The sequence below is a fragment of the Niabella drilacis genome (assembly GCF_900101395.1).
GTDB classification, from domain to species: domain Bacteria; phylum Bacteroidota; class Bacteroidia; order Chitinophagales; family Chitinophagaceae; genus Niabella; species Niabella drilacis.
In genome coordinates, this window is record NZ_FMZO01000010.1 from 1 (window position 1) to 57,671 (window position 57,671).

61 protein-coding genes (1 of these 61 running past the window's edge) are annotated in these 57,671 nt (G+C 48.3%); 20 read left to right on the forward strand and 41 right to left on the reverse strand.

Features of this window, described 5'->3' with window-relative positions; translation table 11 throughout:
• The 9 genes from BLS44_RS16700 to BLS44_RS16740 all read right to left on the reverse strand — a co-directional run.
• On the reverse strand, positions 1 to 685 hold a 685-nt coding region (locus BLS44_RS16700; protein WP_218127770.1), incomplete at its 3' end, for a contractile injection system protein, VgrG/Pvc8 family.
• Between the two features lie 142 nt (positions 686 to 827).
• On the reverse strand, positions 828 to 1,028 hold the full coding sequence (locus BLS44_RS16705) for a hypothetical protein (RefSeq protein ID WP_090391374.1): 201 nt from the start codon (positions 1,026 to 1,028) through the stop codon (positions 828 to 830).
• Between the two features lie 213 nt (positions 1,029 to 1,241).
• Positions 1,242 to 2,192: a hypothetical protein gene (locus BLS44_RS16710; protein ID WP_143019819.1), complete on the reverse strand. Its 951-nt coding sequence runs from the start codon at positions 2,190 to 2,192 to the stop codon at positions 1,242 to 1,244.
• A 254-nt stretch (positions 2,193 to 2,446) separates the two neighbouring features.
• Complete coding sequence (locus BLS44_RS16715; RefSeq protein ID WP_143019820.1) at positions 2,447 to 2,950, reverse strand: hypothetical protein; 504 nt, start codon at positions 2,948 to 2,950, stop codon at positions 2,447 to 2,449.
• 385 nt (positions 2,951 to 3,335) lie between these two features.
• Positions 3,336 to 4,052: a 4-hydroxy-tetrahydrodipicolinate reductase gene (gene dapB, locus BLS44_RS16720; protein WP_090391377.1), complete on the reverse strand. Its 717-nt coding sequence runs from the start codon at positions 4,050 to 4,052 to the stop codon at positions 3,336 to 3,338.
• A gap of 51 nt (positions 4,053 to 4,103) precedes the next feature.
• Positions 4,104 to 4,817, reverse strand: a complete 714-nt coding sequence (locus tag BLS44_RS16725; protein WP_245729242.1) for a DUF5683 domain-containing protein — start codon at positions 4,815 to 4,817, stop codon at positions 4,104 to 4,106.
• A 16-nt stretch (positions 4,818 to 4,833) separates the two neighbouring features.
• Positions 4,834 to 5,757: a ParB/RepB/Spo0J family partition protein gene (locus tag BLS44_RS16730; RefSeq protein WP_090391379.1), complete on the reverse strand. Its 924-nt coding sequence runs from the start codon at positions 5,755 to 5,757 to the stop codon at positions 4,834 to 4,836.
• A gap of 36 nt (positions 5,758 to 5,793) precedes the next feature.
• Positions 5,794 to 6,594: a ParA family protein gene (locus BLS44_RS16735; protein ID WP_090391380.1), complete on the reverse strand. Its 801-nt coding sequence runs from the start codon at positions 6,592 to 6,594 to the stop codon at positions 5,794 to 5,796.
• A gap of 77 nt (positions 6,595 to 6,671) precedes the next feature.
• On the reverse strand, positions 6,672 to 6,929 hold the full coding sequence (locus tag BLS44_RS16740) for a hypothetical protein (protein ID WP_090391381.1): 258 nt from the start codon (positions 6,927 to 6,929) through the stop codon (positions 6,672 to 6,674).
• 19 nt (positions 6,930 to 6,948) lie between these two features.
• Between BLS44_RS16740 and BLS44_RS16745 the strand changes: the two genes are divergently transcribed.
• The 3 genes from BLS44_RS16745 to lon all read left to right on the forward strand — a co-directional run bounded on the left by BLS44_RS16745 (position 6,949) and on the right by lon (position 11,603).
• Positions 6,949 to 8,265, forward strand: coding sequence for a metallophosphoesterase (locus BLS44_RS16745; RefSeq protein WP_245729243.1), 1,317 nt, complete (start codon positions 6,949 to 6,951; stop codon positions 8,263 to 8,265).
• 73 nt (positions 8,266 to 8,338) lie between these two features.
• On the forward strand, positions 8,339 to 8,926 hold the full coding sequence (locus BLS44_RS16750; protein ID WP_090391382.1) for a porin family protein: 588 nt from the start codon (positions 8,339 to 8,341) through the stop codon (positions 8,924 to 8,926).
• Between the two features lie 277 nt (positions 8,927 to 9,203).
• Positions 9,204 to 11,603, forward strand: a complete 2,400-nt coding sequence (gene lon / locus BLS44_RS16755; RefSeq protein WP_090391383.1) for an endopeptidase La — start codon at positions 9,204 to 9,206, stop codon at positions 11,601 to 11,603.
• A 202-nt stretch (positions 11,604 to 11,805) separates the two neighbouring features.
• Here lon and rpe read toward each other — a convergent pair whose 3' ends face one another.
• Complete coding sequence (gene rpe / locus BLS44_RS16760) at positions 11,806 to 12,453, reverse strand: ribulose-phosphate 3-epimerase (RefSeq protein ID WP_090391552.1); 648 nt, start codon at positions 12,451 to 12,453, stop codon at positions 11,806 to 11,808.
• Positions 12,454 to 12,664: 211 nt separating this feature from the next.
• Between rpe and BLS44_RS16765 the strand changes: the two genes are divergently transcribed.
• The 6 genes from BLS44_RS16765 to BLS44_RS16790 all read left to right on the forward strand — a co-directional run bounded on the left by BLS44_RS16765 (position 12,665) and on the right by BLS44_RS16790 (position 16,816).
• Positions 12,665 to 13,660: a PhoH family protein gene (locus tag BLS44_RS16765; protein WP_090391384.1), complete on the forward strand. Its 996-nt coding sequence runs from the start codon at positions 12,665 to 12,667 to the stop codon at positions 13,658 to 13,660.
• 55 nt (positions 13,661 to 13,715) lie between these two features.
• Positions 13,716 to 14,321, forward strand: a complete 606-nt coding sequence (locus BLS44_RS16770) for a YiiX/YebB-like N1pC/P60 family cysteine hydrolase (protein ID WP_176954455.1) — start codon at positions 13,716 to 13,718, stop codon at positions 14,319 to 14,321.
• Between the two features lie 49 nt (positions 14,322 to 14,370).
• Entirely contained in the window at positions 14,371 to 15,030 is a 660-nt protein-coding gene (locus BLS44_RS16775) for a DUF4878 domain-containing protein (protein ID WP_090391386.1), read from the forward strand.
• Positions 15,031 to 15,055: 25 nt separating this feature from the next.
• Complete coding sequence (locus BLS44_RS16780; protein ID WP_245729244.1) at positions 15,056 to 15,466, forward strand: hypothetical protein; 411 nt, start codon at positions 15,056 to 15,058, stop codon at positions 15,464 to 15,466.
• Between the two features lie 118 nt (positions 15,467 to 15,584).
• Positions 15,585 to 16,133, forward strand: a complete 549-nt coding sequence (locus tag BLS44_RS16785; RefSeq protein WP_090391554.1) for an inorganic diphosphatase — start codon at positions 15,585 to 15,587, stop codon at positions 16,131 to 16,133.
• Positions 16,134 to 16,147: 14 nt separating this feature from the next.
• Positions 16,148 to 16,816 (forward strand): hypothetical protein, encoded by a 669-nt coding sequence (locus BLS44_RS16790; protein WP_090391387.1) that lies wholly within the window; start codon positions 16,148 to 16,150, stop codon positions 16,814 to 16,816.
• Here BLS44_RS16790 and BLS44_RS16795 read toward each other — a convergent pair.
• Positions 16,809 to 17,588, reverse strand: coding sequence for a C40 family peptidase (locus BLS44_RS16795; RefSeq protein WP_090391388.1), 780 nt, complete (start codon positions 17,586 to 17,588; stop codon positions 16,809 to 16,811). The two genes, BLS44_RS16790 and BLS44_RS16795, sit on opposite strands and share 8 nt — an antisense overlap.
• Positions 17,589 to 17,779: 191 nt before the next feature.
• Here BLS44_RS16795 and BLS44_RS16800 point away from each other — a divergent pair, with 191 nt between their 5' ends.
• From BLS44_RS16800 to BLS44_RS16810, 3 genes are all read left to right on the forward strand, one after another.
• Positions 17,780 to 18,358 carry an RNA polymerase sigma factor gene (locus BLS44_RS16800; protein ID WP_245729245.1) on the forward strand — a complete coding sequence of 193 codons (579 nt, stop codon included), beginning with the start codon at positions 17,780 to 17,782 and terminating at the stop codon, positions 18,356 to 18,358.
• Positions 18,351 to 18,713: a hypothetical protein gene (locus BLS44_RS16805; RefSeq protein WP_090391390.1), complete on the forward strand. Its 363-nt coding sequence runs from the start codon at positions 18,351 to 18,353 to the stop codon at positions 18,711 to 18,713. Before BLS44_RS16800 ends, BLS44_RS16805 begins: the two co-directional genes overlap by 8 nt.
• 153 nt (positions 18,714 to 18,866) lie before the next feature.
• Positions 18,867 to 19,331, forward strand: a complete 465-nt coding sequence (locus tag BLS44_RS16810; RefSeq protein WP_090391391.1) for a hypothetical protein — start codon at positions 18,867 to 18,869, stop codon at positions 19,329 to 19,331.
• Here BLS44_RS16810 and BLS44_RS16815 read toward each other — a convergent pair.
• Positions 19,328 to 20,707, reverse strand: a complete 1,380-nt coding sequence (locus BLS44_RS16815) for a UDP-N-acetylmuramate--L-alanine ligase (RefSeq protein WP_090391392.1) — start codon at positions 20,705 to 20,707, stop codon at positions 19,328 to 19,330. The genes BLS44_RS16810 and BLS44_RS16815 overlap by 4 nt on opposite strands.
• A gap of 157 nt (positions 20,708 to 20,864) precedes the next feature.
• On the opposite strand from BLS44_RS16815, the gene BLS44_RS16820 reads away from it, so the two are divergent.
• Positions 20,865 to 21,062 (forward strand): hypothetical protein, encoded by a 198-nt coding sequence (locus BLS44_RS16820; protein ID WP_090391393.1) that lies wholly within the window; start codon positions 20,865 to 20,867, stop codon positions 21,060 to 21,062.
• 32 nt (positions 21,063 to 21,094) lie between these two features.
• Entirely contained in the window at positions 21,095 to 21,277 is a 183-nt protein-coding gene (locus BLS44_RS26610) for a hypothetical protein (protein WP_090391394.1), read from the forward strand.
• Between the two features lie 113 nt (positions 21,278 to 21,390).
• Here the strand turns inward: BLS44_RS26610 and BLS44_RS16830 are convergent, their stop codons facing one another.
• The gene (locus tag BLS44_RS16830) at positions 21,391 to 21,909 is read right to left on the reverse strand and encodes a DUF1905 domain-containing protein (RefSeq protein WP_090391395.1); all 519 of its coding nucleotides are present in this window, start codon (positions 21,907 to 21,909) and stop codon (positions 21,391 to 21,393) included.
• 73 nt (positions 21,910 to 21,982) lie between these two features.
• On the opposite strand from BLS44_RS16830, the gene BLS44_RS16835 reads away from it, so the two are divergent.
• Entirely contained in the window at positions 21,983 to 23,572 is a 1,590-nt protein-coding gene (locus BLS44_RS16835; RefSeq protein ID WP_090391396.1) for an NAD(P)/FAD-dependent oxidoreductase, read from the forward strand.
• Between the two features lie 51 nt (positions 23,573 to 23,623).
• Here BLS44_RS16835 and BLS44_RS16840 read toward each other — a convergent pair whose 3' ends face one another.
• The gene (locus tag BLS44_RS16840; protein ID WP_090391397.1) at positions 23,624 to 23,821 is read right to left on the reverse strand and encodes a hypothetical protein; all 198 of its coding nucleotides are present in this window, start codon (positions 23,819 to 23,821) and stop codon (positions 23,624 to 23,626) included.
• Positions 23,822 to 23,897: 76 nt separating this feature from the next.
• Here BLS44_RS16840 and eno point away from each other — a divergent pair, with 76 nt between their 5' ends.
• From eno to BLS44_RS16855, 3 genes are all read left to right on the forward strand, one after another.
• A complete protein-coding gene (eno, locus tag BLS44_RS16845; protein WP_090391398.1) occupies positions 23,898 to 25,190 on the forward strand; it encodes a phosphopyruvate hydratase in 1,293 nt (430 codons plus the stop codon).
• A gap of 112 nt (positions 25,191 to 25,302) precedes the next feature.
• Positions 25,303 to 25,686, forward strand: a complete 384-nt coding sequence (locus BLS44_RS16850) for an FtsB family cell division protein (protein ID WP_090391399.1) — start codon at positions 25,303 to 25,305, stop codon at positions 25,684 to 25,686.
• Positions 25,687 to 25,992: 306 nt separating this feature from the next.
• Positions 25,993 to 27,717: a tetratricopeptide repeat protein gene (locus tag BLS44_RS16855; protein WP_090391400.1), complete on the forward strand. Its 1,725-nt coding sequence runs from the start codon at positions 25,993 to 25,995 to the stop codon at positions 27,715 to 27,717.
• 163 nt (positions 27,718 to 27,880) lie between these two features.
• Here the strand turns inward: BLS44_RS16855 and BLS44_RS16860 are convergent, their stop codons facing one another.
• The 4 genes from BLS44_RS16860 to BLS44_RS16875 all read right to left on the reverse strand — a co-directional run bounded on the left by BLS44_RS16860 (position 27,881) and on the right by BLS44_RS16875 (position 33,651).
• Positions 27,881 to 28,705, reverse strand: coding sequence for a phosphatase PAP2 family protein (locus tag BLS44_RS16860; protein WP_245729246.1), 825 nt, complete (start codon positions 28,703 to 28,705; stop codon positions 27,881 to 27,883).
• A gap of 122 nt (positions 28,706 to 28,827) precedes the next feature.
• A complete protein-coding gene (locus BLS44_RS16865) occupies positions 28,828 to 29,889 on the reverse strand; it encodes an adenylate/guanylate cyclase domain-containing protein (RefSeq protein ID WP_090391401.1) in 1,062 nt (353 codons plus the stop codon).
• 91 nt (positions 29,890 to 29,980) lie between these two features.
• Positions 29,981 to 31,138 (reverse strand): hypothetical protein, encoded by a 1,158-nt coding sequence (locus BLS44_RS16870; RefSeq protein WP_090391402.1) that lies wholly within the window; start codon positions 31,136 to 31,138, stop codon positions 29,981 to 29,983.
• Between the two features lie 155 nt (positions 31,139 to 31,293).
• The gene (locus BLS44_RS16875) at positions 31,294 to 33,651 is read right to left on the reverse strand and encodes a 3-hydroxyacyl-CoA dehydrogenase/enoyl-CoA hydratase family protein (RefSeq protein WP_090391556.1); all 2,358 of its coding nucleotides are present in this window, start codon (positions 33,649 to 33,651) and stop codon (positions 31,294 to 31,296) included.
• A 406-nt stretch (positions 33,652 to 34,057) separates the two neighbouring features.
• On the opposite strand from BLS44_RS16875, the gene BLS44_RS16880 reads away from it, so the two are divergent.
• Entirely contained in the window at positions 34,058 to 34,972 is a 915-nt protein-coding gene (locus BLS44_RS16880) for an ABC transporter ATP-binding protein (protein ID WP_090391403.1), read from the forward strand.
• Positions 34,973 to 35,024: 52 nt separating this feature from the next.
• Positions 35,025 to 35,843, forward strand: coding sequence for an ABC transporter permease (locus BLS44_RS16885; RefSeq protein WP_090391404.1), 819 nt, complete (start codon positions 35,025 to 35,027; stop codon positions 35,841 to 35,843).
• Position 35,844: 1 nt separating this feature from the next.
• On the opposite strand, the gene BLS44_RS16890 is transcribed toward BLS44_RS16885, so the two are convergent.
• From BLS44_RS16890 to BLS44_RS17000, 23 genes are all read right to left on the reverse strand, one after another.
• Positions 35,845 to 36,714, reverse strand: coding sequence for a hypothetical protein (locus BLS44_RS16890; RefSeq protein WP_090391405.1), 870 nt, complete (start codon positions 36,712 to 36,714; stop codon positions 35,845 to 35,847).
• Positions 36,715 to 36,910: 196 nt separating this feature from the next.
• A complete protein-coding gene (locus BLS44_RS16895; RefSeq protein ID WP_090391406.1) occupies positions 36,911 to 38,470 on the reverse strand; it encodes an IS1182 family transposase in 1,560 nt (519 codons plus the stop codon).
• Positions 38,471 to 38,609: 139 nt separating this feature from the next.
• Positions 38,610 to 39,440 carry an energy transducer TonB gene (locus tag BLS44_RS16900; protein ID WP_090391407.1) on the reverse strand — a complete coding sequence of 277 codons (831 nt, stop codon included), beginning with the start codon at positions 39,438 to 39,440 and terminating at the stop codon, positions 38,610 to 38,612.
• Positions 39,441 to 39,496: 56 nt separating this feature from the next.
• Positions 39,497 to 40,135 (reverse strand): ExbD/TolR family protein, encoded by a 639-nt coding sequence (locus BLS44_RS16905; RefSeq protein WP_090391408.1) that lies wholly within the window; start codon positions 40,133 to 40,135, stop codon positions 39,497 to 39,499.
• Positions 40,136 to 40,163: 28 nt separating this feature from the next.
• Positions 40,164 to 40,820, reverse strand: a complete 657-nt coding sequence (locus tag BLS44_RS16910; protein WP_090391409.1) for an ExbD/TolR family protein — start codon at positions 40,818 to 40,820, stop codon at positions 40,164 to 40,166.
• A 69-nt stretch (positions 40,821 to 40,889) separates the two neighbouring features.
• On the reverse strand, positions 40,890 to 41,744 hold the full coding sequence (locus BLS44_RS16915; protein WP_090391410.1) for a MotA/TolQ/ExbB proton channel family protein: 855 nt from the start codon (positions 41,742 to 41,744) through the stop codon (positions 40,890 to 40,892).
• Positions 41,745 to 41,971: 227 nt separating this feature from the next.
• Positions 41,972 to 43,252, reverse strand: coding sequence for an ABC transporter permease (locus BLS44_RS16920; protein WP_090391411.1), 1,281 nt, complete (start codon positions 43,250 to 43,252; stop codon positions 41,972 to 41,974).
• A 230-nt stretch (positions 43,253 to 43,482) separates the two neighbouring features.
• Entirely contained in the window at positions 43,483 to 44,856 is a 1,374-nt protein-coding gene (locus BLS44_RS16925; RefSeq protein WP_176954456.1) for an NADH-quinone oxidoreductase subunit N, read from the reverse strand.
• A gap of 10 nt (positions 44,857 to 44,866) precedes the next feature.
• Entirely contained in the window at positions 44,867 to 46,351 is a 1,485-nt protein-coding gene (locus tag BLS44_RS16930) for a complex I subunit 4 family protein (RefSeq protein ID WP_090391413.1), read from the reverse strand.
• Positions 46,352 to 46,418: 67 nt separating this feature from the next.
• A complete protein-coding gene (gene nuoL / locus BLS44_RS16935) occupies positions 46,419 to 48,326 on the reverse strand; it encodes an NADH-quinone oxidoreductase subunit L (RefSeq protein ID WP_176954457.1) in 1,908 nt (635 codons plus the stop codon).
• Between the two features lie 22 nt (positions 48,327 to 48,348).
• Positions 48,349 to 48,675, reverse strand: coding sequence for an NADH-quinone oxidoreductase subunit NuoK (gene nuoK, locus BLS44_RS16940; RefSeq protein WP_090391414.1), 327 nt, complete (start codon positions 48,673 to 48,675; stop codon positions 48,349 to 48,351).
• Between the two features lie 70 nt (positions 48,676 to 48,745).
• The gene (locus tag BLS44_RS16945; RefSeq protein ID WP_090391415.1) at positions 48,746 to 49,246 is read right to left on the reverse strand and encodes an NADH-quinone oxidoreductase subunit J family protein; all 501 of its coding nucleotides are present in this window, start codon (positions 49,244 to 49,246) and stop codon (positions 48,746 to 48,748) included.
• Positions 49,247 to 49,265: 19 nt separating this feature from the next.
• On the reverse strand, positions 49,266 to 49,823 hold the full coding sequence (gene nuoI / locus BLS44_RS16950; protein ID WP_090391416.1) for an NADH-quinone oxidoreductase subunit NuoI: 558 nt from the start codon (positions 49,821 to 49,823) through the stop codon (positions 49,266 to 49,268).
• Positions 49,824 to 49,989: 166 nt separating this feature from the next.
• The gene (gene nuoH / locus BLS44_RS16955; protein ID WP_176954458.1) at positions 49,990 to 51,045 is read right to left on the reverse strand and encodes an NADH-quinone oxidoreductase subunit NuoH; all 1,056 of its coding nucleotides are present in this window, start codon (positions 51,043 to 51,045) and stop codon (positions 49,990 to 49,992) included.
• Between the two features lie 19 nt (positions 51,046 to 51,064).
• The gene (locus BLS44_RS16960; protein ID WP_090391417.1) at positions 51,065 to 52,210 is read right to left on the reverse strand and encodes an NADH-quinone oxidoreductase subunit G; all 1,146 of its coding nucleotides are present in this window, start codon (positions 52,208 to 52,210) and stop codon (positions 51,065 to 51,067) included.
• A 47-nt stretch (positions 52,211 to 52,257) separates the two neighbouring features.
• Positions 52,258 to 52,635, reverse strand: a complete 378-nt coding sequence (locus BLS44_RS16965) for a GxxExxY protein (protein WP_090391418.1) — start codon at positions 52,633 to 52,635, stop codon at positions 52,258 to 52,260.
• Between the two features lie 46 nt (positions 52,636 to 52,681).
• A complete protein-coding gene (gene nuoF, locus BLS44_RS16970; protein ID WP_090391419.1) occupies positions 52,682 to 54,046 on the reverse strand; it encodes an NADH-quinone oxidoreductase subunit NuoF in 1,365 nt (454 codons plus the stop codon).
• A 37-nt stretch (positions 54,047 to 54,083) separates the two neighbouring features.
• Positions 54,084 to 54,506, reverse strand: a complete 423-nt coding sequence (locus BLS44_RS16975) for a VOC family protein (protein ID WP_090391420.1) — start codon at positions 54,504 to 54,506, stop codon at positions 54,084 to 54,086.
• Positions 54,507 to 54,517: 11 nt separating this feature from the next.
• A complete protein-coding gene (locus BLS44_RS16980) occupies positions 54,518 to 55,030 on the reverse strand; it encodes an NADH-quinone oxidoreductase subunit NuoE family protein (RefSeq protein ID WP_245729247.1) in 513 nt (170 codons plus the stop codon).
• A gap of 11 nt (positions 55,031 to 55,041) precedes the next feature.
• Positions 55,042 to 56,262 (reverse strand): NADH-quinone oxidoreductase subunit D, encoded by a 1,221-nt coding sequence (locus BLS44_RS16985; RefSeq protein WP_090391421.1) that lies wholly within the window; start codon positions 56,260 to 56,262, stop codon positions 55,042 to 55,044.
• A 75-nt stretch (positions 56,263 to 56,337) separates the two neighbouring features.
• Positions 56,338 to 56,526, reverse strand: coding sequence for a hypothetical protein (locus tag BLS44_RS16990; protein WP_090391422.1), 189 nt, complete (start codon positions 56,524 to 56,526; stop codon positions 56,338 to 56,340).
• Positions 56,527 to 56,537: 11 nt separating this feature from the next.
• Positions 56,538 to 57,050, reverse strand: coding sequence for an NADH-quinone oxidoreductase subunit C (locus BLS44_RS16995; protein WP_090391423.1), 513 nt, complete (start codon positions 57,048 to 57,050; stop codon positions 56,538 to 56,540).
• A gap of 82 nt (positions 57,051 to 57,132) precedes the next feature.
• Positions 57,133 to 57,671, reverse strand: the 3' portion of a protein-coding gene (locus BLS44_RS17000) for an NADH-quinone oxidoreductase subunit B (protein ID WP_218127771.1). It continues 43 nt past the right edge of the window; the window shows 539 of its 582 coding nt (coding positions 44-582); the start codon falls outside the window, past its right edge; the stop codon is at positions 57,133 to 57,135.

A 57,671-nucleotide genomic window follows, 5' to 3' on the forward strand; every position in this document is an offset into this window, starting at 1 on the left:
CACTGCTGTACACCTGGCTGTTCAGGTAATCCCAGGCCAGCAGCTGCTGCTCCGTCGCACGCGCCTCCAGCGCCACATTAAAACGGCTCAGATGACGCCCATACACCAGCTCCGTTTTCTTCTGATCCCGCGGAGGACCCACTACCAGGCTCCGGCCATCCCAGAACAGCCACTCCCCATACGTACCCGTCAGCCGGTGCAAAAACTCCCAGGCCGTTTCCTTATACTGTACCGTATAGGCCAGCGTCTCCCCATACAACGGTTGTACCTGGGGCTCCAAAAGGTTCTGCGGAAAAAACTTCAGCACATCCTGCGCTATATTCTTCAGCGCTTTCTTCTCCCAGCTCTTGCAATGAGGACCACTGTCCAGAACGATCGTAGGGCTGTAGCCCGTTATGATCACATCCCCGTGATGACCCGTAAAACGAGCCGTCTCCACTCCCGTAATGATCCCGTTGAACAACACCGTGCCTGAAAGACCCACCCCGCTGATACGCGCGCCAAAACTGCCGCCGATCATCTCTTTGGAGGCCGTGAACATACCCGACCTGCCGTCGATCGACTCCGCAGGACAAACCAACGTAAACTGGTGATGAGCAAAAATGTTCTGGATAAGGGAAAAAGAGGTAAACTGCATTAACGGGCTCCCGTTTATGCTAAACATAGGTTCGGTCAATTGCGCCATACATAAGGTTTTGTCTGTGACGAAATAATATATATAATATAAACCTCACAAACATCGCTTCAGCTAAGCGACGACATAATGATTTTCAGGTCTTCACAAATTTAGCCGAATTAGATAATAACTTTTCGAGGTCTATTATGGGTTAAAAATAAGGATTTTCGGGAAAATTCAACACAAAATTAGTTTCCGGGTTTGTATAAATAGTCGTGCTTCCGCCGGAGGGGGCTTTTTTTGCAAAATCCACACCGGTAGTGCTCCTTAATTTCCGTTCCGGCCGGAGCCCTGTACCCTTCCCACCCCGGTTTTCTCCCAGTTGCTCCCCGTATATATCAATGTGAAACATCGTTTTGCCGGAACTCTTTAAAACTGTCGTTATATGCAGGCCTTGCTTTCAGGCTTCGGGGGCCGGTCTCTTTACAACGCGCGCACCGGGGAATCTGAAATGCAGGCGCCTGCGGGCGGAGATACACTACATGAAGGGGTCGTTTCTACTGCCGGGAAACTTCCCCCTGAGCAGCGGGCCAGGAGACTGTTTTTGAAAACGGCGCTGGTGTATTCAGCGGATCAACTCCAGATGACCGGAACCTGCCGGCTTATGAAATACGCCCTGCATCGCTTTTATCCTCCTTCTTCCGTTTTTTGAATAGCGTATCCGCACAACAGGTTCATCAATATTTGGAAAATCCTTCCTGACAAGGGTCACCAGCCGGCCATTACCAAAAATTTTCAGCTTATAATTTTCTATAGGTAAAAACTCAGCATCGGGCAGGTCAAAAACTCCGGTATAAGCCGTATAATTCTCGCTGCTTCCTGCCTGGTCATCGAAATCTGCCTGCTGGGTTTCCTGTTCTTTTTTGTACACCATTGCCTGGAGGCCGTTAATATCTTTATTTTTAAACAGATCCAGGTAACGCTGATTGACCTCGATTACCTCCTGCAATAATTTCTTTTCATCCTCTTTTGTCAGGTCCTCACTATTGTTCCAGCCCGGAAGCGTATAAGGAACTGCAGCGCTAAATTCGCCCTCATATACAGCCAGCGGCTTTCCGGCAGTGGCAGATATACTGCCCGGTTCCTGCTGTGAAATGGCAATAAGCCGGGCCGTTGCTCCTGCCCTGTTTCCGGCGCGTGTACCTGTTAATCCTTCTATACTGACAGATGCGAGAAGATTTCCTGAAAGCGTATTTTCCTGTTTACCGTTCAGAAACGCGGGATACAAAATAAGCTTCCACTTTTGCGTTCCTGATTTCAGGATTGCATTGTTTACCGGTGTGCTGGTATAGAAGGTACCATTAGCATTACCAAAATAGTACGCTACCAGTAAATCATTTACATAAAACTCAAAGCAGGAAGCCCCTATCTGTATATTGGCGCGATACTCAATGGCCTGATCCCTAAACCGGACCTGTTTGTAGATATCCCTTACCGGATGTTCCGTTCCGTTACTATTTTGAGCGCGGGGGGCAAGCGTGGTTCCCAAAATCATCAATAATAATATTTGCTTCACGGGTTTGTCTTTTGTGTCTTTCTTTATGTTATAAACATTGCTTTCTGCCAACCAGGTATGGATCGCAGTAAACTGTTCTTTATTAATTTGCCTTTTAAATAAGCGGACTTCAGGCAACCGGCGTTCAGCCCTTGCTTATTGGATCACAGATAAAAATTCAATTCCGGCCCCTTCTTAAAATGTCCCGTTGCCATTGGGGAGCATCACTTCTTCAAAAGCCGTTAACTTATAAAAGGCTCTGCTACTGTTCACCATTAAAAATCTTTTTTGTCTAGCACTATGCCATAATAAAAATTACGTCTTATTCCATTTATCATTGCACTATCCAGGCCACAATCATAGATCATGGCGCCTCCCGCAGCATTGTTACCCGTTTTAGCGCTGAGATGAAAGTCAGAAAGGACCAGTTTTTTCCCCGCCATTTCAATCATAATGATACTATTCAAATAAAAGGAGTCTAACGTGTATTCAAAAATCGTTCCCGGCTTTACAGACGCACTGACATTCAATGTGTCCAGTTTTTGAACGGTATCCTTTACAATCGTTCCGTTTGCATCTTTGATAATTGTTTTTACCTCCTGCATTTCATTTTCCTGAAAACCGGTCAGCGTGAATGCAAGGCCCTCCCTGCATAGGTTAGAAGCATTGCATCGATCGGTATACGCATCAATTTCCGCATCAGATGGCCGGTCAAAACAGGCACTGAGGCAAAACAAAAAGATAACCAGACCATACGCTATTTTGCTAATGACAGTCACTTATTACGATTTATCTGTTTCATCCGGCAAATATACGCCCTGGCTATAATCATAGAGCGTTCCTGTTTTCACTGCGGATCTGTTGCTTTTTGCGGGCCTTCCGCAGGAAAATTCATCAATTCCTGCATCTGCTGCATATCTTTCTATCAGAAGTGCATTCAGTTTATGCTCCTGCTCAATGGCAGCACTATACAGGAAAATAAAAATAGCTAAAAACAGGATCCCGCCCCGATAAGCAGAGAATACTTAAGCGGCGTTATTAAAAACCCCTGCTTTTCTGGCAGGCGAACGCAAAACCGGCAATTCAGTGGATTCAGTGGCGGCAAAGCAGATTTAAAGGAGTAAGGATTCCCTGCCGGGCACGAAGACTCCCGCCCCGGTAGCCTTAAAGATCCAGTACATCCTTCATGGAAAACACGCCCTTCCTGTCTTTTATAAATTCGGCTGCCAGTACAGCCCCCAGGGCAAATCCTTTACGGTTGTGGGCGGTATGGGTAATAGCGATGTCGTCGATCTCAGAGCTGTACGTGATCGTATGAGTACCGGGTGCGGGATCAATACGTTTGCTGGTGATGAGCAGTTCCTCAGGCCTCGGCACTACATCATTAACCCATTTTGCTTTTTCGGTATATACTTCCATTACCTGCTCGGCAAGTGTAATGGCCGTTCCGCTGGGAGCGTCCTTTTTTTCGGTATGATGGATCTCCTCCAGGCTTACGGAATAGGATCCATGCTTATGCATAAGCGCGGCCAGCTTCTTATTGAGCTCAAAAAATAAATTTACACCGATACTGAAATTACTGGCATACAAAAATGTGCCCTCGTTCCTGTTAATAACATCCAGCAGCTCGGGCATCTTTTCCAGCCAACCGGTAGAGCCACTAACCACCGGGATGCCCAAACCGATCAGTTTTACCAGGTTTTCAAATGCCGTATGCGGTCCGGTAAACTCGATAGCAACATCTGCTTTACCGATATTTTCCGCGTTCAGCTCCTGCGCATTGCTCACATCTATTTTCAGCACCACTTCATGTCCTCTTTCAAGGGCAACCGCTTCAATTGCTTTTCCCATTTTTCCGTATCCGATAAGCGCAATATTCATGTTATTTTAAGATTTGAGTCCCGATAACTACCGGGATGAGATTTGAGATTCCTATTTGATCCGCATGACCAGACTCAGCCCGTTGGTATTAGCCATTTCACTGAAGCCCGGCTGTACCCGCAGGCTTAGCTTGGGCGATACATCAAAAGTGCTCAGATGCGCATCTACCGAGGCATCCATTACGTTCAGCCCCCAGGCTATCAGGAAGAATACGAAAGAATAATCCACACTTTTCCGGTATTCATCCCTTGTGCTCCGGAGTACTTCATACCGATCACTGTTCTGGCCAAAAAATATCTTCTGCACGTATTTGTCCAGCTTAAAATAACCGGTACTATCCCTTACCTCACCTTCTTTCAGGGGTTTTGAAAAATCTGTAGCTACAATAAAACCAGCTCTTAACCGTTTGTACCAGACCAGGTTATTCACAAAAAGTCCGCCGGTAGCGCCCAATGCCGCATAAACGATCGGCACCTTCCATACCTTCCGGTTATATACCTGGCCCCATCCGGGAAGCACGGCCGACCGTAACGCAGCCTTTCCCGGGCTACGGTAACGCGGATCTTTTCTGGCAATGGTATCAATGTATTTTTCCCTTGTTTTAGCCGCATGCTTCAGCGCTGCTTTTGCCTCGGCGGCAGTATCTGTCTTCGCAGGAAGCGTATCGCGCACAGCGATAGAATCCGTGTTCTGCGCGCAAAGTGATCCTCCGGTCCCTGCAACAAAGAAAAGCAGCAGTATTATTTTGTTCAGGAATTGCATCATGCAAATAAAGCACTAATTAATCTACCGATACGTTAAAGTTGTGCAGCAGCTTGTTCAATTCCTCCACCGAGTAATAATCGAACGTGATCTGTCCGCTGCCGTTGTTGCTGTGCTTCAATTTTACACGGGTATCAAACTGGGAGGCCAGCTTGTCCTCAATCCGCTGAAAAGAGGTGGAAAGCCCGCCCCTGCTTACCGGCTTTTTAGCTGTGCCGGCCTGTTTGTAAAGGTTACGCACCAGCACTTCCGTTTGGCGTACAGAAAGGCCTTTATCCTTTATCTCCTTAAAGATAAACAGTTGTTTTTCTACCGTGTCCACATTAATAATGGCCCGGGCATGCCCCATAGAAAGCTCACCGCTGCGCACGGCCAGTTGTATATCCGGCGGCAGTTTGAGCAGGCGGATAAAATTGGCAATGGTACTGCGGTCCTTGCCCATTCTTTCGGCAACCTGCTCCTGCGAGTAGTCCAGTTCATCCATCATCCGCTTATAACTCAATGCCACTTCCACAGCATTCAGGTCTTCGCGCTGCAGGTTCTCCAGCAGGGCCAGTTCCAGCAGCTGTGCGTCATTGGCCTGCCGTATATAAGCCGGTACATCAATCAGTCCGGCCATCCTGGAAGCCCGTAAACGGCGTTCCCCCGCAATCAGCCGGTATTTGCCGGTAGCGGTTTTTGAAACGGTAAGCGGCTGTATAATGTCGTGGATCTTTATAGAATCGGACAGCTCTTTCAATGCCTGCTCATCAAAATCATGCCGGGGCTGCTTGGGGTTTACCTCAATGTCCGCTACCGGGATCCTGAGGATATTGACAGCGTTTTCCACCACTGTTTTTTTCAGCTGTTCGCCGCCACTGCCTTTCAGCTCGGCGTCGATACTTCCCAGCAGGGACCGGATCCCCTTACCCAGCGCATCTTTATTTTGCTTTGTTGTTGACATTTTCCGTTTGAAGTTTCTTAAACTATGAACAGGGCTCTATTCAATAATTTTATGTTCGTTAGCGATCTTTGTCATATCGTTCTTTTGCAGGATCTCCTTTGCAAGGTTCAGATAATTGAGGGCCCCTTTACTCATAGCATCATACAAAATGGCAGGTTTCCCAAAACTGGGAGCCTCGCTGAGCTTTGAATTACGATGAATAATAGTATCAAACACCTTGTCTTCAAAATGACGCCGTACTTCACTTACAACCTGGTTGCAGAGCCGCAACCTCGAGTCGTACATCGTCATCAGGATACCTTCGATGACCAGTTCGGTATTTAACCGGCTCTGAACGATCTTAATAGTGTTCAGCAGCTTGCCCAGCCCTTCCAGTGCAAAGAATTCACACTGAACCGGCACCACAACAGACGCTGCTGCCGTTAAAGCATTCACGGTGATCAGCCCCAGCGACGGGGAACAATCGATCACGATAAAATCGTACTCGTTCTGCACCGCCTCCAGGATATTTTTCAGCACCATTTCCCGGTTCGGGTAATTGATCATTTCAATTTCAGCCCCAACAAGGTCAATATGAGAAGGGATCAGATCCAGGTTCGGAATATCACTTTTGAGGATCACTTCCCTTGCCGGTGCCTGGTTGGCCATACAATCGTACAGACTATGCGTAACATTGTGCAGGTCAAACCCTACTCCCGTTGTACTGTTCGCCTGCGGATCTGCATCTACCAGCAGGGTTTTATATTCCAGAACAGCAAAACTTGCCGCCAGGTTAATGGCCGTTGTGGTTTTGCCAACTCCCCCTTTCTGGTTTGCTACTCCTATAATTTTTGCCATAATTCTTAATTCTGTCTGAACGGGTGCAAAAAAACACTAAAAATTTTCAATTAAGCAAATGTAAAGTATTTGATATTCTAAAAACCGATAAAAAGCGAAAAGCAGGCCGGAGGCAGCGGGCAATAGCCAGCAGTCAGCTTTCTGCAGATCGCCTTCAACTTCGTTGCTTGCCATCCTTCCGTTAGTTTCAGCTCCGAAGCTTCGGAAGAAGCCTGCTGCGTTTCATACCCGGTGCACGATTGCCTACTGGCTATCGGCCTGCCGGAGCTGACCGCTAAAAGCCTGGCAGGATCCGCATTTCCACCCCCGGCAGCCAGCGGGATTCCTATTTTCACATTTTCAATTTACCTGAAAATGGACACTGACCGCCGGATTTTATATAGTTTTGGCGGATTAAATCTTCCTTTTATGCGGAATGCCTCTTTTTGGTGGGTGATGCTGTTGATAATGCTGCTTATTGATCTCTATATTTTTATAGCCATCCGGTCCTCGCTGTTCGCCTACTCCTCTCAAAAGAACCGGGGCCTGTTTGCCCTCATTTACTGGAGCGTTACCTTTCTTGCGCTGGGAACCCTGCTGCTCATCCCTTACCTGCCGGACCACGATGCCGGCCGGCTGCGTAGAAGCGTGATCTTTACCATCATTTTTGCATTGTTCCTCGCCAAGATCCTTGCCGCCCTGTTTTTCCTGATAGACGATATCCGGCGGCTGGCCCAATGGGTAGGCGGAAAACTCTTTTCCTCCGTCAATAATGAAGTAGGCGAAGTTTCGGGCGCAGATGCGGAAACGATCACCCGGTCCAATTTCCTCACCTGGCTGGGTGTTGCAGCAGGGGGTACCATTTTTTCCAGCTTCATATTCGGAATGACCAATAAATATAATTACAAGATCCGGAAAATACGGCTCACCTATCCCAACCTGCCCGAAGGTTTCAGGGGGTTCCGGATGCTGCAGATCTCGGATATCCATAGCGGCAGCTTCAGCAATAAAGCCGCGGTAAACCGGGGAATAGATATGATCCTGGGTGAAAAACCGGACCTGATCGTATTTACCGGGGACCTTGTAAATAATATTGCTTCCGAAATGGAACACTATATCGATGTATTTTCCCGGTTAAAAGCACCCATGGGCGTATTTTCCACGCTGGGGAACCACGATTACGGAGACTATCACCACTGGAAAGACGGGGCTGAAAAAACAGCTAACCTGGAGCGGCTGAAGCAGATCCACGGCCAGATGGGCTGGCGGCTCCTGCTGGATGAGCACCTGCCGCTGGAACGGAACGGCTCACAGATCGGGCTGATCGGCGTACAGAACATCAGCGGCAAGGCCCGGTTTCACAGCTATGGCAATATGGCAAAAGCTGCCGAAGGAGCCGCCCGATACCCCTTTAAGATACTGCTGAGCCATGATCCCTCGCACTGGGACGCGGAGGTCAATACCCGGTATCCCGACATTGACCTGATGCTGAGCGGGCATACCCATGGCATGCAGTTTGGCGTGGAGCTTCCCTGGTTCCGGTGGAGCCCTGTTCAGTACGTTTATAAGCAATGGGCCGGCCTTTATGAAAAAGGGCACCAGAAACTTTATGTAAACCGGGGATTTGGCTTTATCGGCTATCCGGGCAGGGTCGGCATCCTGCCGGAGATCACCATTTTTGAATTTCAATAATATTTCATGCACCCAATGCATCATCCATTGGTATTTTTTGTCTAATTTTAGTACTTAAATAGCTGATTTCATTATGCAAACAATAAAGACTACTGCCCTTTTGGTCCTCTGCTTTTTTTTAACCGTTACGTTAAAGGCACAGTTTCATATCGGCGCCAAAGCGGGTGTTAATGCCACCAAGATCGATGGCAAGAGCTTTAAAGAAGCATTCAATTACAATTACCTGCTGGGTGCTTTTGCAGAAATCGGCATAAGCCAGAAGCTGAGCATAAACCCGGAACTGATCTATTCCCAGGCATCCGGCACCCGCGATACCAGCTTTAAGAACGTACTGCCCGATTTTAACAAGGAGCAGACAAAGGCAAAACTGAATTACCTTTCCATACCGGTCCTGCTGAACCTGAAACTGGCAGGTCCCCTGCATATTGAGGCCGGACCGCAATTCAGTATTCTTACCAGTTCCGACAAGGACCTGCTGAATAACGGGAAAGACGCGTTTAAGAAAGGAGATTTTTCAATGCTGGGCGGCGTACAGCTCCAGTTGAGTGCCTTCCGCGTATCCGGAAGGTACGTGATCGGCCTGAGCAATGTAAGTGACCTGCCCAGCCAGGAAAAGTGGAAGAACCAGGCAATACAGGTAGCCGTGGGGATTGCCCTGTAGCACTCCGTTGCCCGTTCTTATTATTTAAATAAATGATAACCAGTCATGGATACCGCTGGCCCGTTTGGGGCCGGGCAACGCAGCGGAGCAGACAATTTTTGAAACGGCACAGGCATGTAACCCGTCATTTTTCCCGGTAATAAAATATTTTACATTAAAAATCCGTCAATCTTTCCGCATTTTTGCTTGTGGCACTACAATTGACCTGCTAAAAGTTCTATTTAAGAAACAGGCGTATCCAAAAGGCTATGCCAGTTTGTCCTGTTAAAAAAGACTAATGAAGTTTGATATAAAATTTAGACCGGAAGATGAGATGGATTTTCTGCCAATTATTCCACTCAACGAGAGTGAAGGTGACGAAAATCTGGACGAGATACCCGACGAAATTGCGATCCTTCCACTGAGGAATACGGTGCTGTTCCCGGGGGTGGTGCTACCCATTACGGTGGGCAGGGATAAAAGTATCCTTGCCGTAAACGAAGCCTACAAGGGTAATAAATTCATAGGTGTGGTAGCCCAAAAGGACAGCAACCAGGAAAACCCTGAGGCCGGGGACCTGGAGCAGATCGGAACCATTGCCAAGATCATTAAACTGATCAAGATGCCCGACGGAGGTACAACCGTTATCATCCAGGGCAGGAATAAATTTTCCATCGGGCAGATAAGCAGCATCGACCCCTATTTCAAAGCGGTCATCAAAAGGATCCCGGATACGGAAACTCCTGTAGACGCCGATTTTGAAGCACATATCGCCAATATCAAAGACCTGGCCACCAATATCATTCAGCAATCGCCCAATATTCCTTCAGAAGCCTCAATTATTCTGAAGAATATTGAAAAGCCTTCCTTCCTCATTCATTTTGTAAGCAGTAATCTGAATACCTCTGTAGAGGAAAAACAGCAGCTGCTGGAAATGGATGACATCCGGGAGCGGGCCGGCAGCCTGATGCAGCTGTTGCAAAAAGAGCTGCAGTTTGTTGAGCTGAAAAACAAAGTAACCAATAAGACCCGTACGGAGCTGGATAAACAGCAACGGGAATACTTTTTACAACAGCAGCTCAAAAGCATTAAAGAAGAACTGGGGGGCGATACAAACAGCCAGGAGATAAAAGAAATGCAGAAAAAGGCCGAGAGCAAGAAATGGCCGGAAGCTGCAAAGGAGGCCTTTAAAAAAGGCATCGAAAAACTGGAGCGGATGCACCCCAGCACCCCCGATTATTCGGTTGTGTACAACCATGTAGACCTCATGCTGGACCTGCCATGGGAGGAGTACACGGCAGACCGGTACGATCTTGAGAACGCCAAAAAAACACTGGATCATGATCATTATGGCATGGCCAAGATCAAAGAGCGGATCCTGGAATACCTTGCGGTCCTGAAATTAAAAGGGGATATGAAAAGTCCCATCCTCTGTTTCCTGGGCCCTCCGGGCATTGGGAAAACCTCGCTCGGAAAGAGCATTGCCAGTGCACTGGGCCGCAAGTATGTACGGTTAAGCCTGGGAGGCCTGCACGACGAAAGCGAGATCCGCGGGCACCGCAAAACCTACATCGGGGCCATGCCGGGGCGTATTCTCCAATCATTGAGAAAAGTAAAAAGCAGTAACCCCGTTATTGTGCTGGACGAAATTGATAAAGTGGGGAACGATTTCCGGGGCGATCCCAGCAGTGCGCTGCTGGAAGTGCTGGACCCCGAGCAGAACAACAATTTTTACGACAATTACCTGGAGCTGGAATACGATCTCAGCAAGGTGCTGTTCATAGCAACCGCCAACAATATCCAGACCATCCAGCCCGCGTTGCGTGACCGCCTGGAGATCATCGATCTTAGTGGGTATGCCATTGAAGAAAAAATCGAGATCGCCAAACGCCATTTGCTCCCCAAACAAAAAGAGCTGCATGGATTGGCCAAAAGCAATATCCGGTTTTCGGACAAAGTGCTGGCCCAGCTGATCGCCGATTACACCCGCGAAAGCGGCGTTCGGGAACTGGACCGGGTACTGGCCAGCATTATGCGCAACCAGGCAAAAAAAGTGGCAATGGGCGAAGCAATAAAATCACCACTCACAACAGATATCGTGCAGGAGATACTGGGCAAACCCCGCTACAGCAACGATCTGTATAAGACCGTGAACCTCCCCGGTGTAGCCGTGGGCCTGGCCTGGACCTATGTAGGGGGCGATATCCTTTTTATAGAATCCAGTCTCAGCGACGGGAAGGGCGAATTACACCTGACGGGGAACCTCGGCAATGTAATGAAGGAAAGCGCTACTACAGCATTGACCTACCTGAAATCAAATGCGGAGCAATACAACATCGACAGCACTCTTTTCCAGAAAAAGAACATACATATACATGTGCCGGAAGGGGCTACCCCCAAAGACGGTCCCAGCGCGGGTATTACCATGATGACCTCCATTGCCTCCGTGCTGACCGGCAAAAAGGTAAAGCCTTACCTGGCGATGACCGGGGAAATTACATTACGCGGACAGGTATTGCCTGTTGGCGGGATCAAGGAAAAGATCCTGGCCGCCAAACGTGCCGGGCTTAAAGAGATCATTCTTTGTTTACAAAACCAGAAAGACGTTGAAGAAGTAGAAACCGGCTTTATAAAAGGACTCAAATTCCACTATGTAAGCAGGATGGAGGACGTATTGAAAATTGCAACCGGCATTTAGAGCCTGTTTAAAATTCATTCAATGGTTTTATTTTTTGATGCCGGGCAATGCCAGGCTGAACTCGTTTCAGCTTCTGTCCGGCATTTAAAACGGCTACCCATCAACGGATGCTGAAACAAGTTCCGGAGGACAATACGCCCGAAAGCGACTTTTAAGACCGCCTCATATCATTTCGCCGGCCCCCTCCGGGAACAGGCCCCGCCTATAACTTCTTTAATTCACGTATTGCCCCCAGCGGGTCCTTTGATCCAAATACTGTACTTCCGGCCACCAGCACATCGGCGCCTGCTGCAACGATCTCTGCGGCGTTGCCAAGCGTAACGCCGCCGTCGATATTGATGAGCGCAGAGGACCCTTTCTCCCGGATAAGTTTTTTAATTTCCCTGATCTTATTGAGGGTATTCGGAATAAATTGCTGCCCGCCAAAACCCGGGTTCACGCTCATCACCAAAACGATGTCCACATCTGCAATGATATCACTCAGGAGGCTGGCAGGATTATGCGGGTTAATGGCAACCCCCGCCTTTAATCCCATTGCTTTTATCTGCTGAATATCCTGGTGCAATCGCGGGCAGGTTTCGATATGAATATTGATATGATCTGCACCTGCCTTTTTAAATTGTTCAAAATACCGGGAAGGTTCCTCGATCATCAGGTGCACATCGCAGGTCTTCGTCGTTACTTTTTTTACAAATTCAATCACCATGGGACCAAAGCTGATATTGGGCACAAACTGACCGTCCATCACATCCAGGTGCAGCCAGTCTGCCTCACTTTGATTCACCATCTCCACCTCATGTTGCAAATGAAGAAAATCCGCAGCCAATAAAGAAGGAGCTACAATTGCCATATAAAAAATTTTTGGCAAAATAACATTATTTATCCGGATTGAGATTTGAGAACCGGGAATTGAGACAACATGCAAACCCATCTCCTGTCTCAATGCTCCCATCCCGGCTCTTTTAACAAAATACACACCCTGTGCATAAAATAAATTCATTACTTTACGGAGTGTTATATAAATTTGAGAAGAAGGATTTTTAACTAAAACAAGGAAAACATTGACAGAAGCAATCATTAACCTGGAGACAGTAAACCCCATTGATTTTTTTGGGGTTAACAACGGCAAACTGGACATCCTGAAAAAGAAATTCCCGCTCCTTAAAATACTTTCCCGCGGCACGCAGATCAAACTCAGCGGCGCTCCCGAGCAAATAGCCGAAGCCAAAGAGAAGATCAACCTGATCGTTTCCTATATTGAGCGTAACGGGCACCTGAGCGAAAACTATTTTGACCAGATCCTGGGCGGCGATGATATGGAAACCATCGATCATTTCCAGGAACGCAATCCCAATGAGGTCCTGGTATTTGGCCCTAACGGCAAATCGGTGCGCGCACGTACCGCCAATCAGAAAAAGCTGGTGCAGGAAGCAGAAAAAAATGATATTCTTTTTGCCATCGGGCCGGCGGGTACCGGTAAAACCTATACCGCTGTTGCCCTGGCCGTAAGGGCCCTTAAGAACAAACAGGTAAAAAAGATCATCCTCACCAGGCCAGCAGTAGAGGCTGGCGAAAGTCTGGGCTTTTTGCCGGGCGATCTCAAAGAAAAGATCGACCCCTATCTGCGGCCGCTCTACGATGCGCTGGATGACATGATCCCCGCCGATAAGCTGGGCTATTACATGACCACGCGGACGATCGAGATCGCTCCGCTGGCCTATATGCGCGGACGCACACTGGACAATGCCTTTATCATCCTGGATGAGGCGCAGAACGCTACCGACCTGCAGCTAAAAATGTTCTTAACCCGGATCGGCGCCAATGCCAAAGCCATCATCACCGGTGATATGACACAGGTGGATCTGCCCCGTAACCAAAAAAGCGGTTTGCAGACCGCTGTCAGGATCCTGCAGAACATCCCCGGCATCAGTCATATTGAGCTGGATGAAGAAGATGTGGTACGGCACCGCCTGGTAAAAGCGATCATTAAAGCGTATCATAAAGAACATGAAGAGCAGGAGCAACGCTTCCCCAGAGAGCATCATCAGAAATCATAGGGGTAGAATTTTCCATTTTACCTTTAAAGGGTGGCCGTGGGGCCGCCTTTTTCTTTTGTTGCTTATCGCCGGATGCCAGGAGGCGCAACCCGGCGACGGCCCGGGTCACAACCTGTCCCGGGAACTGGACAGCCTGAAACCGTTGTTGCGATCGGGCGACCTGGTGCTCCGCAACGGAACGGATGCCACCAGCCAGGCCACCCGGAGGTTTAACCGCAAGGACACTTCCTTTTCGCATTGCGGTATTATTGCCGTGGAAGAAGGCAGGGTATGGGTCTACCATGCCATTGGCGGCAGCTATAACCCCTCGCAGCAGTTAAAAAAAGAGCTCCTCGATAGCTTTTCAGATCCTGCCGATAACGACCGGATAGCAGTTTACCGGTACCCGCTAAGCAAAGAAGAGCAGCAGCGGCTCATCAACATTGTGCGGCAATATTATAAGAACCGGCTTCCCTTTGATCTCTTTTTCAATTTTGAGACCGACGACCGGATGTATTGTTCCGAGTTTGTATTCAAAAGTATCAATAAAAGCATGGATGGCCGTCTTTTACCCATTGCGCAGCAGCAGCCCCCCGTCTATATTTCTATTGATGACCTGTTCCTGAACCCCTATGCCACGCTTATAAAAAAGATAGAATACCCGATATTGGCGAGCCCGTGATACCATCGTTTATTGTACCTACATTTGCATTCTAAAACCATTTTACATTATGAAAAAAGTAATTCAGTTGCTACCCGTTGCCCTCCTGCTGGCGGCAGGCCTCTTAAGTTGCCAATCCGGCAGCAATGATCCCAAAGCAGTGCTTGTTAGCTTTTTTGAAAAGCTGGCAAAGAAAGATCTCGATGGCGCCGCCCAGCTGGCCACCAAGGACAGTAAATCCACGCTCGACATGATCAAAAAAGGAATGGATATGGCCCAGAAAATGGATACCTCCGCCGTCAAAGAAGACCCTACTAAGGAATTCAGGGATGTTGAATTTGGCGAGCCCCGTATCTCCGGAGATACGGCTTATATTAAAGTAACCAGCAAGACCAAAAAACAGGAGCCTTCAGAGATCTCTCTTGTTAAGGAAGAAGGCAAATGGAAGGTAGACTTTTCAATGGCGGCCCTGATGAAAATGGGAACGGATAAAATGAAAGGAAGCGGAGGCATAGAAGGGATGGAACACCCGAATGTATCGCCGGAGCAAATAGAGCAGGCACAGCAAATGGCGGACAGTGTGTTAAAAAATGCAGACCCGCAAAAAATGAAGGAGCTACAGGAACTGATGCAGACGGAGCAGGCACAGAAAACTGCTGATAGCCTCCTGAAACATATAGACCCCAAAAAAGTGGAGGAGCTGCGAAAAAGCCTCGAAAAATCAAAGTAAGCGATAAGTTGTTTATCTTGCAGGAATGAAAAGAATTGGTTTTTACTTTTTATTCCTGCTTTTTTTATTGCCGGCCTGTTTGCCCGATAAAGCAGATAAAGATGAGCCGGGCGATTCGGATATTGATGCGGCAAGGGATTTTATACAGGCCGCCCTCAGGGGCAACTTTAAAAGTGCAGCGAACTATATGCTCCATGACTCTGCCAATGACGAACGCCTGGATGCAGTAGCCCGTATGCCGCGCAGCGCCGATGAAAAACAGGGCCTTTGGGATGCCACCATTAATATCCATGAACGCAAGTTGCTGAATGATTCTGTAAGCATCATCGTGTATTCCAACTCTTATTACAAGAACAACAGGGACACCCTCAGGGTCGTAAAAAAAGACGGAGCCTGGCTGGTGGATTTCAAATACCTGTTTGACGCCCATAAATAAAATGCCTTTACAATAAATCGCTGCCGATCAACATTCCGATTGAAAAACTTGTTATTTTTGATTTAATAGAAAGAGCCGGGCAGCATGGTTCTTTTTTGACTAAAAATTAATGAATACGATGGCAACAATCACACACCCATGGCACGGCGTTAGTTATGGAGCGGGAGCACCTGAAATTGTAAATACGATCATTGAAATACCGGAAGGTTCGCGTGCCAAATATGAGATCGACAAAGAAACCGGGTTGTTAAAACTGGATAGGGTCATCTATTCATCCTTTCACTATCCCGTTAATTACGGGTTTATTCCCAAAACACTGGGGCAGGATCACGACCCATTGGATATACTGGTGCTTTGCTCCCAGCCCATCCGTTCCCTATGCCTGGTAAGGGCCAAGGTGATCGGTAATATGCAGATGATCGACAGCGGTGAGCGCGATGATAAGATCATTGCCGTAGCCATTGATGATCCGTCCGTGAATCACTACGAAAACATTGATGAGCTTCCCCATCACTTCCTCCTGGAAATGCGCAATTTCTTTGAGCAATATAAAGTGCTTGAAAGCAAAAAAGTAGAGATCGATACCTTCCAGGATAAGGAAACGGCATTATCCATTATATCCGAAGCCATCGATTATTATAAAAAGAAGTTCAAAGAAATGTCCTGAGATCCTTAAGCCGTATGAGATACCTGTTGATCCTCATATGTTCCTTTGCGTTGGGAAGCCCCATTGCTGCCCAGGACCAGTTTTTCTATACGGTTGTAAAAGACTACTTCCGGGTAAACCCGTTTACCGGTCAGTTCTCGGCCTTTGTTAATGCCGTTAAAACAGACCCCGGGTTAACCATTACAAGAACTGTTAATAAAACCGACACCAGTCTTTTTTCCATAGAAGGTGATTATCAATCTTTCAACCCCTTCTCCATCCGGGCCAATAAAGTGGAAATGACGCTGGGCGAAAAACAGCGGGTGCTCCAGGGCAGGCGGCCGATAGCAGACACCATCATGCTCTATGAAATAACCGGTTTTTTCGATAGCACGGCACAAACGGTAAAAGCCCTGAAAAAAGAATACAAGCGCATCAATAATAAAATAAAAAGGGACCTTGCCGCTCAGAGTGAAGCCCCGCTAACCAATATCAGAGGCATCCGCGAAGGCGCCATTACCAATCACGCAAAAAATTCAAACCTGGCGCCCCCCATATCCGTGATATGGTTTGTGAAAGACGACGGGCAGCTGGGCCTGCTGGTTGCCCTTCGTATGAAATACATTAATAACCGGGCAGTCCCAAGCGGTTTCCTGGCAGACAATCTTTACTTCTACCGCAACATTCTCCCGATGTTCAGGTGAGCTGCGGCATTCGCTTAATGAGCTTGAGCCGGTGTGTGCGCTTTCCTGTTTCAACATTAATGATCCCCTTTTTATCAATGGTATCAATACGTACCTGGCCGGAAGCATGGATGATCTGATCAGGCCCAAGCAGGATCCCTACATGTACGATCTCCTGTTGATCGTCAAAAAAGGCGAGATCCCCGGGCCGTGCATCCTGCAATTTTTTTACAACCAGCCCCTCCTGGGCCTGCTGCCAGGCATCCCGCTGCAGTACGATCCCCGCCATTTTGAAAATGGTTTGCGCAAAACCACTGCAATCAACACCCAGTATTGTTTTACCGCCCCACAGGTATGGGGCATTGAGCCATTGCCGGGCATATTGCTCAATAGCAGCCCGGATACCGGCGGGGTCTGTAACAGGTGCGGCCAGGGCGCCCCCGTAGCGGTATTCCCGGTTCCCCGCAACCATCCGGCCTTCCCCGGATAACCATATAAAAGCCCCCATGGGAATATGCATAGGCAGCCCGTCTACCAGTATGGTATTTAATAATGCCCCTGCCAGCATCGGGGCCCCATTTTTTGAGGCATCCCTGCCGGTTTCCCGGATCATATGCTGGGTAACCCAGCCCTTGTAACCATCGTACAGGCTTTTTATCTTAACCCAGCCCTTTCGTTTAGCCGACAGTATGGCCACTTTTTCCCCGAACAACAGCTGGTTAACCATTTCATATTTATGATGCGGTTTTTTCCGGACCGGTGCTGCGGGCACCACTACCATTCCCTGTTTCATAACTCTGCTTTTAAAAGAATAAAGATAGGGACCCCTGCGGGGAATGTAAAATATGAAATGCAGAACACTAAATTTCCCATTCTCCCCGGGGACTATGGAATCTGAGTGATTTTGCATCTTAGCTATAAAAGCCGCTTAAACTTTTTTGAGAAAGTTCAAACGGATCTGTAGTTTTAAATATCTTTATTTGCGTGAATAACGGCCGTTATGACCATATTGATGACCAGGAACTACTCCGGCGTTACCTGCAGGAACATGATAGTTCCTGGCTGGGGATCCTCCTGGAACGCTATACGCTCCTGCTCTTTGGGGTATGTATGAAATACCTGAAGGATGAAACACAGGCACAGGATGCCGTTCAGCAGGTTTTCCTGAAGGTGATCCAGGAAGTGCATAAGTACCGGATCGACTACTTTAAATCCTGGCTGTACACTGTAGCAAAGAACCATTGTCTTACGATGCTGCGCGATAAAAAACGGATGGTACCCGTGGAATTGACTGCGGACAATCCTGTTGCAGCGCGGGACGAAGAGGTACCGGAACAGGAAGCTATCAGCCCGGAACTTTTAAAAGATGCCCTGGATGCATTGAGCGTGGAGCAGCGGCAATCAGTAATTTTGTTTTACCTGGAAAAAAAGAGCTACCAGGAGATCAGTGCCTCCGAAGGCTATAGCCTGCTGCAGGTAAAGAGCTATATCCAGAACGGAAAAAGGAACCTGAAGTTGCTGATCCAAAAAATGCTTAAAAAAGCAAAAAACGAGAATGGCTGAAGATTTAAAAGACATATTATCCCATTTAAATAAAGATGTAAGCCAGGAAACCCTGCTTCAATACCTGCGGCAACAGCTGGATAAAGAAGCCGCACATGAAGTAGAACGGCAATTGCTGGAGGATCCTTTTTATAATGATGCACTGGAAGGCCTGCAGGAAATGGAGCACCCGGACCGCCTGATGCTGATCGCTGAAGCCCTGAACCGGGATCTGAAAAAACGTACGGAAAAGAAAAGAAAAGAACGCAGCAAACGTCATTTACAGCCGCAATGGTGGCTCTATGCTTCCGTCCTCATCCTGCTCCTTCTCCTCGTACTGGTATATTTGCTCCTCCACGGCAGGATGGGTAATTAAAATAACCCGTTATCGCATATGTACCCCTTCCTGTGCATCAATTGTGCACAAAATAACCCCAACATTAAGTTTATATTAAGTTTACATTAATTCTTTTGAACGGTACGGGATCGCCCCATTTACCTTGTACCTTTGCATCATAAATTTTTTGTTATGCAATGGAAGACTATTACATCCAGCCTTGGTAACACCGGATTTGGATTGTGGTACAATGGTCAAAAAATGCTAACCCTCGCATACAAACCGAAATCCGATTCGGTTTACCTGGAATCAAAAGACGGGGAAAAGAGACTGTTTCACTATAAAAAGAAAGGCCTTTTTAAAAATAAGCGGGTGCTGGAGAATGAGTATGGGGCTGAATTGGGGAAAATCTCCCGTGAAGGACGCCAGAAATACATCGAGGTGGATGACAAGCGCTTTTACCTGAATTTCAAAAATGACAATAATAATGTTATTGAGATCATTGATGAAGCAGGTCAAAAGCCCGTAGCTGTTTGTTCCGTGGAAGGCGAAAACCCCAGCGATGCTACCAACTATAGCCTGCTGATGGTAATGTGCTTCTATCTTTTTCAGCCAAAAAATTACACCCAGGCCCTTACTGCAAGGGCGGCCATTTAAAGCCCGTGGTAAATCTCCCTGGCAAATTGCTCCAGCGAAGGATCGCGGGCACCCATCAGCAGCAGGGTGGAGCCTGGCTGCAGATGCCCATCCATTGCGGCAAGCAACTGTTCCCTGTCTTCCACAAAATAAGCATTCTTACCCCGGGTTTTCAGGTCACTGATCAGGTCACTGGCAGAAATATCTTTTGTAGTGGTTCCCCCTGCATAAAAGATCTCGCTCATCCAGATCTCATCCTGGGGTCTTAAGGCATTGCCGATCTCTTCCACAAATTCTTTGCGTAAAAACTTGGTGGGTGTATACCCATGCGGCTGAAACCATGCCACCACTTTATCAGAAACCGGCTGACAGGAGCGGATGGCTGCCGCGCATTTAACGGGGTTATGTGCAAAGTCATCCACCACCCATATCCCATTCTTTTCACCCAGCACCTGGCTTCTCCGGTAAATGCCTTCGTAGCCCGCTAAAGCAGCGGCCGCATCTTTCAGCGAAGCACCGGCAATTACGGCGGCGGCTGTAGCGGCCACCGCATTCTCCATATTATGTTGCCCCAGGATCCGTATGCCAAAGGGCTCACCATTTACTTTAAATGCAATGTGGAATCCATCCTGCACAAATTCCGTAGCCTGGAACCCCACACCGGTGCAGGTTTCGTCCACGCAAAAATCATGAGCCGGGTTGGCAGATAATGCAGCCGAATGCATATTGGACCGGTTCACACAAAACAACCGGCTGTTGTTCCGGAAGGTCTCAAAAACCCGCATAAGCTCCTCCAGTTCCTTGTGATCTTTTTCAATATTCAGCAGCACGCCTATTTCGGGCCGGTATTGCACGATCGACCCGTCGCTTTCGTCTGCTTCAATCACCAGCCATTCTCCGGATCCAACAAAGGCATTGCCGATCTTTCCTTTTTTAATAAGACTCACCAGGCCGGCCCCGCTGATCACGGAAGGGTGCATCCCCGCCTGCTGCAAAATGTCAAACAGCATCCCCGTGGTAGTGCTTTTGCCGCTGGTACCGCCAATGGCGATCGTCTTTTTGCTGGCTGCAATAAGAGCCAGCAGTTCAGAGCGATGCATTACCGGAATATTCAGTGCCCGGGCCTTCCGGATTTCCTCCACGGTATCTTCGATGGCCGTCGATGCTACCACCAGGTCGGTATCCGGGGTAATGCCCGCACCGTTCTGCAAAAAACACCGGATCCCCCCGGCTTCCAGCTTCTCTTTGATATCACCGGCCTTCCCCTCGTTGAAAAAACGATCACTCCCGGAAACCTGCTTTCCCGTACCCTGCAAGTACTGTGCAATCGCACTCATGCCGGCGCCGGCAATACCAATAAAAAAAGGGCTCCTGATTTTTTGCAAATCAATATTCATGTTGTCTGGCTTAGTTGCTGCAAATGTCGGTAAAGCAAGAGTTCTGACAAAAGAGAATTGTTGCATCCCCGGTCCAATGATCTCCTTATTCTTTTAACTTTATGACAAATCAAAAAAACTTTACATTATGAAAAGAAATCCAAAACCAATGCCAGTTATGAGTGTCGTACTTTTGATCATTTGCAGTTTTCTACTTTTTGGAACAAAACCCGATGCGGTGAACACCAGAACTAAAATGAACATTTATAGCGAAAAGCCCTGTCTGGATTATCAAAAGGCCGATAGTATGGTGGAAGCGCTATTTACACAGATCGTCAAAGAACATAACCTGGATTCAAATTTTGTGCAGCAATAACAAAGTCGCAGCGTTTATGGCTCGAAATGCGAATGGCTGATTTAAATACCATTTTCATCAGCCAGGAACGGATAGCATATGGAAGTGCAGCAACTGCATGTAAATACCATATACTGGCAGATGCCGCAAATGAACGGATCAAATTTTTGAGCGGATGGACAGATGGAATTCCGGAAGGGGATCTTTGTATTGGATCAAGAAAAATGAAACAGTAATATTTTGATCCGGTGGATGCTGGCATGAGTGGCTCTGCAGACCTGGCAGAACCTTAGCGTTCCTTGCTATTGAAATTTTCCGGCGAATCTGCAGGGAATAAAAGCCAGCAAGATCATTGCTCCTTAAAATACCGCATCATCTGTCCGTAATCCCATTTGCGTTGCAAGCCATGGATGCACCGGGTGATCCTGGTAACTTTTGTGGCATCTGTTTTTGCGGCATCTACCCATTTGCTGAAATAGTGCTGGTGGGAGGGCACCAGGGACCTGAAATATTCAAGAGCCTCCGGTTCTTCCGCCAGGCAATCCAGCAGCTCCCGGTTGAGCTCATATTTTTTTGTTTCCAATTGTAACTGCACTTCCACCAGGGCTCCTTCTTTTTTCCGGATCCCCTTCCGCATAGCCGCATTTACCGGCAGGATAAAGTTACCGCCTCCCATGGGCAGCAGCGAAACGCCCGCTATCTTATGGCTGTCGATAAACCCTTTTACCTGGAAGGCCTTCTTGTTACCCGGCAACAATTCCCCGGCAAGACCGGCCGGAACTTCAATATAGGTCCAGCCGGTTTTATCCCCGTTTTCGGCAAACTTCAGCAGCCGCGCGGTTAAAGAAAGGAGCGCTTGCTTTTTCATATGCATAAAGTTCCGGCATCTGCCGTAAAATTTTCATTTCTTTGCAAAAATTTTCCGGATAAAAATCGGACATATGCAGCAAACCATTACCCTTCGCGTTCAGCCTGAAGAAGCCGGGGACACACAGCGGCTTCATCCGCACATTGCCGGGGCCCTGGGTATAAAGCCCGGCACTGTCACCGGTTATACCATTTTAAAAAGTTCCATTGATGCCCGCGGACGCCAGCCGATGATCCAGCTTTCACTGCTGGTTTACGTGGATGAGCCGGCAACCGAACGGGAGTTGGTCCGGCCAGTTTATAAAGACGTTCATTCCGCTCCCCAAAAAGTAGTGGTCATAGGAGCCGGTCCGGCCGGTCTTTTTGCCGCTCTCCAGCTCATCGAAAAAGGCATTCAGCCCATCGTGCTGGAACGCGGCAAGGATGTGCGCACCCGCAGGCGTGACCTGGCAGCCATCAATAAACAGGGCATCATGAACCCCGAAAGCAATTATTGTTTCGGAGAAGGCGGAGCCGGTACCTATAGTGATGGCAAGCTGTATACGCGCAGCAACAAACGGGGCGATATCAACAAGATACTCAATACTTTTGTGCGCTTTGGTGCCGAAGAAAAAATATTGTACCAGGCGCATCCGCATATCGGCACCAATAAGCTGCCCCAGATCATTACCGCCATGCGGGAGCAGATCCTCCGCTGCGGAGGTGCCGTTCATTTTAATAAAAAGGTAACCGGCTTCATCACCGGCAAAAACAGTCTCAAAGGGGTAACCACCGCCGATGGCGATACCTTTACCGCAGCCGCTGTGATACTGGCAACAGGACACTCGGCCCGTGATATTTTTCACCTGCTGCACAATGAAGGATTGCAGATCGAAGCCAAGCCCTTTGCCCTGGGCGTAAGGGCAGAGCATCCGCAAACACTGATCGACCAGGCCCAATACAAATGCCCTGCCCGCGGTGAATGGCTTCCCCCAGCTTCCTACAGCCTGGTACAGCAGGTAGGTGACCGGGGCGTGTTCTCCTTCTGCATGTGCCCCGGCGGCATCATCGCCCCTGCCGCCACCGGCCAGGGCGAGATCGTGGTCAATGGCTGGTCGCCCTCCAAACGCAATAATCCCTATGCCAACTCCGGCATTGTGGTACAGGTGGCCGAGAAGGATGTACATGCAGTCCCCGCATTTAAAAAGGCCTATGGTGCAGCCGCCAACAGTCCGCTTTTCCTGCTCTACTTTCAGCAATGGGTAGAGCAGCTCGCGTTTCAGGCCGGTGGTGGCCGGCTGGTGGCGCCCGCCCAGCGTATGGTTGATTTTTGTGAGGGCAGGCATTCACCTTCGCTCCCGGATTGTTCCTATTTGCCGGGGATTCATTCCGCTCCCTTATGGGAGGTGCTGCCGCCTTTTGTAACCACCGCCCTGCAGCAGGGTTTTCAACACTTCGGCAATAAGATAAAAGGCTATTACTCCAACGATGCCGTCATTGTAGCCACGGAATCCCGCACTTCCTCGCCGGTACGGATCCCCCGTGACAAAGATACCCTTGAGCATCCGCAGCTTCAAAACCTTTATCCCTGCGGCGAGGGAGCCGGGTATGCGGGGGGCATTGTAAGCGCCGCAATGGACGGGGAACGGGTTGCGAACATTATTTGCTCCAGGCTCAACCTTTAATGACCGTTTGGCAATGCTTCAGGCCGTCAGATCTTAGAGCCTGTTTAAAATTCATTCAATGGCTTTATTATGGCTGTTTTGGGCTGCAACTGCGTTAAATTTTTCGCCATAGTGGCCTACTATGCCTGCAAAATTTTCCTTGTTTCGCTCCAAAATAGCTTCATAATAAATTCCATCAATAAAATTTAAACAGGCTCTTAAATAAAATACTTTCGACCGTTCGTTAACGAATCTTAATTTTTTTTTCATAGTGTTTCCCGTACGCAAACGATTCGTTAACTTGCGGCCACAAATCAAATTTTAAAAAATTTTTCAATTTTTTCCAATGAGTTACATTTCAGAGGTATTTGCCAGACAAATTTTGGACAGCCGCGGTAATCCTACTATCGAGGTGGATGTACTAACAGACGAGGGCGCCCTGGGTCGCGCGGCCGTTCCGAGCGGAGCCAGCACCGGGATCCACGAAGCCGTGGAGCTGCGTGACGGCGACAAGAAAAAATACCTGGGAAAAGGAACATTAAAAGCTGTTAAGAACGTAAATAACACTATAGCCCCTGCATTGCTGGGTTATGATGTGGCGGACCAAACCGGTATCGACCAGCTGATGATCGAACTGGATGGCACCCCCAATAAAGGAAAATTAGGTGCTAATGCATTGCTGGCGGTAAGTATGGCTGCTGCAAAAGCAGCAGCTGAAGAAGCGGGTTTACCTTTATACCGTTATGTAGGTGGCACCAACGCCAAAACCCTGCCCATCCCCATGATGAACATTCTCAATGGTGGTGCACATGCCGATAATAAGATCGACTTCCAGGAGTTTATGGTAATGCCCATCGGCGCTTCTACCTTCAGCGAAGGACTGCGCTGGGGTGTTGAAATCTTCCATGCCCTGAAATCCGTTCTGAAGAAAAAAGGCTTCAGCACCAACGTGGGTGATGAAGGTGGTTTCGCTCCCAATATCCAGAGCAACGAAGAAGCCATCGAAACCGTACTGGCCGCGATCGATGCAGCTGGCTACAAAGCCGGTTCTCAGATCGTAATCGCCATGGACGCTGCCAACAGCGAGCTGTGGGATGCCAAAAAGAAAAAATACGTATTCCATAAAAGCAGCGGCAAAGCCGTAAGCAGCGATGAGCTGGTAAAATTCTGGGAAAGCTGGGTAAAACAATACCCCATTGCCAGCATTGAAGATGGTATGGCTGAGGACGACTGGAAAGGATGGGCGGCACTGACCCAGGCTGTAGGCGACAAATGCCAGCTGGTAGGTGATGACCTGTTTGTAACCAACGTAACCCGCCTGCAGCAGGGTATCGACAAAAGCATTGCCAACGGATTGCTGGTAAAAGTAAACCAGATCGGTACCATCACCGAAACCATCAATGCGGTAACCCTGGCGCAGCATAATGGCTACAATACCATCATGAGCCACAGAAGCGGTGAAACTGAAGATACGACCATCGCCGACCTGGCCGTGGCGCTGAATTGCGGACAGATCAAGACCGGTTCTGCAAGCCGTACCGACCGGATCGCAAAATACAACCAGCTGATCCGTATCGAAGAACAATTGGGCGAAAGCGCGGTTTATCCGAAAGGAACCATTAAATTTGGTAAGAAATAATTATTCGATCATCGTTCGTGCTGCTATCAGCTTCGTTGTGTCACTCCCTTGTACTCCGGTACAGACATTGGCAAAAGCATCAATAGCTCATTAGCAAATCGGTATATCAGGCATGGAAACATTTGTTGATTTTGTCCCCGAAAAAGAGCCCGTGCAGGAAACGGACCCGCAGAAGCCGCGCAAGGCGCTCAGTAAAATTTCGCGGTTCCTTACCAATAAGTTTTTCCTGGCTACCATAGGCTTTTTAGTCATCATGTTGTTCCTGGATAAGAACGACCTGTTCTCCATCGTAGAGCGCCGTAAGGAGCTCAATGACCTGGAGCTAAGCAAGGACCACTACAACAAAGAACTGATTGAGCTGCATAAGATCCGGACCGATCTCGAAACCGATCCGGCCACCATCGAAAAGCTGGCCAGGGAAAAATACCTGATGAAGCGGAATAACGAGGATATTTTTCTTACAGAAGATCAAACCAAATTAAAACAGGCTGAATAATTTTCAGCCCTTATACAAACACCCGGAGCCAGCGCTTCGGGTGTTTTTTTATACGGGTAAGCTACTTGGGTGACAGCCGGGACCGGGGCGACATATAGTTTTTGAAGAACAGGATTACAAATGCTTCCATCATACCTGCGCCTGCCCGTCACCCAGGTCTCCACCGTCCCAACACCCCCCCCTCACCATTTTTGGCTACCCGCAATCTTCCCCTGTTTTGTAACTTTACTTGCAGGCCCTGTGTTTGCCGGCTTGCAGGTGTACCAGCGCCCTGCCTTCATTTTTTAAGCCTCCAAAATTATCAGCATGAGAAATTCAGCCTTATTCATAGCCACTTTACTCATAGCCATTGGCTGCAAAGAACCCCGGCAAAAAGTGGATACAACCACCGTTACCCCGGAGAAAGAACGGATTGGATGTGCACCGGCCACCACGGATAAGGCATGGTATACGGCAGGCACCAAAGCGCCCTTGTTTAAAGGACTGGATGGCATCCAGTTTAAGATCTCTACCTCCAGCAAAGAAGCCCAGGATTATTTCAACCAGGGCATGATGCTGGCTTACGGGTTCAACCATGCAGAAGCGGCCCGTTCGTTTTTTGAAGCCACAAGGCTCGATTCCAATTGTGCCATGGCTTATTGGGGCTTTGCCTATGTATTGGGGCCTAATTATAATGCGGGCATGGAAGACGACAATTACCAGCGGGCATGGCAGGCGGCTCAAAAAGCGCTTGCGTTGTCCGCCGGCTGTACACCAAAAGAAAAAGCCCTGATCCGGGCCCTGGAGCACCGGTATACGGAGCAGGCGCCCAAAAGCCGCGGGCACCTCGACAGTGCCTTTGCCCGGGCCATGAAAAGGGTATATGACGCGTATCCCACCGACCCGGATGTGAGCGCTCTGTATGCAGAAGCATTGATGGACCTGCACCCCTGGGATCTGTATGATAAAAAAACAAAAGCACCCAAACCCTGGACGCCTGAAATTGTAACCATACTCGAAAAGCTGATCCGGCAATACCCCAAACATCCCGGTGCTCCCCATTTTTACATCCACGCTGTGGAAGCATCCAAAACACCTGAAAAAGGATTGGCCAGTGCTCAGCTGCTGATGCAGCTGGTGCCCGGCTCCGGGCACTTGTTGCACATGCCCTCCCATATCTATATCTGGACCGGGGACTATCACCTGGGTTCGCTTGCCAATCTGAATGCCATCAAAGCAGACAGTATCTATGTAACCGCATGTCACGCCCAGGGCGCCTACCCCCTTGCCTACTACCTGCATAACTACCATTACCTGGCGGCCACGGCCACTTTTGAAGGCAACTCAAAACTTGCGTGGATGGCGGCCAGGCAGGTGCAGGAAAAAACGGCCAAAGACGTGATGACAGAGCCGGGCTGGGGCACGCTGCAGCACTATTATGCCATTCCCTATTTTGTAGCTGTAAAATTTGCCTTATGGGATAGCATCCTCGCTATGAAGCCCGAGCGCAAAGACCTTATTTATCCCCGCGCCATACAACATTACGCAAAGGGTATGGCCCTCCTGGGGAAAAAGGATATGACCGGCGCACAGAGAGAACTGGCACAGTTGAATGACCTGGCCACAGATACCATACTGAAAGAGCTGACCATCTGGGATATCAACAGCATGAACGATATCGTACAGATTGCTGTGCAGGTACTCACCGCGGAAATTTCGCGGAACAAAAAGGAGTATGGCAACGCTGTTGCCGCTTTCAATAAAGCTATTGCCATTGAAGACAACCTGAATTATAATGAGCCGCCGGATTGGTTCTTTTCTGTGCGGCATCACCTCGGAGCCACATTGCTGCAGTCCGGAAAATTCAGTCAGGCGGAAAAAACATACCGGGAAGATTTAGCGATCTGGAGAGAAAACGGATGGGCACTGGCGGGATTGGAGCAGGCACTTCAAAAACAGGGAAAAGCACAGGAGGCACAGCTTGTAAGCCAACGATTTTCTAAAGCCTGGCAACACGCCGACGTTGACCTGGCGACATCATTTGCTCCATAGCCTGAAGAAGAGACCGGTTTAAAGGCCAAGGTCCAAGGTCTGATCCACCTCATCCCTGTTGTTTTATTCCCCATTCACAATGAACGTTGACACAAATTAAATCCTGTTTCTTTCCCGATGATCGAAGCTGAAAAATGACCGCTGACGGCCGACAGCTAAAAAATCATCGCCACACAACCTGCAATCCCGTGCGTTTCTTCACCCGGTTATTTTTAAATACGGACCGGGTAACAAAATAACCCAGGCTGGCGCCGATCCAAACATCGCTGGACCAGTGCCGGTTGTGATAAATGCGGGAAACACCGGTAAGCCCGGCAATACTATAGGCCACCCAGGGGATCCACCGGTGCTGTTGGCCATAGGCCTCAGAAACTGCTGTGGCCAATGTCATTACCGTTAAGGTATGCCCGGAGGGGAAAGAGGTATGATAGCGGTCGCTGGAAAACGGCGGGTGAAAATCCAGACTGTTATTAGTGTAAGCCGGCCGGTTCCGCCGGATCATTGATTTTGTGAGCAGGTATAAAGAGGTGGAAATCGCATAGGATTTAAAAGTAAGCAGCGCCGCATTTTTTAACCCCGGGTCCTTTATGGCGGCCCCGGCCACATACATCCCCGCCATAATGTAGGGAGAGTAGCGGTTGCCGAAGGGTTCTACGATATTGGCTACGCTGTTTATAACCGGATGCTGATTCCGTTGAACGATCCGTTTGATCTCACGATCGGCCAGCAGCAGCGCCCCGGTTGTTCCCATCACAATACCCAGGTTCCGGAAATCGCGCCCCTGCCAGTGCGCCGGCCGGGTCACCACATATTCCGCATCCGAAAAAATGCTTTTAAAAAAAGCGCCATTCAGCTTGTATTGGACCAGACTATCGGTATCCCCCGCTTCATCCGGGCAGCCTTTTTCTCTAAGAGAGTCAGCACACCTGTTATCCCAAGCGGCCCTGGGCCCTATAGCGATTGCAGTATCCTTACGGGGTGTATTCAATGGTGTTTGTGCTCCGCATAAATGAGATAACGCTACAAAAAGCCAGCAGTATAAAAAATATCTAACAGGGTACAGGCTAAACTTGTTTCCTACAAAAATAGGGGAATACAGGCTGTGAACGATCACTCAAATTCCAGTGAAAAAAGCTGTTCCTTCTCTGTCCTGCCCTTCAGTTCCATTTCACCGATCCCTGTTATTTTATAGGAAAAGGGTTGATGAAAATCATTCATAAAGCCCCCCGATAAGATAAAGGATTGCTGCAGCTCATGACATTTTCCCCGAAGCCGCGCAGCAGTATTGAGCGTATCGCCGCTGTACACAAGGTCCTTTTTTACAATGCCGACCAACCCTGATGTTACCTCCCCGCTGTGGATCCCTGCTTTAAATGTGGGGGCCACGGTATATTGCCGGGTGTAATATCGCTCCCTCCGTTTTAGAATGTAGAAGGTCTGCCGGATAAACCGCAATGCATAGATCTTGTTTTCCGGCGACTCCTTCCATGAAAGCACCACTTCATCGCCCACATACTGGTAAATTTCCCCGCCATTGGCCAGCACGGGATTGGTAATATCCGAAAAAAAATCTCTCAGCAATAAAAAATACTGCTCATGCCCGATCTTCTCTGCTATGGTGGTGGCATTATTAATATCCAGGAAAATAAAGATCCGGCGCTCCTTCCTGGGCCGGTGGTATTCGCCCCGCATCATACTCCAGAATCCGCCGGGGCCGTATTTATCCGTCACTTCCAGCAATACCAGCGAAAGGAGGGTCAGCAGCCCGAGATCCGCCATCAGGATCAAAAATCCTTTTGTGAAAAAAACATCCCCGAAAAACCGGTTGGTAAACTGCGACAGGCTCCCATGATAACTGAAAACAAAGTATGCGGCCAGCATGGAAAAAGCCACCACTACAAACAATCCAAAAGCCAGGGCCAGTTTCAGCAGGAATGCCAGCCATAACGGGTACTGCCGGAAGGCCGCCTTTAAATAGAAGGTCAGCGCCGAGGCAATCACCAGCCCCATGACCGCAAATGTAAAACAGAAAATAGCCGGAGACCGGTCACTCAGCAACTGCTTTTCTATTTCCAGGATATTGAACAAAAAAAGAAACCCAAACAGGATCCAGATCACACAAAGGATCAGCAACATCTTCAGCCGGAAGTACAGGATACGTTTGGAAAGCATGACCGTTACAGCAGCGGCTTGTAAACTGCTGCTACAAAATTAGGAGGAAATGGGATGCAACGCCTGTTTTGCAGATCCCCGGCCCCTGTTGTTATCGCCTGCCTTCACTTATTTTTTTTGCCTCATCAATAATTGCCTGCTTTAGTGTTTTACGGGTTCCCAGCAGCAACGGCAATGCTTCCTCCATCTTGCTGCAGGGCAGGGCCAGGAATTGCCGCCACCCTTCCAGTCCCTTTTTTTCATAGATCAGCCCCGCCAGGATGCCGCCGGCAGCATACAGCCGGGACACATCGTCATCAGTACGAACATCTTCAAATAATAATTGACTGACGGACACATTCCTGTATTTCTGAAGGTATTGATAAAGCGATCTGCCAACGGTTCTCAGGGGCTTTTGTTCGGTTCCGCCTATATAGGTTGCAATACCTTCATAGGCAATACGGCAGGGCTCGTTGGTTGTATACAGTTCTCCGATATAAAAATGCGCGATCTCATGCGGATAGTATTCTTTGTTATTACCGGAATAGATAAAATGATTCAGGGGAGGTTTTACTCCGCCCCATTCTGCGCGGCCACCTGTGCGGGATAAAAACATTTCATACCGGAAATCATAGCCCATCAGGTTAAACATTTGTACAGGATCTTTGCAGGAATAGTAAATAATCTTTTTGGGAGGCACCTTAAAAACAGCAGCGATGCTATCGTTATACCTGTTACAGGCTTTTGCCTGCTGTATACTAAACGTTGCCTTTAGTTCTTTATAAAAAAGGATGTTCCCCACCTGCAGCTGGTACCAATCCCTTGTAAAATAGTTGGTATAGCGCTCAAAAGTAAACCCATCCGTTGCCTTGTCATAGTTTGCAATAAGATTCACCACGCGGCCCATATTTCCTTTTAAAGAATCGGCAAAAGGTAAAAAAGCAATTTTAACGAGGTATTGCCGCCGTGGTATAAAATCGATCGCGCCCAGGAACACGGGCCTTAAAAAGCTTTCGCCCTTTCCGTTGTAGCCATACGTTGTAAGATCAAAAGGATAACCAAAAAAGTTCAGATCTTTTTTGTCCCAATATTTACCGGATTTTTGCCCGTCCCCGCCATAGGTAAAAAAGGAATCCAGGGTCCGGATCAGCAGGTCTTTTTTATAAAGCGGGTTGATGTTGTTTTGATCCGAAAGATTAACGGCCAGTCGCTGGGCACTTATACAGTGCGCTGTTGCCACAAAAGATATCAGCAGAAAGATGCGCTTCATAAATGTATCCCGCAACGATTTTTTCGGGGTTGAGTTAATTTTTCATAACAGGACCTTTTGTATTGCTGCTATATTATACTGCAGCAGAAACGAGCGTGGCAACGAGGCCGATAGAAGCCGCTCTGCCGGCCCTGTAATAAATGCCATCTGCCGGTTTAATTCCTCACCGGCTTACCGGTCTTGATCACACTTTGTAACCGCTCCAGTGTTTTACGCTCTCCGCAGAGCGACAGGAAGTTTTGCCGTTCCAGGTCCAGCAGGTATTGTTCAGACACCAGGGTTGGTGCGCTCAGATCCCCGCCACACATTACATAGGCCAGTTTTTTTGCTACCAGTGCATCATGGTCTGTGGCGTAGTTTCCTTTCTGCATCCCGTTAATACCGGCCAGCAGGGCCCCCAGTGCACTGCGGCCCAGTACCTTGATGTCCGTTCTGGGCACCGGCGCCACATAACCACTGTCGTATAATTCAATCACACTGCGTTTTGCTTCCGCAATACGGCGATCCTGGTTAATGATCATTGCATCATGGCCTGTACGGTAGATACCCAATTCAAACGCCTCGGTGGCCGAAGTGCTCACTTTTGCGGTGGCAATGGTAAGGAATCTGTTCTGCAGCGGGATATTTTCCGGTTCCCCATGCTGCACCTCATCCGCAGCCCGTAATGTAAACTCCTTGGTTCCGCCGCCGCCCGGAATAAGGCCCACCCCCATTTCTACCAGGCCGGTATAGGTTTCCGCTGCTGCGCATACTTTATCGGCATGCAGGCTCAGCTCGCACCCTCCGCCCAAAGCCAGGCCGTGCGGGGCCAGGACCACAGGCACGGAAGAATAACGTACACGCATAGATGTATTCTGGAAGAGACGCACTGCCATATCCAGCTCATCGTACTCCTGTTCTACTGCCAGCATAAAGATCAGCCCCACATTGGCCCCGGCCGAAAAATTAGCCCCCTCATTGGCAATCACCAGGCCTTTGAAGCCGCTCTCGGCCTTTTCAACAGAAGTCTGGATACCGCTGAGCACATCTCCTCCGATGGTCCCCATCTTTGTATTCCATTGCAGGGCCAGCACATCATTGCCAATATCATACAACCGGCAACTGCTGTTCTTCCATACAGTCTTATCCCCGTAATTATTTAAAATAATGAACGCATCGCTTCCGGGCAATAATTTGCAGGCCTTGCTAACCGGGTCATAGGCTTTGCGCTTCCCGTTTTCGATAGTATAGAACGCATGATGACCCGCAGCCAGCATTTCCTCCACCCAGGCGGCTACTCTGAAACCCGCCGCCTTCATAGCTTCCACGGTTTTGGCTACACCTGCAGCATCCCAGCTTTCAAAGGGGCCGATCTCCCAGCCAAAGCCGGCCTTCATCGCATCATCAATACGGTATAGTTCATCACTGATCTCCGGTATCCGGTGGCTCACATATGCAAACAGGTTGTAATGAAACTGACGGTAAAATTCCCCGGCCTTGTCCTGACCGCTCATCAGCATCTTCAGTTTTGCAGGTAATGTTTCGATCAGCTTTGCCGCTTCAAGACTTGCGAACTTTGGCTTTATCCGGGGGCCATATTCAAAGGTCTTCAGATCAAGCACCAGGATCTCGGACGCGCCCCTGTCATTCTTTATCTTCTTAAAAAAGCCCTGGCCGGTCTTATCACCCAGCCATTTGTTTGCAACCATCCGCTCCAGCCATGCGGGGATCACAAACAGCTGTTTCGCCTCATCCTCCGGGCAATTCTCAAACACACCTTTTGCTACTTTGGCCAGGGTGTCGATCCCCACCACATCTGCGGTACGGAAGGTAGCAGATTTAGGCCTCCCGATCATAGGGCCCGTCAGCGCCTCAACCTCATCAATGCTCAACCCCAGCTCGTCCATCAGTGAAAAGATCGCCATGATGCTGAACACGCCCACCCGGTTGGCAATAAAAGCCGGCGTATCCTTGCAAAGCACGGTTGTTTTTCCCAGGATATGATCGCCAAACTCCACCAGGAAATCAATAACTGCCGGGTCCGTGCCCGGTGTTGGAATGATCTCCAGCAGCCGCAGGTAACGGGGGGGGTTGAAAAAATGCGTCCCACAGAAATGTTTTATGAAATCTTCACTCCGTCCCTGGCACATCAGGTGGATGGGTATTCCCGAGGTATTGGAGGTGATAAGTGTTCCGGGAGTCCGGTATTGTTCCACCTTTTCAAACAGCTGTTGTTTGATGTCCAACCGCTCCACCACCACTTCTATCACCCAGTCGCAGGTTGCCACCTCTTTAAGGTCGTCCTCAAAGTTGCCCGTAGCGATCCTCTTCACAACGTCTTTTGTATATACCGGCGACGGGCTGCTTTTAACGGCTGAAGCCAGGGCATCGTTTACGATCCTGTTCCTGTCGGGTCCGTCAGCGGCCATGTCCAGCAACAGAACCGGGATGCCTGCCCCAGCAAAATGACAGGCAATACGCGATCCCATTACCCCGCTTCCCAAAACAGCAACTTTCTTTACGATCCTTTTCATATTTATGATATTTATGAGCTGCAATGGCCTGCAACAGCGATCCGGGTGATCGTCATTTCAAACAAGACCGGCTTCGCTTTCCAAAACCAAACAACTTTTTTCATTGAGATACAATACAAACAACAATTAGTTAGATAAACAACTATCTACTGTGAAGGTAAGGAGAAAAAAAGCAACATTCAAAAACAAAAAGCCCGGAAGAAGCGGCTCCTGTGCGCCCTCATAATACCGGTTATTTTTTATCCCTGCGGATACAACGGCCGGCAGTACCCGGTTTCAGCAGTTTGCTCCGGCGCTTCCGGAAGGCTGCACCCGGCTTTTACCTCCACCGGATGTTAGTTTGCCGATTTTATTTCTTGTGCAGGATCAATTAGTGATACATTTGAACCTGTTAAACCCAACGAGGATGCATGTATTATCTACCAACAACCTTTCAAAAAATTACGGCACTGTACAGGCATTGAACCAGGTGAACATTGCAGTACCCCCGGGGGCTGTATATGGTATCCTGGGGCCCAATGGCAGCGGGAAAACCACGTTGCTGGGTATTGTCATGAATGTACTGGAAGCCAGTTCCGGCAGCTATCTATGGAACGGGCAAAGTGGCAATGAAGACCAGCGGAAACGGATCGGCACCCTGCTGGAAACGCCCAACTTTTATCCCTACCTGAGCGCGGAACGGAACCTGGAAATAGCCGCCTCTATCAAGGGCCATAGTACTGCCGATATTTCCCGGGTATTAAGGATTGTAAACCTGTTTGAACGCCGGCAATCTGCTTTCAGTACCTATTCCCTGGGGATGAAACAGCGCCTTGCCATTGCATCTGCCCTGCTGGGCGATCCGCAGGTACTGGTACTGGATGAGCCAACTAACGGGCTGGATCCCGCCGGGATTGCAGAGATCCGGCAACTGATCCGGCAACTGCACGCATCCGGTAAAACCATCATTATGGCCAGTCATATACTGGACGAAGTGGAAAAAGTATGTACCCATGTAACTATCATCCAGAAAGGGAATGTAAAAGCAAGCGGTACGGTTAACGACGTACTGCATAATGACGGGCCGGCGCAGGAGCGGGTTATTGAAATCGTTGCAGAAGACCTCCAGCTGTTGCGGGACGCGATCACCGGATTGCAGCAGGTAAAAGAAGTGATCAGCAGGCCGGCAATGCTTCAGCTTATCGGTGCAGCAGACATGACCCCGCAGCTGGTAAACCGGTATTGCTTTGAAAAAGGCATCACACTTAGCTACCTGGCACTAAAAAAGAAAAGCCTGGAGACGCGCTTCCTGGAGATCACCGGTTCCAGCAGCGACCAGTAAATGCCCCGCTTTATATCAAACCCTGCCCCCCTTATTCATATAACTCCTTCATATGCTACAACTTTTTAAAACAGAATGGCTGAAAATAAAGAACTACCGCACTTTCTGGATCCTGTTTGGCTCCTTTTTTATTTTTCTTCCGTCAATGTTCCTGCTGACAGCGCAGCAGTTCATGCGCCAGTTTGACCAGATGGCTGATAAAAGTATTGAAGCCGCTATGCTAAAGCGGATGTTCAGCTCCCCCTTCGTGTTTCCCAATACCTGGCATGGTGCAGCATGGTTTGGCGGCATGTTCTTTATCATTATTGGTATGCTTTATATCCTGCTGATCACAAACGAAGTGCAATACAGAACACACCGGCAGAACATTATTGATGGCTGGAGCCGGATGGATTATATCAGGGCCAAAATAACCCTGCTGATCTTTTTTGTGGTCACTACCACCCTTATGGTATTCCTGTGCGGTTTGGTTTGCGGGTTACTGTTCACACCCAACCTTTCCTCTGTCTCCTTTTTTGAGAACGTTTACTATGTGGGTTACTATGCTGTTATGGCAACCCTGTACCTGGTGGTAGCCCTCCTGGTGGCCGTACTTGTTAAACGCACCGGGCTGGCGATCGTTCTTTATTTTGGATATGTATTTGTTATTGATAACCTGTTATGGCTGGCACTTACGTTCCGAAAAGGCCAGGCGGGCTATTTTCTCCCACTGGAAAGCAGTGATTCCCTGGTGCCCAACCCCTTTAAACCGGGCATGGTGGAAACCCGCACTGTTTCCGATTGGAGCCTCCTGGCCACCGCTGTCATCTACGCCCTATTAATGTTGTACGGGATCATCCGGTATTATAAACGCACCGATCTGAAAACCTGATCTATTTTTTTCTTGCGCCACCTAATGGTTTCCTGGGCAAGGGAGTATTGGTTCCTTTTGCCGAAACCGGGTCTGTGGGACCATGAAACGGATCATGCGGTTTATCCTTAAACAGATCCGGAACCGGGCTGCTGGTTGTATATTCACCGGGGGGATCAATAACCAGACTTTTATGTTCCGGTGCCCTATCCTTTGGCTGGTCAATATTTGCCACTTCGCTTAATTCGGAGGGCTCCATTACCGGTGCCGCTATGATCGGTTCATCCAATGTGGGCATCTTTATTTCAGGAGTATCCCGCAGCGGTTTCTTTCCCCCCGGTTTAACGGGTAGTTTGGGAGATCGTTTAACCGGCGCTTTTTTTGATGGCTTCACCCTGGTGAGGCCTGCTTTTTCCGCGGCCCGTTTAGCCGGAGCCTTTTTAACAGCCGTCTTTGGCGCAGCAGCTTTTCTTGGGGCATTCTTTTTGGCAGGCGTCTTCTTTACTGCTGCTTTCTTGGATGCAGCCGTCTTTTTGGGTGCAGGTTTCTTTATGGCAGCCTTTTTTGCTGCTGTTGTAACCCCTGTCTTTGCCGTATTCTTTCCGGAAATGCTCTTAAGTACAGGAGCCTCCTGCACAGGTTTGCGGGAAGAGGCCTGTTTTACTACTTTGGAGGCTTCTTTTTTTTCTTTTTTAAGGGCTTTTTTCTGTGCTTTGGTTTGTTGTTTCAGTTGACGGACCGCTTCTTTCTGCAGCTTCCGGTCTTCCTTCTCTGAAGCGGACTTTTTCTTTTTTGCCTCCGCTTTTTTTACGTTCATTTTCTTGCCGGCTTCTTTTTTAACAACGCGGGAGGAAGCTTTCTTTTTTGCCTCCGCTTTTTTTTTCTTTGCCATCCTGTTTTGCTTTTATAATGAACAATAAAGAACTGTAGAAAAAATATTAAAAATCACCTCAACAATTATACCACTAAAAAAAAAAGAGGCCGTCTCAAAAGTAATTGGGACGGTTTTTTCATTTTTGGAGGGAAGCAGGAAGTAGGAGTATTTTATATAATTATATTTTTATATATAAAAACGAGATTGCTCTGCTTTATGCTGCAATGCTGATATTTTTCTTTGTTTGGGAGGCTTTTGTGAACTTCTGAAGGTTGTGAGCCATTGCGATTAACCCGATTTCAATCGTGACTTTAGCTTTACTACGCAACATAAACCGGCGGAAGCCTTTGTTGTGTTTAATGTTAGCAAAAACAGGCTCTACATCCGCACATCGTTTCTTGCGCTTTTGGATCCCTGCTTCACTACGGAGTCTTTCCGCTGCTTGCTGTTTGAGTTTTCTTAAGCGGTGATTGACTTCGATGATGCGATTGCCCTTTTGTTTATGACACATTCCCCGTAAAGGGCAGCCGTTACAGTTGGACGCCTGATAGTTGGTGATCGTTTGTTCATAACCGGCACTGGTCTTGCTTTTGAAGCTACCGGCATTTTGCATATGCTGCCCCATTGGGCACACGATATAATCTTCAGCTTCATTATAATGTAATTGATCGGCTGCAAAAGGACTGCGACGACCTTGCTGTTCCTTGTCAAAATAGTTGTATTTCACATACGCCTCGATGCCTGCGGCCTCCAGGAGTTCATAGTTCTGCTGCGAACCGTAACCGGCATCTGCAGTAAGGGTATCGGGTGTGTGCTCCAGCTGCTGCTCAAAGTCTTCAATGTGCGCCGGCAGCGTAAGAGTGTCGGTTGGGTTGGGGTGTAGTGTGTAATTGAGAACAAATTGATTTTCACTGGATATCTGTACATTGTAGCCGGGCTTGAGCTGACCGTTTTTCATATGATCTTCCTTCATCCGCATAAAGGTAGCATCCGGATCTGTTTTGCTATAACTGTTGCGACCAGCCAGTATTTTTTCTTGCTCATTATATTTAGCGGTATTAGCCGGCCAGTTTTTGCGGGCGTAGTTCAGCTTTTGTTTTACTTTCTTGTCAACAGCTTTGTCTTTAAGGACCTCGTTGAGCTGATCAATGGTCTGCTGCACGGCCTGGGGATCCGTGGGGCTAAAGGCCTGCGGACGTTTATCTTTCAGCTCTTCGGCAGCAATAGACTCCGCATAATCCCAGAGTTGCTCCAGTTGCCCGGCCATCTTTTCTTTATTGGTTTTGATCGCACCACCCCACACAAATGTATAGCGATTGGCGTTAGCTTCTACCTTGGTACCATCTACATTGATATCCTTTAAGCCTATATGGCCACTGTCAACCAACAGTTTTACCACCTGGGTAAACACATCCTTGAGAACATCTTTGAGCTTCTCGGAACGGAAGCGATTTATGGTATTGTGATCTGGAGTGGCCATCCCTGCCAGCCACATAAACTGAATATCCCTTTTTAGAAGTTGCTCGATCCTGCGACTGCTGTACTCATTGCAGATATAGGCATATACCAACACTTTGAGCAACAAGCGTGGATGATAGCTGGACGTGCCACCTCCTTTATACTTTGCACTGATGGCATCAATATCCAGGTGGTCCAGTACCGCATTGATCACCCTTACAGGATGATTTTTATCGATCAGCTCTTCTAAATCCGGCGGAAGTAACATCGCCTGGCGCTGATTATACGTCTTAAAGACTATCTTTGATGTACACATGTACACCTATAACGTACATTATAGGTGGAAAGGGATGCCCTGGCATCTCTTTTTTTATCGACATATGTGCATAACAGCAAAAATGGCTGCCCTTTTGAGACAGCCACTTTAAAATCACATATAATCTGTACCGATTTTCTTAGTTATCCGATACCATGAAAGTGATCGGCTGCTTCCGGTAAGCTTTTACCTCGCGACCGTTCTGGATAGCGGGTTTCCATTTACCAGATCTTTTTATTACACGGACAGCTTCTGCCCCCATTCCAAATCCGGGGTCCTTAATTACCTTTACATCACTCACGTTACCCTGTACATCCACAACGAACTGTACAATTACCTGGTAGCTGCCGGATGATGCGCCATTTTCAACCGGAACCTCACCCCGGAGGTTGGTTTCCAGGTATCTTGGCCAGTTACCATTGTATTCTGCGTCCTTTTCTACCTTGGTGAAGATCTCGGGTTCTTTTTCTACCGGCTTGGTCTCCACGATCCCTTTACCACCGTCAACTCCTGCCGGGGGTACAACGATACCGATGTCTTTTACCCCCTCCTGGTTAATTGTTCCGATCTTGGTTTCCTTTAATTCTTCCTGTACGGGAGGTGGTTCTTTTACTTCCTCATCTTTTACGATCTTGGGAGGGGTAAATGCCTTGGTTTCAATTTTGGGAGGTGGCTCCTGCTTGGGAGGCGGCGGCGGCGGCGGCGGTGGCGGCTCATCCTTCTTTTCCTCTTGCTTAATTTCCTGGATGGTTACTTCCTCCATTTTTACTTTTTCCTTAACCGTGGATTTCATCTGGCTTTTCAGAACCACCAGACCAGCAATAACCACAGCGGCTATAACTGTTATACCCAGGGCTTTCCAGACACGTTTATTGTAGGTGCGGCGAAGCTCATATGCCCCGTATTCTTTGTTCCGCCCTTCAAACACGATATCCAGAAAATCGGAGGATAAAATTTTATTGGCTTCCATTATTTAAATTACTTTTTTAATATGATGCATTTTTCCAAAATTTCCATAAGGAACTTTTATTTGGCCGGAGGCGTTGCTGCCGGGGCAGCCGGACCGCCAGCTCCGCCAGACAAACGAACTGCGTCCAACTCCGAATCGAAAGGTTTTACCAATGCATAACGGGAAACTTTATTGATGGTCATTTCATCCAGCATATCTACCACATTTTTGTATGTAGCGTCATCCGTGGGTTTAATCACCACAAAAAAGTCCTTTTGCTTACAATCGTCAATAGATTTTCCCTTTGCCCGGGCCTCGTTTTCGCAAGCGGGATCCGGTGTATAACGGGAAACTACTTCTCTTTTTTTACGGATGATCTCATTCCGGATATCCTTGTAAGTTGCACTTTTAAAATTTGAACCGGTAGGATCCAGATCACCTTCATAATAAAAAACCTTATTGTCCTTGGCCAGGATCACCGACAAAGAACCCGATTGTTTGATCTTGGTTTCCTCTTCCTTCTTATCCGTATCCTTCGGCATGTTCAGATCCATTGTTGTAGGATTACTCATTGTAGCCGTAAAAATAAAGAAGGTAATCAGCAGGAATCCAAGGTCCACCATTGGCGTCATATCTACCCGGGTGTTCAGTTTCTTGGCCTTCTTGACCCCCGGGCCTTTCTTCCCTTCATCGCCGCCAGTATCTAAACTTGCCATATTTTTTTCTTTTTACTGGTTATAGAATTTATTTGCTGCCCCTCAACCGATCCTGATACAGGTCTGTTCCGGGAGGCGCATCCTGCGGCATAGTCACCAGGTTGTATTTCTGCTCATCATTACGCTTCATCGCATCGATAATAGCGCCGAAAGTCGGGTATTTGGAAGTATTATCTCCCTTTACCAAATATTTCAGCGATTCTCCGGAGAAAACGTATTTCGCAGCCCCGATCCAGTTTACCAGCTCGCTGGTAGCTGAATCTTTAACGGGGATACCATCCTGTGGAATTTTTGCCCGCTCTGCCGGGGGAAGTGCCAGGAACCCTTTTATTTTAGTAAAAGGCATCCCGATCATTTCCCCATCCTGGTAACTTTTCAGATCCGCATCGGTAAGCTCGATCCCCGACCTTTTTGCGGCTTCTTTTATGATATCCTTGCCTTTTTGAAGATCAGACTTGGACATCACCGAAAAATACACCTTGTTATCCTTATCAATACTCATCATAACAGCATTGTTATCAGGCATTACCTGGGATGCTACAGAGTTCGGCGTATCGATGGGAACCGGCTCAGACGGTTTGAATTTTGTAGCCATGATAAAGAAGGACAGGATCAGGAATGCCACATCCACGAAGGGTGTCATATCCGTATCTGTTGACTTCTTTTGTATTTTTGCTTTTGCCATTATTGACGCTATTTTGATATAAGACGAAAAATCTGCTTTATTCCATAAAAATCTTTGCTCCTGTATCAATTATTTATACAGGGAGGCAAAGGATTGAGTCAGGGTAAAACCAGATTCGTCGATACCATGCGTAATGCTGTCAATACGGGTAGTAAGCATGTTATAGATAATGAGGGCCAGGGCCGATGTACCGATACCCAGTGCTGTGTTATACAGGGCCTCAGAGATACCAATCGCCAGTTCGGATGCGTTACCGCCGCCGCCTTCACCCAGGTTAGAGAAGGATTTGATCATCCCCATTACCGTACCTAATAACGCGATCAGCGTACCGGTAGATACAATGGTTGATAAGAACACCAGGTTCTTCTGAAGCATCGGAAGTTCCAGCGCTGTTGCTTCTTCCACCTCTTTTTGAATAGCAGCGATCTTTTGCTCGGTTTCCAAACCGGTTTCACTAACCATTTCTTTGTAACGACGCAGACCTGCTTTCATTACATTACCTACAGAACCTTTTTGTTTGTCGCACTCTGCCAATGCTGCATCTACATTTTTATTGGCCAGGTGATACTGTACTTTACGGATGAAATTGCTGTTGTTTCCTTTACCCAGCGCTTTGGCAATGGTCAGGAACCTTTCAATTGCAAACACGATTACCATTAACAACATACCGATCAGCAACGGTACGATGATACCACCTTCATAAATACGGTGGAACGCTCCTTTGGGGCCCTTGTGGTTAGGCCAAAATCCACCTGCACTGTCTGGCTGTGCAAACCCACTGTCAGCACCAATTACAAAACGCCATATGCAATACCCGGCAACAATACACAAAATGGGCGCTACCCACGAAATCAAATTACTGCTTTTTTTAGGTTGAACAGAAGTAGTAGCCGTTACGGGCTTCGCTTGATTTGTCTCAGCCATGATCTTAGTTTTTTAGTTTTTTAAATATTGAACAAGTTTATTTGAGTGTACAATTCTAACAAAAAAAATCAAACAACAAGGTTTTTCGTCATTATTTTTTTTTAATCGTTTGAAGTTAATCTTTTTTCACAATTCATCAAAAAAAACAAAAAAATGTTGACACAATTTTATTTAAAGCCGTCATTGCTTTTACGACATTCAATAAAATAGCCTCATGATTGTTTTTTTTATTCATAGCGCAACGCCTCTATGGGATTCAATCTTCCCGCTTTTACAGCCGGATAAATCCCCGCGGCCAGTCCGACAATTGTGCAAATGACAATTCCATATACAACCCAGTCCCAGGGAACCACAAACCCGGTATGCAGCACCAGTGAAAACAGGTTCCCGATAACAATTCCCAGCAGGATCCCCAGCAGGGCGCCCAGGACACTGATAATAATAGCTTCCAGCAGGAACTGGGTCTTTACGGATCGCTTCTTTCCTCCTAATGCCTTTACCAGACCTACTTCTTTTGTCCGTTCCGATACTGAAACCAGCATGATGTTCATCAGCCCGATGGCCGCCCCCAACAACGTAATAACGCCGATCACAATCGCGGCCCACCGGATATAACGCAATACATTCATAGCCGTTTGCACGGCGCTGTCGCTCTTATCTATTGCAAAGTTGCTGGCCTCGGTAATACTGTTCTTCCGTACCGACCGGAAAAAGCTCTCGGCTTCGCCGACAGCGGCATCCAGCTGTTTGAGCGCCGCAACTTTTACGGCAATTACATAGGAAGTGGCCGGGTTTCCAAAATTACGCGCCCAGTTCTGGTACCCCGTTACCACCATATTATCCCGGCTAAAGCCAAAGGTAGATCCCTTGCCTTCCAGGATGCCCAATACCCGGTAGGGCAGGTTATTGATGCGCACCGTGGTATTGATACCCCGGTCCATCGCCTCTCCAAAAAAACTTTTGGCAACATCAAACCCCAGGATACAGAGGTTTTGCGCCCCGCTTACCTCCCCTGCAGTAAAATTGCGGCCATATAATAATTTATAGGCGTTCAGATCCAGGTAATTTTCATCACCGGCCAGGAGCACTACATTGGGACTCGTTTTCTTATCATTAAAAGAAAGGATATTGCTTCTGCCGCCAAACACAGAGATGCCCGATACGGCACCGGGAAACCGGAAATGGCTGATGAAATACTCGGCCTGCTCCCGGGTAATGGGCTTGTTCAGGTTGGATTGTTTTTCCTTTTTCCCTTTTTTGGAAACCGCAAGATCATCCCCCCTTCCCCCTCCAAAATTGATATTCCGCTCCTTAAACCGGATGGTAAAACCGTTGGCGCCCATGGAGGAAAAGCTCTCGGAAAACTTCTGGTTCATGGCCTTTATTGCCGTGATGATACCCACCAATGCCATAATACCAAAGGCAATAATGGTAACGGTAAGCCCGGTCCGGAGCTTGTTACTTTTGACGGTCCGGAACGACAGCAGCAACGTATCTGTAAATTTCACACTGCTAAGTTACAGGAATAAGGGATGTTTCAGGTTTTAGGTTTAACGTTCCAGGTTGGATCGCGTTTGATGCTTGATGTTGGCGTTTCTATCCCGTTTCCTGACATTCCTAACTGATAAGATCATTGAACAGGAACCGTATCTCTTCTGCCACGGTGCTTGTCCTCACGCATCCGTGGATCAATTTGTTCACCCGACCTGAGAGCTCGTTCCCATATTTTCAACTTACCCTAAAAATACAGCCAGCTAAAGATCACATTGGGAAACAGCCCGGTAAAAACGATCAGTACGCAGATGCCCACCAACACATATTTTTCAAAGGTGCTGATACCCGAAAAATGACTGGGCCCCTCTTTAAAGTACATGGCCTGGATCACCCTGAAGTAGTAGTAGGCGCTTACTGCAGCCATGAGCACCCCCAGTATGACCAGCCACATATATCCTCCTCCCTGGATCACCGCCTTTAACATGTAAAATTTGGCCAGGAAACCCGCAGAAAGCGGTATACCGGCCAGGGACAACATAAAGATGGTGACACATAATGCTACCAGCGGCTGATGGTTGGCAAGGCCGTTGAAGCCGTCGAAAGAATAGTCTGACATTTTGCTGATAACCCCGAATATACCGATGGTTGCCAGGGAATAAGCGATCGAATACAGCAGCAAACCCTCATGAGCCGTTTCATTCATGGCCACCAGGGCAAACATCATAAAGCCGGCCTGGGAAATGCTGGAATAAGCCAGCATCCGCTTTACACTTTGCTGAAATACCGCCGTAATATTCCCTACCAGCAGGGTTAGAGCCGCTAAGATGGCCATCCACAATTTCCATTGGAGGGACAGCGGCTCAAAGGCGCTGTAAAACAAATGAAGGAACCCGACAAAAATACCCACCTTAACAATGGTGGCCATAAAGGAGGTAAATACGTTAGGTGCGCCATCATATACATCGGGCGTCCAGAAATGAAAGGGCGCTACAGACACTTTAAAGCACATGGAGAACAACAACATCAGCATTCCACCCGTTAGCAGGTTCGACTTCATTAATGCGGTCATGTTCATTTTACCGATCTCGAACGTGCCCGTTGCCCCATAGATCAACGCAATTCCCATCAGCATGATGCCGGTTGAAAAAGCACCCATCAAAAAGTATTTGAGCGCTGCTTCATTGCTTTTCAGGTCTTTTTTTGCAGAACCGGTGAGGATGTACAGGGGAATAGAAATGATCTCAATACCAATAAACAGGATCAGCAGGTTCGTAAACGCCGTTACCAGGAATATACCGGTAAGGATAAAAAAGATCAGGGCAAAATACTCTGCATAATGATTGCCCACCCGCTGCATGTCTTTTGAGGACACCAGAAAAAAGACCAGCGTGCCGGCAATGGCGATCGTATTAAAGAATAGTGCATAGTTGCTAAAGGAAAGAAAAGCGGCTGTATCCATATGAAAAAAATGGACGCCTTTTGTTTCCATGATATTGGCAACCAGCAACACTACCGTACCTAAAATAGCCAGTATCCGCACCGGGGCCTTTGTCCTGAACAAAAAGCTGGCGAACATCATCACCACACCTAACAAACCTGATAATAATACTGCGTTCATATTGTTTCTCTTAATGCTTCTGCTTCATCAACATCGGAAGCACATCTGAATTTTTTAAAATGGATTGACTGATCTGATCGAATGTATTTAAGAACGGCTGGGGATAGATTCCTACAATTAAGATGGCCCCCACAATAATTGCCAGTATCGCTTTCTCATGAAAAACAATGTCAGTACCCTTTTCGGTGAGTGCATTGGTTTCGCCAAAAAACACTTTACGTCCCATACGCAGGGTATATACAGCCCCCAGGATAATTCCGAGTCCTGCTGTAGCCATGATCAGTACCCCGTTCTGCGAAACCTTTGAGCCCAGAATACCTTTGAACATCAGGAATTCCCCGATAAAGGCATTGGTGAGTGGCAGTGCAATATTGGCAAAGGCAATGATCACAAAAAAGAAGGTGAGCGCCGGTGCTTTTTGTGCAATTCCCCCCAGCGCAGAGATCTTTACTGTTCCGAATTTACGTTCAATGATCTCTACCACGATCCACATGCCAAGGATATTGATCCCGTGGGAGAACATCTGTATCATAGTGCCCTCCATGGCACTTTTGTCTTCCGCAAAAACGGCGGCACACATCAACCCTATATGTGCTATAGAGGAATAGGCTACCAGCCGCTTCATATCATCCTGCCGCATGGCGATCAGGGAGGCATAGATAATGCCCGTAACGGCCAGCAGGGAAATCGTATCCCCATTCATATAAGCCGCAATCGGGAACACAGGCAGCAGCCAGCGCAGCAGTCCCAATACCCCCATTTTTACCATCAGCGCGCTTAGCACCATTGTGGCTGCCGTTGGTGATTGCTGATAAGCATCCGGCTGCCAGGTATGAAATGGGAATACGGGCATTTTTACCGCAAACGCCACAAAAAACAGCCAGAACAGCCAGGACTGTTCTTTAGCAGAAAGACCTGCCTGGTAAAAAGCCGAGATATCAAAGGAGTGCCCGGGAGTACGGGAATATATATAAAGAATACCCACCAGCATCAATAAGGAGCCGATAAAAGTATAGATAAAGAATTTAAACGTAACGGCAATCCGCCTTTCCCCACCCCACTGCGAGCAGATAAAATAAATGGGAATGAGCGCCAGCTCCCAGAAAAAATAAAAAAGCAGGGCATCCATTGCCAGGAACACCCCCATAAGACCAGCCTGGGTCAACAGCATCAGCCCAAAAAAATTATGTACCTTCCGGTAAGCCGTGGTCCAGGTGGAGAGGAAAATAACGGGGTAAGCCAGGGCTGTCAGCATACACAGCATGATGCCCATCCCATCCCCTTTTAAGGAAAAACTGCTGTTCAGCAATCCCATCCATTCGGCCCGGAATGTCCAGCCACCGGGAGCAGTGTAGACCGCTACACCGAGGATGGCAATAATAAATGTGATGATGGCTGCCAGTAACGACCAGGTTCTCACCTGCTCCTCCTTTTTTATCAAAAAGGTAGCCAACCCACTCACTAAAGGCACCAGTATCAACAACAATGCGATCATATTTCAGTATTCAGATTTTCAGTATTCAGATTCCGGACCTCAATTTTCTTTTGCAATCCGGTAATTATTATTTTCTTAAAAAGAACTGCACAATAAAGATCAATACCATCCCCAACACCATCATCAAAATATAAGAGCCGGTTTGCCCGCTTTGCAGCCAGCGCAGCTGACGGCCGCCATAACTTACCAGTCGCCCCACACCGTTCACCACTCCATCCACTACTTTCCGGTCCACCACATTACTTAAAAATGAGCCCAGGGCATTGAGTGGTCTTACGATTATCGTATCATACAGTTCATCGACATACCATTTGTTCTCGAGCACTTTTCCCAAACCGGTTGCAGGCTGCAGGTCCGGTTTTTTTGCGAACCGGCTCCAGGCTATAACCACCACAACGATCACCAGCAGGGAAGAAACTCCGGCAAGGGTCCATTCCATGCTGTGCGACACTTCGTGAGCAGGGAGCAGGGCATAGGAGTCTTTGAAGACGGGCTTAAGGAAATCCGATAAGGCGTGCGCCCCCTGTGCGATGAACCCCGGCACTCCCACAAATCCCCCCACAACCGAAAGGATCGCCAGAACGATGAGCGGTACCGTAATTGCTGCAGGACTTTCATGCAGGTGATGCTCCTGCTCCTGTGTGCCCCGGAAGTTGCCCTTAAAGGTGGTGGCATACAAACGGAACATATAAAAGGCGGTCAACAACGCTCCCAGCAGCCCCAGCGCATACAGCACCGGCGATTTGGCAAAGGCTCCTGCCAGGATCTCATCCTTTGAGAAAAACCCGGAGAAGCCCGGAATGCCGGCAATGGCCAGACAGCCCAGCAGGAAGGTTATATTGGTCACTTTCATGTATTTGGACAATCCGCCCATCCTGCGCATATCCTGCTCTCCTCCCATGGCATGGATCACGCTGCCGCTGCCCAGGAAGAGCAGGGCTTTAAAGAAGGCATGGGTCATCACATGGAAAACGGCCGCCACATAAGCGCCGCTCCCCAGGGCCAGGAACATATAGCCCAGCTGGCTTACCGTAGAGTAGGCCAGCACCTTTTTAATATCATTCTGCTTCAGCGCTATCGTAGCGGCCAGCAGGGCAGTGGCAATGCCGATAATGGCAATTACGTTCAATGTTGCAGGCGCCATAGAGAACAGCAGGTTGGCTCTTGCGATCATGTAAATACCTGCCGTAACCATGGTAGCGGCGTGTATAAGGGCCGATACCGGAGTTGGACCGGCCATCGCATCGGGTAACCAGGTATACAACGGGATCTGGGCGCTTTTACCCGTAGCCCCCACAAACAGCAACAATGTAATTACTGTGATTTCCCGGCCGGATAATTTGGCCAGCGAAGCGCTTGTAAAGATTTCACTAAACGTTGTGGTGCCCAGTTTGTTGATAAGCATAAACAAGGCGATCAAAAATGCCAGATCTCCGATCCGGTTCATAATAAAGGCTTTGTTAGCCGCTTTGCTGTATTCCTTTTTCTTAAACCAGAAACCGATCAGCAGATAAGAGCACAAACCAACCCCTTCCCAGCCAATGAACATAATTACAAAATTGGCGCCCATTACCAGCAGCAGCATGGAAAAAACAAAAAGATTCAGGTAGGCAAAATACCTTCCGAAATGCTCCGGCTTTTCATCGTGCATATAAGAGGTGGAATACACATGGATCAGGAAGCCCACACCGGTAATAACCAGCAGCCAGATAGCCGATAACTGGTCGATCTGGAAGGCAAAGGGGATCTTCAGGTTTCCTACATTGATAAATGGAAAGTACTCCGCAGTGTGCACATTCCCCGCGCGAACCTGGAAAAAGGCCCACAGGCTCAGTACGAAAGAAGCCAGGATCACGCCGCTTCCGATAACCCCGATAGCCCCTTTTGATAAGCTTTTTCTTCCCAGCCCGTTTATGATACAACCCAGCAATGGCAGCAGCGGGATCCAATAAACGATATCTAACACATTATTCATAATAAAAAGAATGCCGGCGCAATTAATGTTTCAGCCTGTTTAAAAAATTAATATTTATGGAGTGTACGTTCCGGTACATCATCACAATAATGGCCAGCCCCACGCTCACTTCTGCAGCGGCAACCACCATAATAAAGAATACAAACAACTGCCCGTCTGTTCCCGCTGTGGCGGCCGCCCCCTTGGCAATATGGTGCATTTTTGAAAAAGCGACCAGCAGCAGGTTCACAGAATTCAGCATTAACTCAACGCACATAAAAACAATAATGGCGTTCCTCCGTGTTAACACCCCTACCACGCCAATGGCAAATAAGCAAAGCGCAAGGGTGATGTAGTAATTTATTGGCATGTAAAAAGTTTCAAGTTTTAAGTTTCAGGTTCCCGTACAATGCTCCTTCTTCTTTTGAGGATGAGCAGGATTACTCTTTTTTACCGATCACCACAGAGCCGATCATGGCGCTTAAGAAGAGCACGCTGCTGATTTCGAACGGGATCACAAAAGTGGTGAACAGCTCGCGCCCCAGGCTTTTCACCAGCCCGATGTCGCCGGTTCCCATTTCCACCAGGTTTTGCTTCACCTCCGTATTTTTCAAAGCGGCGATCAATACCAGGAACAGGCAGCTGCCGGCAATGGCGCCTACGATCTGCAGCCATTTGTTCTTAAGGGTTTCGGTGGCCTTGCTCAGGTTCATCAACATGATCACAAAAAGGAACAATACCATAATGGCGCCGGCATAAACAATAATGTTCACAATAGCCAGGAACTGCGCATTCATTAAAATATAGTGACCGGAAATAGCAAAAAAGGTTACGATCAGCCCCAGCACACTGTATACGGGATTTTTACTGGTCACAATCATCAGTGCGCTCCCTATGGCGATCACCGTTAATACCCAGAATAATAATTGCGTAATATTCATTTCGTTTCTTAATTAACCCTTAAACACCTTCTTTTTCCCTGCTGATGGTACCCAATGCTTTTTTGTAGCCTTCCGGGTCGGTAACCGGGTTGGGGATCAGCAGATCATCCTTTTTATAGATAAACCCTTTCCGCTGGTAGTTAGCCGGTGTAAAGGTTTGCGAAAGATAGATCGCATCTTTGGGACAGGCTTCCTCACAATAACCGCAAAAGATGCAACGCAGCATATTGATCTCATATTTTGCAGCGTATTTTTCCTCACGATACAGATGCTCTTCCCCTTCCTGGCGTTCTGCAGCCTCCATGGTGATGGCCTCAGCAGGACAGGCCACAGCGCAAAGCCCGCAGGCGGTGCATTTTTCACGTCCCTCCTCATCCCGGTTCAGGATGTGCAGCCCCCGGAACACTTTGCTGAACGGCCGCGTTTCCTCCGGGTATTTGATGGTCACTTTCTTTTTAAAGAAATGCTTTAATGTAATGGCCATTCCCTTAAAAATATTTACCAGGTATAAACGTTCCACCCAGTTCATCGGTCTTCGATCAACGGGTTTACTCCTGTTTGTTATTTGTACACTCATGTTTCTTTATAAAGCGCTTTACTTTTAATTTTTTTTGTGCCGGCTGCCGTACACCTCCCGGCATTCTTGCGTCGCACTCCTGTACGCCAGCACTTCTGGCATCATCTATTTCCTACCCATCATTTCCTATCCACATCTTACGATTATCTGCTCTCTGCTTTCTTCATCATTTCTTCAGCCACAGGATCACCAGGGCTGTTATTACCATATTAAGTAACGCCAGCGGTATCAGCCGTTTCCATCCAAGATGCATCAGCTGATCAAACCGGAAACGCGGGATCGTCCACCGGATCCACATAAATACGAACACAAAGAACAGGGCCTTTGCCATCAGCGTAAGGAACGTAAGCAATGCTACCCAGTTCTCCCCGATATGCTGTGCTAAATTGGCTTCGTTTACAAACGGAATGTCATAGCCGCCAAAATAAAGGGTTGCCATGATGACGCCGCTTATAAACATATTGATATATTCCGCAAACAGGTAAAATCCCAGTTTCATGCTGGAATACTCCTGGTGATATCCAAAGTTCAGTTCATTTTCCGCCTCGGGTAAATCAAACGGCGTACGGTTTGTTTCTGCCAGGGCGCAGATAAAAAAGATAATAAACCCGATGGGCTGGTAAACAATATTCCATACCGCATTGTACTGCTCGCCTACGATAACGCTCATCTGCAGGGAGCCGGTCAGCATCAGTACAGCGATCAGCGAAAGCCCCATGGCCAGCTCGTACGACACCATCTGTGAAGCACCCCGGATGGCCGCCAGCAATGAAAACTTGTTGTTGGAAGCCCATCCGCCCAGCATGATACCATATACACCCAAACTTACCACGCCAAATACATACAGGATGCCGATGTTTACATCCGCTACCTGTAAGGGCACTACGCGGCTACCAATGTTCATTGAACTGCCCCAGGGTATTACGGCACTGGTGAGCAATGCCGTTACCATGGCCAGTAAGGGGCCCAGGATAAACAGGAACTTGGATGAGGCCAGGGGAATGATCTCTTCTTTAAAAAAGAGCTTACCTCCATCAGCCAATGGCTGCAGCAATCCGAAAGGCCCCGCCCTGTTGGGACCGATACGGTCCTGGATAAAAGCGGCTACCTTCCGTTCCCCATACGTAGCATACATGGCCACAACCATTGAAAGGGTAACAATGGCCGCGATCAGCACCAGTTTCTCAATAATAAAAATCCAATCAATAGCCAGTAAGTACATGTTATAATAATATAGCTTGTTAATCTTTCTTTTCTTCTATTACTTTTTCCCGGTTGAACACGGCCCCGGTTGCCGGCCCCGGTATCTTGCTAAGATCTACCCCGGGATCATTCACCTCGCTGATGCTGTGGATATCCATGAGCAGTTTGGGTGCTCTTCCTCCCATTACCGCACTGATCGTTTCTTTTGGACGGTCCAGCACTTCGTAGTGGTTGGCACCGATAACGGAATGCCGGGCTACCTTCATGGGTCCTTCTATTACCCAGTCATTGATATCTTTCTTTTCAAAGCGGCATTCATTGCAGATCCAGCCGGTCTTGCCATCTTCCGCAGGCAGTATCTCTCCCCACTGGTCTTTCCGCGCCGTTACCCGCAATACCTCGTTTCCCCGCTCCCACAGTGTTACCTTGCCACAGCAATTGGGACAATCGCGGTGCGCATCTACCGGTTTGGTAAACCATACCCGGTTCTTAAAGCGGAAGGTCTTATCGGTTAATGCACCTACCGGGCAAACGTCGATCACATTACCGATAAATTGATTATCCAGCGATTTTTCGATATAGGTGGCAATCTCTGCATGATCGCCCCGGTCAAGCACCCCGTGCTGCCGTTTATTCGTCAGCTGATCGGCGGTAAATACACAACGGTAGCACAGGATGCAACGCGTCATGTGCAGCTGGATGTATTTACCCAGGTTATGCTTTTTGAATGTGCGTCTTTTAAATTCATAACGGGTTCCGGCCTTACCATGCTCATAACTCAGGTCCTGCAAATGGCATTCCCCGGCCTGGTCGCAAACCGGGCAATCCAGGGGGTGGTTGATCAGTAAAAACTCCACCACACTGTTCCGCGCATTGATGACCCGTTCGCTGGTGATGCTTTTTACCTCCATGCCGTCCATAACGGTGGTGCGGCAACTGGCTACCAGCTTGGGCATAGGACGCGGATCCTTTTCCGATCCCTTGCTTACCTCAACCAGGCAGGTACGGCATTTACCACCGCTTCCTTTCAGGGGTGTATAAAAGCACATGGCCGGAGGGGTAACATCTCCTCCTATTAATCTTGCAGCCTGCAAAATGGTAGTACCGGGCGGCACGTCCAGGGTAACATTATCGATGGTTACCTTAAAGTTTGCAGGTGGTTCTTGTTTTATTTCGTCTGCCATATTTATTTCTCGCAAAGACGCCAGGACCTCGCCAAGACGCCAATATTTTATAAATTATTTACAATACGATGCATACCATTTTTAATCAGCGGTACATTAAAGTTGATTAGCAGCCCCAGCTTCAAATCTGTTAACTTTAGATATGTTAGCACCTGCTTATAATGTACATCTGCCAATGCCTCGATCGATTTAAATTCCAGAATTACTTTATTTCCAATTACTACATCAGGGATAAAACCAATTCCCATATCTATTCCCTCGTGTATCAATCGCACTCCCTGCTGCCTTTTAAACCCTATCCCCGTTTTTTGCCACTCATAGCAAAAGATCTCCTCGTAAACGCTTTCAAATAATCCCGGTCCATATTGACTGTGAATTTTGAAACAGCAATCAACCGCAATCTTCGCTAATTCATTTTCCGTCATACCTTTTATTCTTTGCGTTGACGTTGCGGCTTTGCGAGAAACGACCTTACACCGCCACAGGCTCCGATACCGGCAACGGATCTGCGTAATGTGCCAGTCCGTAGTTCCGTGTCTGTGCTTCTGCAGCATTGGTAATATGCCACTCAAACTCATCCCGGAAATGACGGATTGCTGCCGCCACCGGCCATGCAGCCGCATCACCCAGCGGGCAGATCGTATTTCCTTCGATCTTGCTCTGGATATCCCACAACAGGTCAATATCGCTGAGCTTACCCTGCCCCTGATCCAGACGCAGCAATAATTTTTCCATCCACCCCGTACCTTCACGGCAGGGCGAACACTGCCCGCAGCTTTCATGACGATAGAAGCGCGCCAGGGTGTAGGTATGTTTTACCACACACTGGTCCTCATCCAGCACGATGAATCCGCCGCTCCCCATCATGGTACCTGTGGCAAAGCCGCCGTCGGAAAGGCTTTCGTAGTTCATGATCCGCGACTCCCCTTTTGCTGTTTTCAGCAACAGGTTAGCCGGCAGGATGGGTACCGATGACCCGCCCGGAATACAGGCTTTCAGCCGTTTGCCGCTTTTAATACCCCCGCACCATTCATCACTATAAATAAATTCCTCAACGGAAATGGTCATGTCTATTTCATAAACCCCGGGTTTGTTGATATTGCCGCAGGCAGAGATCAGCTTTGTTCCGGTTGACCGGCCTACACCGATCTTAGCATATTCTTCACCGCCGATATTGATGATGGGTACTACGGCAGCCAGAGTTTCTACATTGTTCACCACCGTAGGACGGTCCCAGGCTCCTTTAACCGCCGGGAATGGCGGTTTAATACGCGGGTTGCCCCGTTTTCCTTCCAGCGATTCGATCAGGGCGGTTTCCTCACCACAGATATAGGCTCCGGCACCGCGCTGTACGTAGATCTCACAATCAAACCCCGAGTTAAGGATATTCTTACCCAGGAAGCCATTGGCCTTTGCTTCGGCAATGGCCTGCTCCAGGATATCCGGGATCCAGGCATATTCTCCCCGGATATAGATATACGTAACATTGGAGCCCAGCGCATAGCTGGACACGATCAATCCTTCAATAAGCAGGTGCGGCAGAAACTCCATCAGGTAGCGGTCTTTAAAAGTACCGGGTTCGCTTTCATCCGCATTACAAACCAGGTGACGGGGAACGCCCTCCGGCTTGGCGATAAAACTCCATTTCATACCGGTAGGGAACCCCGCTCCGCCCCGGCCCCGGAGACCGCTTTTCTTTACTTCCTCTACCACTTCATCCGGCGCCATTTTCAGGGCCTTTTCCACACTGCGATAGCCCCCGTTCTTACGATACACATCATAATAACGGATGCCTTCAATATGTGCGTTCTCTAAAAGTAATTTTTGACTGCTCATTGTTTTTATCCTTTTCCCAGGGCCAGTTGCAAAACAACTAACGCTTAGGCTTATCGTAGTTGAACATCCAGCTGATACCGAACCGGTCCGTTACCATACCGAATTTTGCTCCCCAGAACGTATCCTGGAGCGGCATGGTGATGGTTCCACCGGCTGCCAGCGCCTCAAATGCCCCGGTAACCGATGCTTCGTCGGTAAAATTCAGTGCCAGGCTTATATTTGATCCGGCGGTTACAGGCGCTGTACCCGGTGCACAATCGCTTACCATGAAGTTCAGTTCGCCTGCGCTGAACAGGGCATGCATGATCTTATCCTTATGCGAATCCGGGCTTGGGAAATCGGCCCGGGCCTCACCAAATGTCTGGCAATGCACGATCTGTCCACCAAAGGCTGCCGCATAAAAATCCAGCGCTTCCGCTGCATCGCCGTTAAAGTTCAGATAAGGAGTGATCGCCTGCATCGCCGTTTCTTTTAATTATTAACGGATACATTATTCCTGCATTCAGCAATAATGGCATCTACTTTTTCTTTTGTGAGGTGCTCTTTATAAAACTTCCCCACCTGCATCATGGGTGCATACCCGCAGGCACCCAGGCACTCGGCCACTTTTAAGGTAAACAGACCGTCTTCCGTGGTTTCACCGGGTTTTATATTCAGCCGCTCGCCAATATACGCTATGATATCATCGCTACCCTGGATCATACAGGGGCCGGTCTGACACACTTCAAATACATACTTCCCTACAGGCTTCAGGTTGTACATCGTGTAAAACGTTGCCACCTCATAAACTTCTATGGGTTCAATTTGTAAAAGTGCAGCCACATAGTCCATGGTTTCCGTGCTCAGCCAGCCAAACACTTCCTGCGCCAGGTGCAATACCGGAAGCAGGGCGCTTTTTTGCTTACCCTCCGGGTACCGGGCTATGATCTGGTTCACTTTTTCCAATTGTTCCTGAGAAAACTGTATCATTATCTTTTGCTCCATTATTAAATCCATTAGGCATCCATTTCACCTGCAATCAGGTTCATGGACGACATTACAACGATCGCATCGCTCAGCATGGCGCCCTTTACCATTTCGGCATAGGCCTGGTAGTAAATAAAACAGGGTCTTCTGAAATGTACGCGGTAAGGTGTACGTCCCCCGTCGCTGATAAAATAGAAACCTAACTCTCCGTTTGCACCTTCCACCGAGTGGTACACTTCGCCCGCCGGCATATTAATTTCTCCCATGATGATCTTAAAATGCCAGATCAGGGCCTCCATCTTCGTATAAACATCTTTCTTGGGCGGCAGGTAGTACTCCGGTACATCCGCATGGTATACCGTTGCTTCCTCTCCCTTGAGATCATTCAGCTTTTGCATGGCCTGCTCAATGATACTCAGGCTCTGCCACATTTCCCCGTTACGCACCAGGAAGCGGTCATACGAATCCCCAGTGGAACCTACCGGCACCTCAAAATCAAACTCCTCGTAACGGCTGTATGGGGCCACCACACGCACATCATAATCCACGCCCGCGGCCCGGAGGTTGGGCCCGGTAAATCCGTAGTTCAGGGCCCGCTCCGCACTGATGGGGCCGGCGCCTATTGCCCGTTCCATAAAGATCCGGTTGCGGGTAAACAGGTTCTCAAATTCTTTTAGTACAGCCGGGTACTCCTTCAAAAAGCGTTCGATCTTTTCGAAGGCTGTATTGGTAAAATCTCTTTCAAAGCCGCCGATACGGCCAATATTGGTGGTAAGCCGGGAGCCGCAGATCTCTTCATAGATCTCGTAAACCAGCTCACGGTATTGCATTACGTACAGGAAACCGGTATAGGCGCCGCTATCCACTCCCATAATGGAATTGCAGATGAGGTGGTCTGTAATACGCGCCAGCTCCATGATGATCACCCGCAGGTAATCTACCCGCCGGGGCACCTGAACGTTCAATAATTTTTCGCAGGTAAGATGCCAGCCCATATTATTAATAGGGGCCGAGCAATAATTCAGACGGTCTGTAAGCGGTGTGATCTGGTACAGGGGGCGGCGTTCTGCGATCTTTTCAAAAGCCCGGTGGATGTACCCTACGGTAGAATCAGCAGCAACAATTTTTTCACCATCCAGTTCAATAATGTTCTGGAAGACCCCATGGGTAGCCGGATGCGTGGGACCCAGGTTCAGTGTAGTTGTTTGTTTCTCTATACTACCACTTGGTAGTAATACGTTGTCGCTCATAATCGATATTCAAAAATTAACCTGCCTTCTTTCTATTTTTGCCGCCCGCCGGGGCGTTATCTCTTCAGTTCTTTGTTATTTTGACCGCCGGGCCTTTGAAATACTTAACCCCACCAGATAAACCAGGGCGGCTGCGCCAAATCCTTCTGCAAAACCGGCTACCGCTGCTGATTTGCTTAGCAGGATCAGCAACAGGGAACCTGCGCATCCCATCAGGGCGAGCAAAAACCGGTTCGATTGTATCCAGCCAAATATCCTGATCATTTACTTCGTTTTTAAAAACCAGCCCTTCCAAACATCTCATCATCCTTATCAATCCGGCTCTGATCCTCCAGCGGGTATTCTTTCCGCATGGGAAAGTAATCCATTTCCTCTACATTCAGGATCCGCTTCAGGTTGGGATGACCAACGAAGTTTACGCCATAAAAGTCGTAGGTTTCCCGCTCCATCCAGTTGGCCCCGGCAAACAGGCCGGTTGCCGTATACACATCCGGCTGCGCAACACTGGCAAATACTTTATAGCGGACCCTCACATTCTCTTTCAGGTTGTGCAGGTGGTACACCACTGCAATTTCCTGTCCTTTATGATCCGGGTAATGCACTCCGCAGATATCCGTAAGAAAACGGAACTGCAGCGTATCTTCTTCCACCAGGAAATTTAGTACTTTAAGGTTTAAATCCTTGTCGGACCGGAAGGTCAGGAGCCCATACGGCTCTTCAAAATCCGTAACCTGGTCACCAAACTTCTCAACCAGTTTTTCCTTTATATATTCGTTGGTCAATGCCATTATAAAAAGACTTTAGGTATTCAGTACCCGGTATTCAGACGGACACCCTGTGTCTGAAATACCCCATACTAAAAATCTCATACTATTGTATCCCGTAACTTTCCAATAACGCCTTATACTGTTCACTATTTCTTCTGCGCAGGCTTTCCCTTCCTACCAGGTCCTGGATGCGCATCAGGCCATCTAAAATAGCTTCCGGCCTCGGGGGGCAACCGGGAACATATACATCCACCGGTACCACCTGGTCGATACCCTGCAACACGCTGTAAGTATCAAAGATGCCGCCACTGCTGGCGCAGGCACCTACGGCAATGACCCAGCGGGGCTCGGCCATTTGCAGGTATACCTGTTTAACCACCGGCCCCATTTTTTTTGCAATGGTACCCATTACCATCAGCAGATCGCACTGGCGGGGAGAAAAGCCTACCCGCTCACTGCCAAAACGGGCAATGTCATAATTGGCCCCCATGGTAGCCATAAATTCAATACCACAGCAGGACGTGGCAAAGGGAAGCGGCCAAAGAGAGTTCTTACGCGCCAGTCCTATAACACTGTCCAGCGTTGTTGCAAAAAAACCCTGTCCCTGGTGCCCCTCCGGCATGTTCACCATGCTGATATCGG

Coding starts and splice junctions, on each gene's coding strand:
- rpe (WP_090391552.1), bottom strand. CDS start 12,453: ATGGCAATTGTAGCTCCTTCTTTATTGGCTGCGGATTTTCTTCATTTG.
- BLS44_RS16805 (WP_090391390.1), top strand. CDS start 18,351: ATGGCTGAAGATTTAAAAGACATATTATCCCATTTAAATAAAGATGTA.
- BLS44_RS16885 (WP_090391404.1), top strand. CDS start 35,025: ATGCTACAACTTTTTAAAACAGAATGGCTGAAAATAAAGAACTACCGC.
- nuoF (WP_090391419.1), bottom strand. CDS start 54,046: ATGAGCAGTCAAAAATTACTTTTAGAGAACGCACATATTGAAGGCATC.
- BLS44_RS16795 (WP_090391388.1), bottom strand. CDS start 17,588: ATGAAACAGGGAATGGTAGTGGTGCCCGCAGCACCGGTCCGGAAAAAA.
- BLS44_RS16855 (WP_090391400.1), top strand. CDS start 25,993: ATGAGAAATTCAGCCTTATTCATAGCCACTTTACTCATAGCCATTGGC.
- BLS44_RS16985 (WP_090391421.1), bottom strand. CDS start 56,262: ATGAGCGACAACGTATTACTACCAAGTGGTAGTATAGAGAAACAAACA.
- BLS44_RS16865 (WP_090391401.1), bottom strand. CDS start 29,889: ATGCTTTCCAAACGTATCCTGTACTTCCGGCTGAAGATGTTGCTGATC.
- BLS44_RS26610 (WP_090391394.1), top strand. CDS start 21,095: ATGGCTGATTTAAATACCATTTTCATCAGCCAGGAACGGATAGCATAT.
- nuoI (WP_090391416.1), bottom strand. CDS start 49,823: ATGAGTGTACAAATAACAAACAGGAGTAAACCCGTTGATCGAAGACCG.
- BLS44_RS16820 (WP_090391393.1), top strand. CDS start 20,865: ATGAGTGTCGTACTTTTGATCATTTGCAGTTTTCTACTTTTTGGAACA.
- eno (WP_090391398.1), top strand. CDS start 23,898: ATGAGTTACATTTCAGAGGTATTTGCCAGACAAATTTTGGACAGCCGC.
- nuoK (WP_090391414.1), bottom strand. CDS start 48,675: ATGCCAATAAATTACTACATCACCCTTGCGCTTTGCTTATTTGCCATT.
- BLS44_RS16980 (WP_245729247.1), bottom strand. CDS start 55,030: ATGGAGCAAAAGATAATGATACAGTTTTCTCAGGAACAATTGGAAAAA.
- BLS44_RS16930 (WP_090391413.1), bottom strand. CDS start 46,351: ATGATCGCATTGTTGTTGATACTGGTGCCTTTAGTGAGTGGGTTGGCT.
- BLS44_RS16995 (WP_090391423.1), bottom strand. CDS start 57,050: ATGGCATTGACCAACGAATATATAAAGGAAAAACTGGTTGAGAAGTTT.
- BLS44_RS16810 (WP_090391391.1), top strand. CDS start 18,867: ATGCAATGGAAGACTATTACATCCAGCCTTGGTAACACCGGATTTGGA.
- BLS44_RS16975 (WP_090391420.1), bottom strand. CDS start 54,506: ATGCAGGCGATCACTCCTTATCTGAACTTTAACGGCGATGCAGCGGAA.
- BLS44_RS16730 (WP_090391379.1), bottom strand. CDS start 5,757: ATGTCAACAACAAAGCAAAATAAAGATGCGCTGGGTAAGGGGATCCGG.
- nuoH (WP_176954458.1), bottom strand. CDS start 51,045: ATGTACTTACTGGCTATTGATTGGATTTTTATTATTGAGAAACTGGTG.
- BLS44_RS16745 (WP_245729243.1), top strand. CDS start 6,949: ATGGACACTGACCGCCGGATTTTATATAGTTTTGGCGGATTAAATCTT.
- BLS44_RS16960 (WP_090391417.1), bottom strand. CDS start 52,210: ATGGCAGACGAAATAAAACAAGAACCACCTGCAAACTTTAAGGTAACC.
- BLS44_RS16775 (WP_090391386.1), top strand. CDS start 14,371: ATGAAAAAAGTAATTCAGTTGCTACCCGTTGCCCTCCTGCTGGCGGCA.
- BLS44_RS16895 (WP_090391406.1), bottom strand. CDS start 38,470: ATGTGTACATCAAAGATAGTCTTTAAGACGTATAATCAGCGCCAGGCG.
- BLS44_RS16870 (WP_090391402.1), bottom strand. CDS start 31,138: ATGAAGCGCATCTTTCTGCTGATATCTTTTGTGGCAACAGCGCACTGT.
- BLS44_RS16725 (WP_245729242.1), bottom strand. CDS start 4,817: ATGATGCAATTCCTGAACAAAATAATACTGCTGCTTTTCTTTGTTGCA.
- BLS44_RS16790 (WP_090391387.1), top strand. CDS start 16,148: ATGAGATACCTGTTGATCCTCATATGTTCCTTTGCGTTGGGAAGCCCC.
- BLS44_RS16890 (WP_090391405.1), bottom strand. CDS start 36,714: ATGGCAAAGAAAAAAAAAGCGGAGGCAAAAAAGAAAGCTTCCTCCCGC.
- dapB (WP_090391377.1), bottom strand. CDS start 4,052: ATGAATATTGCGCTTATCGGATACGGAAAAATGGGAAAAGCAATTGAA.
- BLS44_RS16990 (WP_090391422.1), bottom strand. CDS start 56,526: ATGATCAGGATATTTGGCTGGATACAATCGAACCGGTTTTTGCTCGCC.
- BLS44_RS16910 (WP_090391409.1), bottom strand. CDS start 40,820: ATGGCAAAAGCAAAAATACAAAAGAAGTCAACAGATACGGATATGACA.
- BLS44_RS16735 (WP_090391380.1), bottom strand. CDS start 6,594: ATGGCAAAAATTATAGGAGTAGCAAACCAGAAAGGGGGAGTTGGCAAA.
- BLS44_RS16945 (WP_090391415.1), bottom strand. CDS start 49,246: ATGAATATTACGCAATTATTATTCTGGGTATTAACGGTGATCGCCATA.
- BLS44_RS16880 (WP_090391403.1), top strand. CDS start 34,058: ATGCATGTATTATCTACCAACAACCTTTCAAAAAATTACGGCACTGTA.
- BLS44_RS16830 (WP_090391395.1), bottom strand. CDS start 21,909: ATGAAAAAGCAAGCGCTCCTTTCTTTAACCGCGCGGCTGCTGAAGTTT.
- BLS44_RS16840 (WP_090391397.1), bottom strand. CDS start 23,821: ATGAAAAAAAAATTAAGATTCGTTAACGAACGGTCGAAAGTATTTTAT.
- BLS44_RS16900 (WP_090391407.1), bottom strand. CDS start 39,440: ATGGAAGCCAATAAAATTTTATCCTCCGATTTTCTGGATATCGTGTTT.
- BLS44_RS16850 (WP_090391399.1), top strand. CDS start 25,303: ATGGAAACATTTGTTGATTTTGTCCCCGAAAAAGAGCCCGTGCAGGAA.
- BLS44_RS16965 (WP_090391418.1), bottom strand. CDS start 52,635: ATGACGGAAAATGAATTAGCGAAGATTGCGGTTGATTGCTGTTTCAAA.
- BLS44_RS16875 (WP_090391556.1), bottom strand. CDS start 33,651: ATGAAAAGGATCGTAAAGAAAGTTGCTGTTTTGGGAAGCGGGGTAATG.
- BLS44_RS16815 (WP_090391392.1), bottom strand. CDS start 20,707: ATGAATATTGATTTGCAAAAAATCAGGAGCCCTTTTTTTATTGGTATT.
- BLS44_RS16835 (WP_090391396.1), top strand. CDS start 21,983: ATGCAGCAAACCATTACCCTTCGCGTTCAGCCTGAAGAAGCCGGGGAC.
- BLS44_RS16705 (WP_090391374.1), bottom strand. CDS start 1,028: ATGTTTCACATTGATATATACGGGGAGCAACTGGGAGAAAACCGGGGT.
- BLS44_RS16785 (WP_090391554.1), top strand. CDS start 15,585: ATGGCAACAATCACACACCCATGGCACGGCGTTAGTTATGGAGCGGGA.
- BLS44_RS16915 (WP_090391410.1), bottom strand. CDS start 41,744: ATGGCTGAGACAAATCAAGCGAAGCCCGTAACGGCTACTACTTCTGTT.
- BLS44_RS16750 (WP_090391382.1), top strand. CDS start 8,339: ATGCAAACAATAAAGACTACTGCCCTTTTGGTCCTCTGCTTTTTTTTA.
- nuoL (WP_176954457.1), bottom strand. CDS start 48,326: ATGAATAATGTGTTAGATATCGTTTATTGGATCCCGCTGCTGCCATTG.
- BLS44_RS16780 (WP_245729244.1), top strand. CDS start 15,056: ATGAAAAGAATTGGTTTTTACTTTTTATTCCTGCTTTTTTTATTGCCG.
- BLS44_RS16925 (WP_176954456.1), bottom strand. CDS start 44,856: ATGAACGCAGTATTATTATCAGGTTTGTTAGGTGTGGTGATGATGTTC.
- lon (WP_090391383.1), top strand. CDS start 9,204: ATGAAGTTTGATATAAAATTTAGACCGGAAGATGAGATGGATTTTCTG.
- BLS44_RS16905 (WP_090391408.1), bottom strand. CDS start 40,135: ATGGCAAGTTTAGATACTGGCGGCGATGAAGGGAAGAAAGGCCCGGGG.